Below are 57,671 nucleotides of genomic sequence, written 5' to 3'. Positions count from 1 at the left end.
GGCTGGTAGTAGTTGTAGCTGCGGCTGGTGGAACTCGGGAACGTGAGCGCACCGGCCTCGGAATCGGTGAATTCGATTCCCGGGAAACTGCGTGTTTTCGCTTCGGTCCTCGCCATGGGTTCGGCTCCTTCTACTGGTGTGCCGGGCTGGTGAACTTGTCGTAGAAGATCTGGTCCAGCGGCACCTGGTTGGCCTGCAGGAACGCCAGCGCCGCATCCACCATCGGCGGCGGGCCGCACAGGTAGGTCTCGCATTTGGCGATGCTGGGCTCGCGGCGCCCGACGACATCGGTGACGTTCCCCAGCTGGACTCCGGTCGTGGCGGAATCGACCGCTGACAGGCAGGCCACGAACTCGAAGTCGGGGAGCGTCGCACCGAGCGCCGCGATTTCGTCCAGGTAGAACAGGTCCTCTGCGGTGCGGGCGCCGTAGTAAAAGCGCACCGGCCGGCGGACGCCGGTTTCGCTCATGGAACGCAGCAACGACAGGATCGGGGCCATTCCGGCGCCGCCCCCGATGCAGACCACCGGCAGGACGTGGCCCTCCTTCAGCGTGAAGGAACCGTACGGGCCGGTCAGGTCGATCTCGTCGCCGACCGCCAGGCCCCCGTCCAGCAACCCGGAGAACTTCCCGCCCGGGTACTTCTTGATCAGGAACTCGAGCTCGCCGGGCGTCGACATGGTCGTGGCCATCGAGAACGAGCGGTGCTCGTCGGTGCCCGGGATCGTGAGGTCGGCGTACTGGCCCGGCTTGAACTCGTAGCCCGGGGCGGCGAGCCGGAGCGACACGATGTCGCGGGTCATCGGCTCGATCGCCGTGACCGTGGTCCGCACCTGCTGGATCGGAATCCCGTTGAGCAGCTCGCCCTCGTCGAAGTTGAGCAGCTCGATCTCGCAGTCGCTGTACGCGTGGGAGCGGCACAGCAGGACGTAACCGTCGGCGGCCTCGGCGTCGTTCAGCGCGAACGTCGAGTACCGGTCCATGTCGATCTCGCCGTCGAGCACGTAGGACTTGCAGGCCGAACACTGCCCTTCACGGCACCCGTGCATGAGGTGGACGCCTTGCCGGAAGGCCGCGTCGAGAATGGTTTCGTCCTCCTCGACGTCCATCTCGATGTCGACCGGTTCGAAGCGGATGCGGTGCTTGTCGGCCACGGGGGCTCCTTCTGGGCTCGGTGGCGCCGCGAGAGCGGCGCCACCGATGGGTCAGGACGCTGTGGTGCCGTTGGCCCGGTACGCCGCGACGTGCTCGTCGCGCTCGGCGTCGGACATCCGGTTGAGCAGCACGTTCGGGCTCAGGAAGCGGTTGCCGCGGACCGAGTCGAGCGTCCACAGCTTGGACGGGTCGTCCAGACGCAGGTGCGGTTGACCGATCAGGGTCTTGCCGTCGTCACGCACGTAGCCGAGGTCCTGCACGATGTCCGCGAGGTCCTTGTCGTGGTGCAGCGTCTCCCACTCCCGGAAACCGGTGAGCCGGCCCATGTTCGGGGTGCTGCGGCCCTCGTACTCGCCCCGGAAGGCCACCGCGTCGGTCCAGTGGCAGGTCTCCGAGCAGTACGTCCGCCACTGGTCGTCCACCTTGTCGACGACCATGTCCTCGCGGATCAGGCACGGCACCATGCACGTCCAGCACCGGTGCGGGTACTGGTAGCCGACCTCCTCGAACGCGATCGGCTTGTTGCGGCCGGGGTAGGCCAGGCGGTTGTAGTTCTCCCACCACTTGCCGTACTTCGAGTACCAACCCGGGTACTTCTCCTCGAACCAGGCGAAGTCCGTGTCGGTCATCGTGTCGATCCGCCAGTAGTTCACCGGCCAGCCGGTGGCGAAGAAGCGCGCGACCTCGTGCACGTACCCCTTGTTCACGATCCGGTTCCAGGCCTCTTCGACCAGGTCGTGGGGGATCGTCAGGCCGTACTTCTCCAGCGGGATCAGGTAGCTGCGGTAGTAGTCGTCGTAGATCCAGCGACGCCACATCTCCGCGTAGCTCTCGCGGTCGGTCCGGCGGTCCTTCGTGCCGTACTCGATGAACGTGCCGATCGCGGCGTCGACCACGCAGTGGTTGTTCCACCAGGCGTAGCGCATGTCGCGTTCGAGCAGCGGCCGGTTGCGCTCGTCGGCCAGCGCCATCAGCAGGATCGAGTACCCGTTGCTGATGTGCCGCGACTCGTCGGACTGCACCGAGTGGAACACCGTCGGCAGGAGGTAGTCGCCGTTGGCGGCGGCCTCGTCCGGCATCGCGACGAACAGCGTGTTCGTGAACGCGGTCTCGGCCACGACCGTGAGGTAGATGTTGGCGGCGGTGATCGCGTCACCGGTGATGAACCCTTCACCGAACTGCCGGCCGATGGTGCCCGCGTAGTTGTTCGCGAACGCCTTCTCGGTCATGTCGAACCCGGCCGGGTCGATGTAGTTGTTCATGTACAGCTTCTTGAGGTTCATCTGAATCGTCGAGTGACGAACCTCGTCGATCATCTGAACGGCCAGCCCGTTGTGGATCTCCGGGTTCGGCACGGCCTCGATGGCCATCGGCATCGCCCGGGCCGCGGAGATCTCCGGGAACGGGATGATCGACAGGAACAGCTTCTGCCACTCCATCCAGCGTTCCTGCACCTGCCGGAACATGTTTCCGCGGATCGCGCCGTCCATGGCGCCGAAGACGCGGTTGTCCTTCTCCTCCTCCATCGGGAAGTAGGACCGCATGATCTGCTTCAGCGGGTCCTTCTTCGGCGCGTGGTCGAACGTGTAGTCCGTGCCGAACCGAGTCGCCGGGGTGGCGAAGGTCGGCTCCCACGTCAACTCGCTGATCTTGGCGTGGGCCTTGCTGAGACTTTGCCTGCTCACGGACGCCTCCTGGGTCGTCAGTCGGCCGTTTGGCGACAGCCCCGATGCAACCCGGCGCCCGGCGGAGGTCCTGTCTCAATGTGAGACTTGGCTCACAGGGAGGGCACGTTAAGTTCAGGTACGCAGCGGGTTAAATCCGGAGCCCGAAGGGACGTGCCGCATGAGTTCAGACGCTTCCCGGCAAGATCGAGAACGCTTCCTGGCCGCGGCGCCCGGGGCCGCGCCCTCCGTGCGGAACGCGATCCGGGTGTCCTGGGAACGGTCCCGCGCGGCGTCGGTCGACCTGGACCGGCCCGCACCGGCGTTCTCACCGCTGGCCAACCGCCCGTCGCTGCTGACGCGGGCCGCGGCGCCGGTGCTCGACGCGCTCGCCGCCGAACTCGTCGACGAACCGGTGTGCCTCATCCTGACCGACGCGAAAGGTCTGGTGCTGTGGCGCAGCGAGGGCCAGACCGCGCTGCTGCGTGCCCTCGACGCGGTGAGCCTCGCGCCGGGCTTCACCTACTCCGAGGCCGAGGTGGGCACCAACGGCATCGGCACCGCCCTCGAAGTGGGCCAGGCGATCCTCGTCGACGGCGCCGAGCACTACACCGGTGACCTCACCCGTTTCTCCTGCGCCGGGGCCCTGATCACGCACCCGGTCACCGGGGGCCTGCTCGGCGTCGTCGACATCACCACGCAGTCCGAGCTGTCCAACCAGCTGCTGCTCTCGTTCGCCAAGCTGGCCGCCGCACGCATCCAGGAGCGCATCCTCGACGAGTCGAGCATGCTCGACCGGGCCTTACTCGGCGACTACCGGCTGGCCTGCCAGCACTCCGGCGGTGCCGTGATCGCGCTGGGCGAGAAGGTCTTCATGATGAACTCGGTGATGCAGCAGCATTTCGACGCCGGGGACCAGGCGGCGATCATCGACCAGTCCCGCGACGCCCGCGGCCGCCGCCGGCCCTACACCGCGCTGGCCGAACTCCCCAGCGGCCTGACCGCTCGGCTCTCCTACCAGCCGACGTTCGTCGACGAACTGCTCGCCGGCGGCATCGTGCAGATCAAGCCGCACCGGGCGCGGCCCTCCCACCGGCGGGCGATCGCGTTCCCCGGGCTCGCCGGCGACAACCCGGTGTGGCGCCGCACCGCCCACGAGGTGCTCGACGCGTGCGCCCGACGCGAGTGGGTGATCGTCGAGGGCGAAGCGGGCACCGGGAAACAGTCGATCGTCCGCGCCGCCCAGGCCGAGGGAGCCGTCGGCCGCCGGCTCGTGACGCTCTCCGCCGAGACCGACGTCGTCGACCGGGCCGCGGCCGCGCTGGACGCCGACGCCGACCTGCTGATCACGCACGCGCACCTGCTCTCCGCCGACTGCGTCGACGGGCTGGCCGCACTGTTCCAGTCCGTGCACGACGACCTGGATCCGCGCGGGCCCTGGATCGCGCTGACCACGCTCGACGGCGCGTCGACCGAGCACTGGGGCGTCCAGCTGCTGGGGTTCTTCCCCCGCACCGTGCGGGTGCCGCCGCTCAGACATCACCTCACCGACGTCCCGGCGCTGGTGCGGGTGCTGCTGGACCAGCTCGGCGCGTCCGAGCTGTCCCTGTCGCAGGCCGCGCTCAACCAGCTCATGCGCCTGCCCTGGGCGGGCAACATCACGCAGCTGCGTGCGGTGCTCGGCACCGTGAGCAGGCGCCGCCGCTCCGGCGAGGCCGGCCTCGAGGAGCTGCCGCCGGTGTGCCGCTCCACGGTGCGCCGCCAGCTGACCCCGATCGAGGCGATGGAACGCGACGCGATCGTCGACGCGCTGGCGCTGCACGACGGCGACAAGCTCGCCGCCGCGTCGGCGCTCGGCATGTCCCGCGCCACGATCTACCGCAAGATCCGGCAGTTCGAGCTGTCAGGCTGAGTCCGCTTCCGAAACACTCGAAAAATACGTCACACCTTCCCCTTCAGGCGCACATCCCGATCAGTGAATGCCTGTCGAACGGGGGTTGTCCTTTCCGGACGCGCGAGTCTAGGCTCGACTCGTCCGGCGGGTGGGAATGGGATTCCGGAGGCGCGGATAGAGGCTTTCCGTGATCCGCGGGACGGCCATCTTATTCATCGGCCGGGGGGCGAGATGAGTACTGATCCAACAGGGCCCGCGGCATTCGGTGATGCATTACGGCGCTTTCGGGAGAAGGCTGGATTCAGCCAGGCCGAACTGGCCAAACGCGCGAATTACAGCAAGAGCCACCTGAGTCGGATCGAGCACGGTCATAAACAGCCGAGCCTGGCCTTGGCCCGGGCGTGTGACCGAGAACTCGGCGCGCGGGGCGAACTCGTCAAACACGTCGCTCCGACGATCGTCGATGTTCCGGACGCGGCCGGGCCGCATGGCGACATCTGGACGCTCAGCATGACGAGCGACGGCCAGACCGAATTCTCGGCACTGGATCGCACTTCTTCGGTGGCGAACGGTACCCAACAATGGATGGGCTGGATCATCGGGCCGCCGTATGGATGGGCTGGTGCGGCCGAACACGTGGTTCCGGCTTTCCACGGGTGGTTCGTCGATCTGCGGAGGCTCGGGCAACGTGCTCCGTCCGGCCTCGTCAGCCAGATGCTGATTAGTGCGACGAATGTCGTGCGCGGAGTGGTGGCCACGACCGCCGCATCCGAGCGGGTGGCAATGCTCGAACTCGCCTCGCGATTCGCTGAGTACACCGGCTGGATGGCCCAGGAGAACGGGAGCGACGCGGCCGCTCTCTGGTGGACGGCGTACGCGGTCCGGCTGGCCGACGCGGCGGGCGATCGCGAGACCGCTACGTACGCTTTGGTGCGCCGGGCGGACATCGCGCTGTATCAGGGCGATTCGATGCGCACGATTGCGCTGAGCCGAGAGGCCCAGGCCAGCGATTGCCACGTCCGGATCCGGGGTCTGGCCGCGCAGCGTGAAGCGCAAGGGCACGCGTACGCCGGTGACGAGGAGGCGTGCCGCGCGGCTTTGGAGCGGGCCACGGCGTGGGCGGCGCAGACACGGGACACGGAGGCAGGCGCTCAGTTCGGAAGCTCGACGATGCCTGACTCGCTGGCCTTCGCGACCGCATGGTGCCTCAACGACCTCGGCTATCCCGCCGACGCCGCGTCCATGTTGGAGGATCAGATCCGATCGCTCGGGCCCCGAGCGCACCGCACCCGGGCGCGATTCGGTGCCCGGCTGGCCGTCTCGCTGGCCGAAGCCGGCGAGGTCGACCGTGCCTGCGACGCGGTGGCGCCCGTACTCGAACTGGCGCCGGTCATCGACTCCGCCACGGTTCGCCACGACCTGCGCAACTTCAGCCGGTCGGTCGGCCGCTGGCGCCGGCGACCGTTGGTGCGAGCCACGTTGACCGACCTCGCGTATGCGCTCCGCGTCCATTCGCTGGAGCCAATCCGCTACGCATAGTAGTCGACCGGATGATCGCGTCCTGGGTGGAAGCGTCGCCCGTTGCCCCGTGATTCAGGTCCGGGCAACGCGTTGTTAGGCCCTTGACCGGCTGACATTCTGATTCGGTCGCGCCTGGCCCCCGCGTGACGATCCACTTCTTGCGCTCGCCCGCACCGTTCGGGCCATCCTTTGCACCGTACGGAATGTAGTCGACGCCTGGCCGCGATCGGCGCGAGTGCCCTCTCTGATTGGACGCGATGACTGGGATCTTCATCAACTACCGCACCGACGACGACGGCTTCGCGGCTGCGCTCGTCGACAAGAGACTTTGCGACCTATACGGGCCGGATCAGGTCTTCCGGGACTGTCGTTCGCTGCGGGCCGGCGACGACTTCTCGCCGGAACTGTGGCACCGGCTCCTGACGAGCGACGTCGTTCTCGTATTGATCGGTCGGCAGTGGTTGACCTTGACCACCGACGCGGGGCAGCGACGCATCGACAATCCGGACGACTATGTGCGGCGCGAGATCGTCGAGGCGTTGGACCGGGGGAAGGCCGTCGTCCCCATCCTGCTCAACGACGCAGAACTCCCGCTGGCCGGGGAGATTCCGGTCGACGTGCGGCCACTGATCAGCCGGCAGTTCGTTCGCCTGCGGGTTCGCTACGCCGAGATGGACCTCGACCATCTTTTCGCGGAGCTTGAGGACCGGATCGGCCCTGGTGAGGCCGCCGTTCCCCAGCCGGGTGGCCCACCCGTTCATTTCGCGCAGGGTGGGACGTACATCGGCGGCTCCGCGACCGTCCACGGCGGTGTGGTCGGCCGGGACCGGATCGACGGCGATCCGCGTCGTTCTCGGAGTGGCTCATGAGCCCTGATCCCGTGGATGCACCTCGCCCGGACCCCACACCATCACCCGAGCCGGACCGCGGGGCCGGCGATCCGGCCGGGGTGCCGGCGTCCGAGGCCCCGCCGAAGAAGTCGAGCCAGGCCCGCGACGAGATCCGCAACAACGCTCAGAATCCACGCCAGGCCGCGGCGGCGAACCGCAATCTCCGTGATGCCCGCGCGGTGTTCGGCAGCGGCGGTACGCAGATCAGCGGCGATGCGTCCGTCGACGGCGATGTGATTAGCCGCGACAAGATCGTCTATCAGGTGTTCGGCACGAACCGGTCCGTCGCGACGTACATCATCGACACGGCGTCGACTGCGGCGTTCGCCGAGGGCCCCGGCTACCCCGAACTACAGACGCTCCTGGTCGACCGGCGCGTGATCCTGCTGCAAGCACCCCGGGGACACGGCAAGGCCGCCGCCGCGCTGTCCGCGCTCCTCGGCGCCGGGTATCCGGATCTACGGCGCTACGACCCGGACGTCACCACCGACGACGTCGTCAACTCGCTCCGGGAGAACACCGGCTACCTCATCGACGATCTGACCGAGGTCTCGGCCCGCCGTCTGACGGTCCGGGCACTGGAGGACCTGGAGACCAAGCTCGAGAGCTGTCGCGCACATCTGGTCGTCACGATCGGCGACGGAGTGACGTTCACCGACCCGGGGATCCACCGTTTCGTCCAGCAGTTGGGCGCGCCCGCGTCCGTCGATGCGGTGTACCACGCCCACCTGCGACACCATTTGGGTCCGGACCGTGCGGCGCCGGTCATCGCGCTCACCGAGATTAGTTCGCTCTTCGCCGCGGAGGTTCCGGCGAGCGCCGCGTTGTCACGCGCGGCCGAGTTCGCGCGGCACGTCGCCGAACTGGAGCGGCGGGGCAAGGTCGATCCGCACCTGCTGCGCACCCGCATGCGACGCGACGTCAGGCGCGAGGTGGAGAGCTGGTTCGTCGACCTTCCCGGCAGCCAGCTCCGGTGCCTGGCGGTCGCGCTGTCGCTGCTCGATGGGCTTCCCTACGAGACCGTGGTGGCGGCGGCCGATGAGCTCCGGCTCCGGCTGGAACCGCCGCTGCCTCCGGGGAGTCTCAACGCGCCGCCGCCCGCCGACCGCTTCGCCGACAGCAAGACCCAGCGGATGGGGCGGCTCCGGGCCGATCTGTTCGCCGAGGCCGCGAACAGCCCCTTCGGTGAGGTGCCCGCCCAGCTGATCCGCTATCGGGATCCGGCGTATCCCGGGGAGGTGCTCGGCCTGGTGTGGCGCGAGTACGACGACGCGCGCGACGATTTCCAACACTGGTTGCGTGCCATGGGGGACCACCCATCGGAGATCGTCCGGATCCGCGCCGCGACCGCCGTGGGACTGCTCTCACTCGAAGCCTTCGACCTGCTTCACCGCACAGTGCTGCAGCCGTGGGCCACCAGCGACAGCGTGAACCAGCGGGAAATGGCCGCCTACGCGCTGCAGCAGCCGGGTACCAGCGATTCCCTGCGCAAGCAGGTGATCGCGCTGGTCGACGACTGGACGTCGGACAGTTCGCCGGAGCTGCAGGAAGTGGTCGCCCGGGTCTACGGGGCCGCGCTAGGAACCGAGGCGCCGGAACACGCGCTGGAGCAACTGGGAGTTTTGGCCGACACCGAGCACTTCGAGGTCGCCTTCGCCATCGGTAAAAGTCTCGCGGAGATCGTCGAAGCCGACGACACCCGGACGACGTCTGTGCTCGAGAGCATCCTGAACTGGCTCTCCGACGACGAACTCACTCGCCGGCTCACCGGCCAGGTGGCGTTCCTGCGGCTCGCCGCCGATCTGCGGACCGCGGGCCCGGACGGCGACGAGGCCGAATGGCCACTTCTGCTCCGGCTCGCGGACGACGACGAACCGTTGCGACGGCAGCTGGCGCGCGCATGGCGCGAAACGCTGCTGGGCCGGCCACTCCACGAGGCCGCCGCGTCGATGATCGGAGTGTGGGCAGGCCTCGCGGAGCAGAGCGCTTCCGCCCGGGCAGCCCTCGCGACCCTGCTGGCGATGGTGGCCGACGGACAACGCCGGGCCACGCGCACCGTCGACTACTTGGCCCGCGGCTGGCGGACGCGGCATGACAACGACCCGGCGGAGCGGACCGCGGCGGCTGTCCTCGACGCCCTCACCTGAAGGAGAGCACCATGGCCACGAACGATCCGAAACCAGTGCGGGCGCGTCCGGCCGGCAAAGCCCACCCCGTGCACCGCCGAGGCCCCGGCGCGATCCCGTACCAGGAGCGGCCGTTGATCCTCGGCCGTTTCCCGCTGACGCGAGCGCAGTTCCTGCGTCCCCCGATGCTCCGGCCGGGAGTGACCGCGGTCTACGCCACTGCCGGCGGACGGACGGAACACCTCGATCGGATGCTGACGATGAACGAGGTGCTCTCCGGCCGCTACCGGGAGATGTTCCACGTCTCCATCGCCGCACGCACCTCGATCATCAAGACCGACGACGAACTCCGTACGAGGGACGACCGCTTCTGCTTCACCACGACGGCCAAGGTGGGTTGGCGTGTCACCGACCCGGCGACCGTCGTCCGGGAGCAGGTGCTCTACGCCGAACGGGCCGTGGCCGACTACGTTTTCGACCTGATGCGCCGCATCGGTCGGAAATACGAGATCCGCGACTGCGCGCTGGCGGAGGGCGAGATCAATCAGCTGTCCGCGCGGCCGATTCCGATGGCCGGTCTCGGTATCACGGTCTTCTCGGTGGCGGCGCGGCTGAGCCTGGACGACGCCACCCAGCGCTACCTTCGTCAGCAGGCCCAACTGGGTTACGACCACGATCTCCAGCAGCGTGCGCACGTCCTCGACGTCGACCAGCAACGCCACGAGAACCGGTTGGCCGCGGAGCGGCTGAAGGCCGTCGCCGCCGGGGTCCAGGGTGAGTTCGGACTGATCACCATGTATCTAACGCACCATCCCGGACAGTCCCTCACCGTCCTGAACATGCTTCACGAGCGTCAGCGGGAGCTGGAACAGCAGCAGCGGGCGAACTTCGCGGACTCCAAGCAGCTGTTCGAGAACATGCTCGAATCCGAACACTTCAACGGCGCGGATCTCGAGGAATTCCGGGAGATGCTGCTCCGTTCGATGATCGCCGGCGCGCCGACCGCAGTGTCCGGAGCACTGCCGCTCGCCTCGATCCCGGCTCCCCCGGCGCTGCACGCCTCACCCTCGGCCGCCGCCTCGAACCGGTCCGCTTCGCGGCCTTCCCCGGCGGATTCCGGCACCGAGCCGACTCCGGCGTCCGACCCGGTGGCGCCACCCGAGGCGGCCCTGCCACCCGAGGCGGCCCCGCCACCCGTCGCAGCGAACGGCGTCTCCGGCTGGCGCAATCGCAGGACCTCCGCGGGCGGGTCGTGAATCCGCTCCGCGCCTGGCCGCGGGGTGAGCCGCGCACCCCGTCGGCCGGCCCCATCGACGGTCTGAGCCTGCGAGTTCACAGCTGGTTCGGTGGATCGTGGAAGCGGGGCCGGCACCGCCGGGGGTGGCGGCGGCCACGCCGGCGAGCCGAGCAGGTGGACGGCTCAGCGCTCCGCTTGCTGTTGCCGCCCCCTGGTGTGTCCGGTCTGTCCACCACCCCGAGCAGAACGGAGAAACGGGTGCCATCGTCCGTGGGAAGCTCGTCCGTGCGAAGCCAGGACGCCGATCCGGCGGCCCTGGCTGCGAATGCGATCGGTGACGACCCGCCGCCTTCCGGCTTGAGGATCAGCGCACCCACCGCCTCCGGCGGCGCGATGCCGCCGTGCTTCTCGCCGTCCCGGGCCGCGCGGCGGCCGTGGCTGCTTCCGGCCGAACCGACCGCCGTCCCGGGTGTCGCCGCCGACCAGGCCCAGGTGGGAGACCTGATCCTCCGGGCGGCATCGGTGATCGGTGTCGGTCATCGGTGCGACCAGCCCGTGCGGGTGCGGCAAGACGCCTACCGCGTTGCCCAGGATCTCGGTGGTCGCCACCTGATCCTCGCGGTCGCCGATGGCATGTCGGACAGCGCCCGCGCCGAGTTGGGGGCCCAACTGGCAGTGGCCAGCGCCGTCGCGCTCGTGAGGCGAGAGCTGGACGCGGGCGCGGCGCCGGAGTCCCTGCTGGTCCAGCCGCTCCTCACGCGGGTCGCCGGCGCCATGCTGACCGAGGCACAGCGGCGCGGGATCCCCGCCGACGACGTGCGTACCACGTTGGCGGTCGCCGTGATCCCGACGACGGCTGACGCGGGCTCACCGCGCCGCGGATGGGCCGCCCACGTCGGTGACACCTCCGTCTGGTTGAGCACGGGTGGGGCCTGGAAGGCGTTGAGCATCAACGAGAAGGACGACTTCGACGGAAGCGCTCTTTCCTCGTATCTGCCGCACCGTCCGAGCACCGCGAAGGCGTTCGTGTTCGCGCTGCCGGAGCAATCGGTCCTGCTGCTGGCCACGGATGGGGTCGCCGACGCGTTCAGCGAGATCGAGGGAGCGAGTGCCTGGTTCGCCGCGCGCTGGAAAGAACCGCCTGCGCTGGCATCGTTTCTGCTCGACGTCGATTTCGAGGCGAAAGGGTGCCAGGACGACCGCACGGCAGTGGCGATCTGGTGCCGCTCGGCGAGTGGTGAGGGACGCCCCGCATGAGGGCGCCGTCCTACCCCCCGGTGATCGATCTCCACGAGCTCGGCGTCCTGCCGCCGGAAGCCGACTTCGACGGAGGAGGTCAGAGCCGAGGCATCTGGCGGCTGCCGGACGATCGGCAAACGCTGTTCAAACGCTACAACGCGCAGGGCCCGCAGAACGCGGACACCGGGCAGCTGGACCGGCTTATCGCCCAGCCCGGAGCGTTGCCGGAGACCGACCGCATCCTCGTCTCGGTGGCGACGGCCTGGCCGGTGAGTCGGGTCGTCGACGGGGCGCAGACCGTAGGTGTGCTGATTCCGGAGGCTCCGGACGACCTGAAAGTGGTGTGGTTCTCGCCGCAGGCGCGCAAGGAACCACAGCGGTACGACCGCCTGCCTATCGACTACCTGGCCAAGCCCGACACCTTCCTGTCCAAACGGTTGATCCGGTCGCAGTCGCCCGCGGACCGGCTTGACGTTTGCGGATGGATCGTGCAACTGGCAGCGCTGTTCGAACGGCTCGGGATCGTGTACGCCGACTGGTCCTACTCGAACGCGTTCTGGCACCCGATCTACCAGACGGTGTACTTGATCGACCTGGACGGTTGTTCCTACGGGCCGCGAAAGCACGTGGTCACGCCGGGCTTCGACGATCCGCACACTCCGACGTCCCGGCCAGTGGACACGTTCACGGATCGGTACCGGATGGCTCTCCTGGTCGCACGCTGTGTGACTGGCCTGCGGGAGGTTTCCGACGTCGTCGACGCGATGCGTCGTGTCCCGGACACGTGGGCGGTGACACTGCTGGGGATGCTGACGGCGCCGGATCGGCGAGCCCGGCCGTCAGCGGCGGATCTACTGGCGGCCCTGCGGCCGGAACCCGCCCCTTCCGGTTCGTCGGCGAACAGCGGGACCGCCACCTCGTCGGGGGCGGACCGCTCGGCGACCGGTGTCGTGTCGTGGAAGCCACGCCGACCGGCGACCTCCGTTCCGGTGTCTTCCGTTCCGGTGTCCTCGCCTCCGGAGGCGCCTCCTCCGTCCACTCCCGGGTCCCCGGCCGGTGCGTCGTGGCCCACACCGCCCTCATCCGCCCCGATGACGACGCCCGGTGCGGCGGCACCGAGGCCACCGAGCAAGTCGCAGCTGGTCGTCGGCTGCGGAGCGTTCCTCCTCGCCCTCGCGCTCCTGGTCTTCATCGGACTGTGCTCGGCAAAATCCCTCTTCTGACCTGGCCCGAAAGGTTTTTCCGTCATGACCGCTGTCAAAAGCAAATGCCTCCCGACGTATCTGGTCATCGACACGTCGCTCTCGATGGAGTCGCACCAGGACCTTCTCAACGACACGGTCGAGCACGTTTTCACGGTGATCGGCGACAATCCTCGGGTCTCCGAGTTCGCACATCTCTCGGTCGTGACGTTCAGCACGGCCCCGCACGTCGTTCTCGAGATGTCCGACATCGAGCACGTCACCGAGATCCCCGTCCTCGAGTGCTCCGGCTCGACGAACTACGGACCGTTGTTCAGCCTGCTCCGGCAGCGGATCGACCAGGACGTCGAGCAGCTCAACGCCGGGGGACGGCGCGCGGTGCTGCGCCCGGCGGTCTTCATCCTGACCGACGGGGAACCGATGGACCAGAACTGGACCGGTCCGTTGGCGGCCCTCGTCGATCGGGGCTGGCGGCGGTACCCGCACATCATTTCGTACGGATTCGGTGACGCGAACGAGGCGGTGCTGGGGCAGATTGCGACCAGAATGGCTTTTCTCGCCGTGAACGTGGAGAGAGAGAAGGAAGCCATCGTCTCGATGATGACGAGCCTGCTGAAAACGCTCGTCGAATCGGCCGGAGCGGACGAGTTCCGTATCCCGACTGAAGTTCCCGGCTATCGCACGGTGCCGGTAGAGATCATCGAATAGGCCCGCCTACTCGCCGCGACACGGCCCGTACTCCGGCAGCCGCGTCGTCCCCGGCGCGGGGAACCTCCCCGCGACGCGGCCCCGCGCCGACGGGGCCGCGTCGCACGAAGCTCCGCTCAGACCGGCAACAGGGCCGCTAGCGCGGCTGCAGACTCCGGATACCCGGCCAGTAACGCCGCTACCGCCGGGCTCGGCCCGCCCGCACTCGTGTGCGGTCGGGGCCAGCTCGGATCCAGGCCCAGCACGCCGACCAAGGCGTCGGTGCCGGCCGGGTGAGCCAGCAGCAGGTCGGTGACCGGGCCGTTCGCTACCGGCCGCGACGACGCCGCCGGCGGCGGAGCCTCCCAGGGCGGCACGAACGCGTCGAGCGCGGGGAGCGTGCCCGGGAACGTGCGCCCGGCTTCACGCACCAGCGCCGGAACCAGCTCGCCGGCCTGGTCGCGCAGGGTCGTGATCAGGGACGGCAACCACGGCAGCAGCACCGGGTCGGGCAACCGGCCGAACGCCTTCGAGAGCACCTCGACGACGAACGGCGCCAGGTTCGGCACCGGCTCCAGCGCCTGCACGAACCCGCTCAGGTACTGCGGGAACGCCGGCAGCACCAGCGGGTTGTCGAGCAGCTCGTCGCACCGCTCGCGCAGCTCGGCCCGGCTGAGCGTGCCGAGCTGGACGTTCGCCGCCCAGACCAGCGCGAGTTTCGCCGGGGTCTCCGGGTGCGACTGCGCCACGGCCAGCTCCAGCTGCGCCCGGTCGCAGCCGAGCGTCAACGCCAGGCTCTCCAGGCTGAACAGGAACCCGAGCATCGCCGCGACCTGACGCACGCCGGTCTGCTCGTCGACGAACGCGGTGGGCAGCAGCGTGCAGTAGTGCGCGTACCCGGCGACGACGAACTGCTCGCACCACTCGGGCAGCTCCGGCTCGGTGGCGCGGTAGTGCGCCAGCAGCCGCCGGATGCGACGCAGCACGGCCGGGGCGTCGTCGACCGTGCGCTCGGCGCCGAGCAGCTCGACCGCGCGGGCGCCCAGTTCGTTCACGAACGTCGGGCTGTCGAGGTAGAGGATCGCGTCCTCCACCGCCGCCAGCGCGGTGGCCGCGGTGGCCTCCGGAGCACGCACACCCTGACGCAGCCGCTGCTCGAGCACCTGCTCGACCGCAACTCCCTCGTACCCGAGCTCGATCAGCGACCGCTGGTACTTCCCGATCGCCAGATCCCAGCTCTCCTGGATGGACGCCTTCTCGCCCAGGCGCCGCTCACCCATGATCGGGCGGACCGCCTCCGACGGCAGCAGGTAACGCAGCCGCCACAGCAGCCGGGACGCCGGAACCAGGTCGGGCCGCCCGGCCAGGTCGAGCAGCGCACGCTGGACCGTGCGTGCCTCCAGGTTGAGCCCGAGCGGCTCCAACCGGTCGTAGACGTCCCGTGCGAGCGGCGGCAGCGAGTAGTACCCGACGCTGCCGATGCGGTCGCCGCCGAGCAGGATCTCGCAGAGGCGCCGGACGTCCCGGCGGCCCGGCACGCTGTCCTTCTCGATGCACGTGATCGCCGCGTCCTGGAAGTCGTACGGCGTCGGCCGGGCCCGCCCGCGCATGCCGGCGAGCAGGATCGACGTCTCGAAGATCGCGATCGCGTCGGCGGTGCTGGACAGGTAGCCGTTGCGCCGGGCCAGCCGCACGATGTCGACGCACCAGCCGAGCAGCTCGGCCTCGTCGCGGTCGTCGAGCCTCGGCGGCCGCGACAGGAAACCCGACAGCTTGTCGACCGGCTTCGGCAGCGCCGCCTTGCGCAGCGCGATCTCGGTCTGCGCCGGGGTGGGCGGAGACGCGGCGAGCTTCTTGTCGGCCAGCGCCCGTTCCGAGCGGGCGCCCTTGCCGCCGAGCGCGAACGGCTTCGCGCCGGTCTTCGAGACGGCCTTCTGCCAGGTGGCCGCCGCGATCGACACCGAGCCCGGCGTCAGGCCGAACTGCGCTTCGATCGCCGAGTGGCTCGACGGGATCATGCCGTAGAGCCACTTGGTTCCGGTGCGCTCGGAGATCGTGAAATCGGTGGGCGCGGCGTCGGCGCCGAACTCCGCGACGTGGCTCGCGGCGTGGAACGCCCCGCAGACGTACAGCGCCCGCGACCGGTCGGTGCCGGTGCGCGCCAGGTGCTCACGCATCCGCGTCCACATGTAGCGCTCGCGGTCCTCGTCGCGGTCGTGCTTCGCGGCGTCCGACGGGCGGAGCCGGCGGAAGAGGCTGCCGATGAGCACCATGACCTGGCGGTAGGTGTCGTAGTCGGCGCCGACCAGCGGTTGCTCCACGTACTGGTCCCACCACTCCGACCAGTGCCGGACCTTGCCGTGGTGGAGCAGGTGTTCCTCGAGCTCGGCGAAGCCCGGGCGGAGGTCGCCGATCTCCAGGCCGACCGCGTCGCCGTGGAGCTCGGCCTCCTCGTCGTTCTCCGGTTTCCCGGGTTTCTTGGGGAGCCACTGGAAGACGTGGTCGGTGGAGCGGTCGACGAGCACCAGCTCGACGCCCGGGGTCTCCAGCGCGTAGGCGATCGCCTGGTACTCGGCCGACGCGGCGGTGATCGGCGCGACCACCGAGAGCGGCGCCCAGCCCTCCGGGTGCCCGTCGAGCTCGGACGCGAAGGCCTGCAACGCGACCGGGAGCTTGCAGTTGCGCAGCTCGATGAGGAGCGGCTCGAGGTCCTCGCAGAGTTCCAGGTAGATCACCGAGGGCTGCTTCGCGCGCAGCCGCTGCACCATCGCCAGCGCGGACGCCGGCGAGTGGTGACACACCGGGAAGACCTCGAGCGGCTCACGCAACGCCCGATCGACGTCGTCCACGAGCCCGGTGAGGATGCCGTCGAGACCGCCCCGGCTGCCCGCGAAGGCCTCGGCGGCCCCGGTGAGCTGCTCCCGGAGCGAGGCGAACGCCCCACCGACGGCGCTGACTGCGCCGGTCGTGGCGGCGGGAGTGTCGGGGGAGGGCGTCACGAGAGGGTCGCGATCGCCTCGCGGCCGCCCTCGAGGAAGCCTTCCCACTCCCCGGCGTCCTGCTTGCTGCGCTTCTCCACCGTGCCGTGCCAGTACTTGTTGAGGATCGCGAGGTCCTCGGGGCTGCGCCGGGCCAGCGACCCCACCAGCGAGCGGGCCAGCGTCTGCGAGCGCAGCGCGCGGTCGCCGAAGAACTGGCTGTGCAGGATCGCGTCCTCCAGTACACCGATCTGCTCGGCGGTGGACAGCGACGACTCCAGCTTCTCGTCGTCGCTGGTGGCCGACGCGGCCGCGGCACGCAGATCGGCGAAGCTCTGCAGCAGGATGTCGAGCAGCGTCGGCGGGACGTCCAGCTCGATCTCGTGCCGGCGCAGCAGCTCGGTGGTGCGGAACCGCACGATCTCCGCCTCGCTCTTCTTGTTCGTCACCACCGGGATGCGCACGAAGTTGAAGCGCCGCTTGAGCGCCGACGACAGGTCGTTGACGCCCCGGTCGCGGCTGTTCGCGGTCGCGATGATCGAGAAGCCGGGCTGGGCGAACACCGTGTTGATCGAGTCGTCCTTCAACTCGGGAATCGACACGTACTTCTCCGACAGGATCGAGATCAGCGCGTCCTGCACGTCGGACGTCGTCCGGGTGAGTTCCTCGAACCGCCCGATCACCCCGCGCTGCATCGCGGTCATGATCGGCGACGGGATCATCGACTCGGGCGACTGGCCCTTCGCGATCACCTGCGACACGTTCCACGAATACTTGATGTGGTCCTCGGTGGTGCCCGCGGTTCCCTGGACGACGAGCGTCGAGTTCCGGGAGATGGCCGCGGCGAGCAGCTCGGCGAGCCAGCTCTTGCCGGTGCCCGGGTCGCCGATCAGCAGCAGGCCGCGGTCGGACGCCAGCGTGACGATGCTGCGCTCGACGAAGCTGCGGTCACCGAACCACTTCTGCGCGACCGGGCGGTCGAGCCCGTCGGCGCGCTCGGAACCGAGCACGAACAGCCGCACCATCTTCGGCGACAGGCGCCACGAGAACGGCTTCGGGTTGTCGTCGATCGATTCCAGCCAGTCGAGCTCGTCCGCGTACTTGACCTCGGCGGGGGCGCGGAGCATGTCGTTCATTTGCTGCCCTTCAGGTGAGGAAGTTCTTGAGCTCGAACACGAGCTTGTCGATCCGGCCCGACACGACCGGCGTGCCGAGGGTCTTGAAGCGGTCCTTGAACCAGGGGTTGACCTGCTGGCTGCCGGAACTGGTGACCGACCCGACCGGGATGAACTTCACCCCGGACCGGTGGACGGCCTGAATGCCCTCGAACAGCGGCTGCGACTGGCCGAACTCGTAGAAGTCGGAGATCCAGACCATCGCGGTGTTGGCCGGATCGACGATCTTCGGCCGGGCCATCGCCATCGCGACCGGCCCGTCGTTGCCGCCGCCGAGGTTCGTGCGCAGCAGCGTCTCGAACGGGTCGTGGATCCACGGCGTGAGGTCGAGCGCGCGGGTGTCGAACGCGATCAGGTGCACGTCGACGCGGGGGAGCCCGGCGAAGATCGACGCGAGGATCGTGCAGTTGACCATCGAATCGACCATCGACCCGGACTGGTCGACGACCACGATCAGCCGCGACGGCGTCGTCTTGCGTGCGGTCTGCCGGTAGTACAGCCGCTCGACGTAGAGCCGCTCGTCCTCGGGGTTCCAGTTGGTGAGGTTCTTCCAGATCGTGCGGTTGACGTCGAGGTTGCGGAAGACACGCTTCGGTGGCACCGACCGGTCGATCGCGCCGACCGTGGCTTTCTCCACCTGGGTGCGCAGCACCTCGGCGACCTGGTCGACGTAGCGGCGGATCAGCGCCTTGGCGTTGGCGAGCGCGACGCCCGACAGGTTCGACTTGTCGCGCAGCAACTGCTCGACCAGCGACATGCTCGGGGTCAGCTTCGCGGCCAGCGACGGGTCGGCGAGCACCTCGCGCAGCGCCATCCGCTTGATCAGGTCGCCCTCGAGTTCCGCGAGCGTCTCGCCGAGGCCGTTCTCGTCCGAGCGGCCGCGGAGCTCCCCGGGTTGGTGGCAGAGCGCCCGCTCCAGCCAGCCGGCGTCCTGCTGCCAGGCCGAGAGCTGACCCGCGGCGACGTTTCCGCTGCCGGTGGCGAACACGTTGAGCAGCAGCTTCGAGGCGATCGCGGCCCGGCGCACCTCGGCCGCGGTGTCGCGCGCCTCGTCCTCGGCCGGCTTCATCACCCCGTCGATCTCGGTGGCGAGCTCGGGGAAGCGCTGCAGCACGTTGTCGACCGAGATCCCCGGGTCGAGCAACTGCACCGGCAGGCCGATGTCGTCGACGACCGCGGCGCTCGCGGTCTCCAGCGTGGGCTGCTCGGACGGGTCGAACAGCTTCGCCAGCAGGCGCCAGTAGAGCACCTGACGGCGGTTCGCGTCCTCGTCGGCGGTGGTCATTTGCGCAGCAGCCGTCCCGCGCGCTCGCGGAGCACCGCGACCGTGTCACCGGCGGCCTTCACCGCCTTCGCCACCTTCGGGTCGGTGGGGCCGGACGCCCAGTCGCCGACGTGCATCGGCACCGGCTTGCGTTTCACCGTGGCGACGATCGCCAGCGGCTGCACCGACCACTGCCCGTCGTCCCAGCGGAGCAGGCCCAGGCACGCGGTGGAGCCGGTGACCAGCTCGGGGGTGAGCGGACCGAGCGCGGGCAGGCGATCGAGGGCCAGCGGGAGGCGGTGACCGTCGAGCACCAGGTCCTCGCCGTCGACCGCGTAGTTCTCCACCAGCACCGGCTCGCCGAGGCGCACCGGGTGCCGGTCGAGCGGCGGCACGGCCGGCGCGGTGGCCGCGGCCAGGTGGAGCCGCGCGGTGACGAACGGATCGGCTTCCTCGCCGGCGGCGGCGCGGTCGTCGGCCCAGAGCAGGTCGCCGCTCGCGAGCAGCGTCGCGTCGGTGAACTCGATCGAACGCCGCTCGGTGAGCGCGGCGATCAGCACCGGGTGCGCGTCGAACAGCGGCCAGATGGCCGGACCGACGATCGTGTCGACCTTCGCGGCCGCGACGCTGGTGCGCACCAGGCGCGGTGCGGTCTCGCCGCGGACCTCGAGCAGGCCGTGCACCTGGAGCTGGACCGCGGTGGCGTGCTCGGTGACGTCGACACCGAGCAGGAGGAACCGGCCGGAGACGGTCGTGGCCGCACCCGCGGGCCAGCCGCCGGCCTGGCAGAGCAGCATCGCGCGGGCCCAGAGATCGGCCCAGCGGCGCTCGGGCAGGGTGTCCATGGTGGCGATCGGCACCGACGCGCGCAGCTCCGCGGCGAGGCCGTCGATCAACACGGCCAGCCGGCGCAGCCGCGGGTCGGCGAGCATCGCTTCCAGGACCTGCGCGGACGACGAGACGAGGTCGTGGTCGACGCCGCGCCAGCCGGTGATCGCCAGCTCGCGCAACCAGGAGCGGCAGCCTTCCAGCAGGTTGCGCGGGACCTCGGGCGCGGTGCCGCCGTCGGCCCACTCGGCCCGCGCGCGGCCCAGCGCGGTGTCGGCCCGGTCGAGCAGGCCGTCGTGCACCGCGCCCAGCAGCGCGGAGCGGGCGGCCGCGAGGACCGTGAGCTGATCGTCGGAGACCGAGCCGGCGGCGAGTTTCGCGGCCGCCTCGGCGGCCCGGTCGCCCAGCGGGGTCACCGCGACACCGGCGGCCAGCGCGGCCAGCGCGGCGCCCCCGTCGTCGCCGAGGCGGCCGAGCCCCGAGACCAGGCAGGCGTCGAACCCGGCGACCAGGTCGAGCGACTCCGGGACACCGGCCGGAGCGCCGCCGACCAGTGTGGCGAGCTGCGTCGCGAGCATCAGCGCACCTCCCCGGCGGGGAACCACTGCAGCTCGGGAAGCGGCTCGGCCGACTCGGGGAGCTCGAGGTAGGCCAGGTGGCGCAGGAACCGGCTGAACACGGTGGCGGCCGCGGACACCTCGTGCCCGCCGAGGTGGTGCATCAGCACGCGCTGATCGGGCACCTCGACCAGGTCGACGCCGAGGTACCGGCCGACCCGCTCGTAGCCGTACTGGAGCACCGCCTCGTCGGCCAGCGACAGCAGGTGCTTGCACGGGTGGCCGCGCAGACCGCCGCAGGGCCGGTTGTTGTTGGTGCTGCAGTGATAGGTGAGCGTGCCGGCGACGATCGACGAGACGTAGACCCGCTCGATGTCGGAGCCGCTCGACACGACACCCTGCAAACGGCCGTCGGCCAGTTCGACGAACGGAACCTTGGCCAGTTTGCGCGGCCGTACCGGCGGCAGAACCCTGGCTGTACTTCGGGCAGGCACGAGTGAGGACCTCCGTGGCTCGGAGCGGGGGCACGCCGGGGGAAGCCCTCGACAGGGCTTCGGCCTCCCCGGACACCTCAGTTCCTATCGCACGCGTGCGACAGTTCCGCTCGGCCCACCCACGATCCGCGTCGCCGGCGCGGTGTCGCAGCCCGACGAGCGACCGCTGCCGATGGCGCCGGCACCGGCCCTGCTCCGGTTGGTGGGCCGGGCGCGTGTGCACGACGTCATGCGGACGTTCGGCGCGCGCTGAGCGTGCGGAGGCGCCGCTGCCAGAACGGCGCCTCGGGCCAGCGGGTTTCGGCCGCGTAGAAGGCCAGGCGGCGGTGCAGGTACGTGGTGCACTCCTGGTCGAGCGCGGTTTCGTAGGCGGCGAAGCGGTGCGGGTCGGTGCCGAGCAGGACGTCGGCGGCGGTCTTCGCCGAGCGGAGCGCCCGGACGACGCCGGTGCCGGTGATCGGGTCCTGCGCCAGCGCGGCGTCACCCACCGCGAGCCAGGTCGGGCCCGGCGCCGCGGTGCCGGTGGGGGGTGGGCGGTGGAGGCGTTGGCTGGCGGCGGAGATCGTGCGTAGTTCGGGGATCGGTACGTCGCCGAGGCGTGCGGTGGTGTGCGGGCCCAGCGCGGCGCGCCACTCTTCCGGCGCGGTGAGGGAGCCGGTGCGGCCCAGGTCGGCATCGGTCAGCAGCATGGCGACGAGGTGGCCGCCGCCGGCGGGGGCGGAGTAGCACCAGCCCGCGGGCACGGTCTCGACCAGGCCGAAGCCGCCCGGGTCGGTCGCGGGGACGAACGCGGTGACCGCGACCAGCCGGTCGAACGCGAGCCGGTCGGCGCCGAGGTGGCGGCCGAGGCGGGCGGCGCGGCCGGTCGCGTCGACGAGCGCCCGCGCCGTGGTGGTCGCACCTGCGCTCAGCGTGAGCGTCCAGCTCGTGGCCCCGGCGACGCCGCGACAGGCGGTGTCGAGGCGCAGCTCGGCACCGGCCGCGGCGGCGGATTCGGCCAGCCGTCGGTCGAACGCGGCCCGGTCGACGTACCAGCCGGTGCCGTGCGGGTTGGTGAGCGTCGAGCTCGACCCGGTACCGCCCCAGTGGCTCCGCACCCCGTAGGACGGCTGGGTGGCCGGCGGTTCGACCCCGAGTTCGCGGAGCAGGGGAGTGACCTCGGGGGCGAGAGACTCGCCCACCCGGGGGCGCTCGAAGTGCGAGCGCTCGAGCAGGAGCACCCGGGTGCCCGCGCGGGCCAGGCGGAGCGCGGTGGCCGCACCCGCCGGGCCGGCGCCGACGATCGCGACGTCGTAGTCAGGCACGGCGCCATTGTCCGCCGCCGGGCAAGGCGAGCGACGCCGACCGCGCGGACGCCCCGACGGACCAGGACCGCCGTCGATCCCGTGCCGCTGAGTGCGGTCGACCGGTGGCTGGACCGGTTCCGCGGGTCGTCGTCCGCGTCCGTGGTCGAGGCGGCCACCGCGTTCCACGTCCGCGGCGGCGCCGCCGGACGAGGTGTCTCAGACCGCGATCAGCGAGCGGCCGGCCAGGCCCAGGCCCACGACGAGGACGAGCGCGGCGGTGGCCAGCGGGGCGGCCGCGGACCAGCGGGCGGTGAGGCGGGGGAGGCGCTCCCAGCGGCGCCAGCGGGAGACCCGTTCCTGCAGGACGATCAGCGCCAGGCCGGCCGCGGTGAGGGCGCCGGCCATGCCGAGGCCGTAGCCGACGACCAGGAGCACACCGAACCAGGTCCGGCCGAGGCCGATCGCTCCCAGCAGGATGATCAGCGCCGACGGGCTCGGCACCAGGCCACCGGCGATCCCGATCCCGATCAGGCCCATCCGGCTCGGGCGCGCCGGCCCGTGCGAATGCGCGTGCCCCTCGCCGTGCGAGTGCGAATGCCCACCCCAGAACGAATGCGAATGCGCATGCCCGTCACCATGCGAATGCTCGCCGTGCGAACCCCCGCCGTGCGAATGCCCTTCGCCCTGCGAATGTTCGCCATGCGAACGCTCGCCATGCGAACGCCCGGGCTCGTGCGAATGCGAATGCGAATGCGAGTGCGAGTCCGACGGCGAAGACCCGTGCGGATCGTCGGAACCGCCCGCCCCCACCAACGCCGGCTCCCGCTCCGGCGCGACCTCGACCGCATCCGAATGCGCATGCGAATGCGCATGCCCGTGCGAATGCCCACGACGGCGGACTTCGCGGAGCATGCCCACCCCGACCGCCGCCACCAGCAACCCGCTCACCACCCCCAGATACCCGAGCACGGTCTCCCCGACCAACCCCGCCACCGTGGTGAGCACCAAACCCAGCACCAGCACACCCCCCGTATGCGTGGCCGTCACCGTCGCCCCCACCACCACCGCGTCCCGCCGCCGTCCCCGCCGTCCGGCCAGGTACGCGGCCATCACGGTCTTGCCGTGCCCGGGCAGCGCGGCGTGCCCGGCGCCCAGCGCCAGCGCCAGCAGCACCGCCAGCAGCCCCACCGTCGGCGTCAGCGACTCCCGCCCCACCAGCGACCGCAGCACCCCGTCGGCCGCCGCCGTCCACCGGGCGACGAACGACCCGTCGGTCACCGCGGGCACCTCCACCGACGCCCCGCTCGACGCGCCCGGCCGCACCGTGAACGACGCCGAACGCACGTCGGGCGGCGAGCTCAGCAGGTCCGCCGGGTACGCGCGCAGCCCGTCGCTGATGTCGGCGGTGGGCAGCGGTGAGTCCACCAGCCCGACGCCGTCCCCGACCGCGGTGATCTCGCGCCACCCGACGTGATCCACCCGGTAGCTGTTGCGCACGTCCACCGACGCCGCCGACCCCAGCGCGGCCGGGCCGCTGAACGCACAGGTCAACCGGCTGGTCGGCAACCCCGCCGAGCCGGGGGCGTAGGTGAACGCCGACGAGGACACCGTCCACGGCACCGCCGTGCCGTCCACCCGCACCGAGAACGCCCGGGACAGCGCCGCGCACGAGGACGCGGCGTACGCCGACGGCCCCGACCGCTCCACCGCCGACTTCTCCTGCAGCGTCGGCAACTCCGCGGTGTCCACTGTGGCCGCCACCGACACGCCGTCGGAACGGAACGTCAGCGCGTCGAGCTGGTTCACCGAGAAGTTGCCGAGCGGGTGGGCGTCCGCGGGGTCGGCCGACCAGACCAGCACCACCCCCAACGCCAGCGCCACGACGAGAACCCGGCTCAACGACGTCCGAATGAAGTTCATGACGGAAGCTCCGCGAGGGCGCGCCGGGCCGCCGGGGCCTCGACCGGTGAGAAGTGCGGGTTCAGCGCGAGCGCGCCCGAGAGGGCGCGTCGGGCCTCGGCGGACCGGCCGAGCGCGGCCAGGATGACCCCCTGGTGGTACTGGAAACGCGCGCTGCGGACGCCGAGCGCGGACGCCTTCTCGGCGTAGCGCAGTGCCTCGGCGTGCCGTCCGTTCGCGTGCAGGGCCTGGGCCATCGCGTCGGCGACGTCGGAGAACTGACGCCGCTTCCACTCGCGCTGGGCGGCGGCCAGCGCCTCGGCGGGCTTGCCGCGGGCGAGGGCGAGCGAGACGGTCGAGAGGTCGTCGGAGCCGCCGTTGGCCGCGAACAGCGCCCCGGCCGCCTCGGCCAGCGACAGTTGCTGGGAGGCCTCGTCCGCACGCCCGGCCGAGCGCAGCAGCTCCGCGTACTCCAGCAGGTAGCCGGGGGTGGGCGAGCGCTGGGTGAGCGTGCGGTAGGTGGCCAGGGCCGCGTCGAGGTCGCCGCGCGCGGCCGCGATCTTCGCGGTGCCCTGCAGCAGCGGCAGGTAGTCGGGGGAGGAGGCGAGCCCGGCCCGGTACTCCCGGTCGGCGCCGGCCAGGTCGCCGCTGTTCCAGGCGAGTTCACCCAGCTGGTAGTGGCAGAACGCGGCGTCGGCGGGGTCCACGGCGGACGTCAGCGCCCGGCGCATCAGCGCGGCGGCTTCTCCGTCCTTACCGTGTTGTTCGAGGTCGTAGGACGCGCGGGTGTAGGCGGCGAGCGCCGGGCGCAGGTCGAGCATGTGCTGCACGGCGTCGGTGGCGGCGTCGGCGTGACCGAGCTGGGTCTCGGCGTCGGCCAGCACGCCGTAGGCGTCGGCGCTGTAGGCGTTCTGAGCGAGGGCCTCGCGCGCGAAACGGCGTCCCTCGGCGAAGTCGTGGCGGGCGTTGGCGAGCGCGCCGAGGCCGAGGAGCGCGGCCGGGTTCGGGGCGGGGCGCTCCTCGAGCGAGCGGCGCAGCGCCCCCTCGGACTTCGCGTACCAGGTCGGGTCGGCGGTGATCCGGCTCTTCTCCAGGTAGGCGCCGCCGAGCGCGGCCCAGGTCGCGTAGTCGCGGGGCAGGCGGCGCAGCCGTTCCTGGGCGGACGCGATCGAGGCGTCGAGCGCGGCCGACGTGTCCCGCTTCGGGCCGGGCTGGACCTCGGGTGCCGACGGCTTCTCCCGGAGCCCGACGATCCCACCCGCGACGACCAGCACGGCCGCCAGCACGGCCACCACCACGACGGCCCGCACCGCGGTACGCCACCGCCGCGGCCCACCCGCATCGCCGTCCGCGGACGGCGTCGGGGTGTCCTCGGGAACGGTCGGGGCCTCGTCGGCGCCGGCGGCGGCCGTGCGGGTCATTCGGGTCTCCTCGCGACAGGTGCCGCCGCCCGCATGGAGCACGGGCGGCGGCACGCTACGGCCTGGGGATTTCGTCAGCGGCGGCGGCGGCCGGCGCGGGACGGGAGGGTGGCCGTGGTGGGACGGCGCCGGTACCAGGCGACGAACCCGGCGATCGCGCACAGGATCGCGGTGGTGCTGACGGCCGTGACCAGCGAGACGCCGGTCGGGCCGAGGCGGTCGGTCAACGCGACGTTCGAGGTGTTCGTGACCTCGTTCTGGGTGTTGACGCCCTCCTCGTTCGGCAGCGCGACGAACGGGAACTCGCGCTGGAAGCGCGCGTCGTTCGACTTGACCTTGTCGCCGTCCTTGAGCGCGTCGACGAGCTTGCCGTTCTGCGCGGCGCCCTCCATCACCTGGATGGCGATGTCGACGACGTCGTCACCGAGGCGGCGGCCGTTCGGGAAGCCCTGGGTGTCGCCACCGATCACGCCGAGCACGTTCGGCTTCGGGTTGTGCTTGGTGGTGAGGTTCAGCCGCAGCATCTCCGACGCCCGGAACCGCTTGGCGTTGACGTCCTTGTTGAGCAGCTGCGAGTTGAGGTCGACCTCGATCGGCCCGTCGAGCTTGGTGTTCAGACCGGTCAGGAAGATCTCGACCAGGTCGTCACGCGGGGCGTCCGGGGCCGGGATCTTGTAGATCGCCTCGATCAGCTTCGGCAGCTCGGGGTCGTTGACGCGGTCCACGACCTCCTCGATGTCGGCGTCCTTGTCCGGGGAGAGCGAGTTGAACGCGTCCTTCAGGCCGGCCGGCAGTACGACCTCGTTGACCAGCGGCTGGCCCAGCCGGGACACCTGCACGGTGTCGCGGTCGAGCCCGGCCTTCGAGTCGCCGGAGAGCCGGTACTTGCTGCGCTCGGTGGTCGACCACAGGCCGACGACCGGGTTGCGGTTCACCTTGTTCTTCAGCGCGATGGCCTCGTTGGGCACCTGGAGCGCGATCGTGTTGACGTTGTAGCCGGCCAGCGTGTCCTGGCCGGTCTCGCTCAGGTCACCGCCGTAGAGCAGGTCGAACACGCGCAGGTCGGCGAAGAACGGGTCGTCGGCCTGGCCGGCGAACGCCTTGACCTTGCCCTTCTTCTGGATCGCCTCCTTGCGGAGGTTCTTGTAGTCGGGCATCGACGCCTTGCCGGTGAACGACGGGGCGACCGGGGCGTTGCGCAGGATCGTCTGGCTGTAACGCCGGCCGCCGTCGTACGAGACGTCGAGCGTGTACGTCTGCTTGAAGAGCAGGTTCTCGTCGTTGAGCGAGGTGACTTCGCCGTTGTTGTAGAGAAACGTGTCGTTCCCGCGCTTGTCCTTGTTCTTGAACGTCCACCGGAAGACGACGTCCGGCTTCGCGTCCCCGTCGTTGTCGACGTTGATCTTGTACGCCGCGTCGGTCGCGAACGGGTAGAAGTTCGGGCCGCCGTTGGGCTCCTCGAACGGCTGGAAGTTCGCGATCAGCATCGTCGAGCCGGGCGTGTCCGGGCTCGCGAACGCGTAGAAGTCGGTGTTGTCGACCGCGGGGTCCGCGGCGATCAGCGGGGCCTCCCGGTGGCTCGAGCCCTGCGCGCTGCCCGGTCCGAGACCGATCATGGCGGAGGTGAGAGCGAGGCCGGCGGCGGCGAACACCGCGGCGGCCCGGCGCGGGTTGGCGGTGCGCCGCGCGGAAGGTGGCAGCCCCGTCTCGGGGGTGCTCGATGGTCGCTGCGGCGTGCTGGTCATCCGGGGTCCTCCACGATGGATCAACCGTGAACGTGGTCATCCCGGGGGACGGCTGAGAATCCTCACAGGCTCAGCTGTGTGACGTGGACCACAATCGCGCTGGGTGAGCAACCCGCGCGTTGTCGCTGCTCAGGGCAGTTCCGGCCCAAACCTGCGAGTTGCCGGACGCAACCGATACCGCGTCAGATGACCCCTCAACCGGGGTCAGCGGGTGGCGTACCCGGCCAGGTCCGCGACGACGGCGGCGGGTGGGGGCATCGCGGCGATCTGGGCGGCCAGCGTCCGGGCGGTGGCGCGGTGGACGGGTTCGCCGAGCAGGGTCCGGGCGCACTCGGCGATCACCTCCGGCGTCACCTCGTCGCCGGTGAGCTCGAGACCCGAACCCTGTGCGGCCAGTGCCGCGGCGTTGACGAACTGGTCGGCGCCCTGCGGCAGCACCAGCTGCGGCAGACCGTGCGCCGCCGCGCCGAGCGTCGTACCGCTGCCGCCGTGGTGGACGACGAGGTCGGCCTCGGCCAGCACGCGTCCCTGGGGGACGAATCGGAACACCTGGACGTTGGCCGGCACCGGCCCCAGCACGGCGGGGTCGCCCGGTCCGACGGCGACGACCACCCGCACCGGCAGCCGGGCCAGCCCGGACACCGCGGCACGCAACACGTCGGTGGCGGAGAACGACACGGTGCCGAGCGTGAGGTACACCAGGGGCCGGCCCGGTGAGGTCCACGGCGGCGCCGGGGCGCTCCACGGCACCGGGCGCAGCGGGAAGCGGGTGGGCACCGCGGCCGCGACCGGGTCGGCGAGCCCGGCCGGCCACAGGTCGAGGCACGCGTCGCCGAGCATCGGGTCGGCGGGCACGTCGCCGCCCCAGATCCAGTCGAACGACGGGGCGGCGAAGCCGCGGGCCTCGGCGGGCATCGAGCGGCCGATCGTCACCGACACGGCCGGGATGCCGGCACGCCGGGCGGCGCCGGCCGCACCGACGTCGCTCATCTCGTAGATCACCAGGTCGGGGCGGTCGACCTCGAGCATCGGCCCGAGGTCGGCGAGCGTGCGGCGGGCCAGGATGTCGGCGAACATCGTGGCCATCACCGCGACCACCGGCCCGTCGGGGTGGCGCTGCACGGCCTCGGCCTCGGCGACGCCGATCGACGTGCCGGCCTCACGGGCGTCGAAGCCGAACTCGGCCACCTGCGGCACGAACGTCGGCCCGGTCGCGATCGTCACGCGGTGCCCGGCGTCGCGGGCCGCGCGGGCGAGCGGCAGGAGCGGATAGAGGTGCCCGTAGGCGGGCCGGCCGGAGAAGAGAATCCGCATTGGACGACGGTAGCGCCGGTGGCCACCTCGTGCTAGGTTCTTCTCAGTTCGAGTAATACTCACCCTGAGAAGAACGGCGAGCGAATGGATGAGCGGACCTTCCTGGAGTCCTACGACCCGCGGAACTTCCCGGCGGTCGCGGTGACGGTCGACGTCGTCGCGCTGACGATCCGCGAGGGCTCGCTCCAGGTGCTGCTGGTCGAGCGCGGCGAGGCGCCGTTCGCCGGGCGGCTCGCGCTCCCGGGTGGCTTCGTGAAGTCCGAGACGCTCGACGACGCCGCGCTGCGCGAACTCGCCGAGGAGACCGGTCTCAACGCCGGCCACGGCGACCTGTCCCGCGTCCACCTGGAGCAGTTGAGGACCTACGGCGATCCGGGGCGCGATCCGCGGATGCGTGTCGTGTCGGTGGCCTACCTGGCGTTCGCGCCGAGCCTGCCCGACCCCCGGGCCGGTGGCGACGCGGCGGCGGCGGTCTGGAAGCCGGTGGAGGGCGCCGAGGACCTGGCGTTCGACCACGGCCGCATCCTGGCCGACGGGCTGGAGCGGGCCCGCGCCAAGCTCGAGTACTCGCCGCTGGCCACCGCGTTCGTCGGGCCCGAGTTCACGATCGCCGAGCTGCGCGCGGTGTACGCGGCGGTCTGGGGTGAGGACCTGCACGCGGGCAACTTCCACCGCAAGGTGCTGTCGGTGCCGGGGTTCGTGGAGGGCACCGGCACGACGACGGCACGCGGCGGCGAGCGCGGCGGGCCCCGGGCCAAGCTCTACCGGGCCGGTGACGCGCGCGTGCTGCACCCGCCGCTGCTGCGGCCCACCGCCGAGGAGGCGGTCCGATGAGCGCCTTCGAGGACGCGGTGTTCGCGATCTTCGCCGCCGAGTCGCCCGCCGATCTCTTCGACTCCGAGGACACGTTCCGCCGGCTGCGCCGGACCGTCCACCCCGACGTCGCGCCGCTGGGCAGCGAGGGCATCGCGACGTCGGCGTTCACGCGGCTCACCGAACTCTGGGAGGCGCGGGGGCCGACGATCGGGCGCTACCCGCTGGGAGAGAAGCCGATCGACGGTGACCTCGCCGACCTGTTCCGCAGCGGCACCGCCCTGCTGAAGATCGCCCGCGACCCGGCCGACAACGACCTGCTGGCCGCCGAGGCCGACGCGCTGCGTCGCCCCAAGGACCGGCGCTACCGGGCGTACTTCCCGTCGCTGCGCGAGACGCTGGTGGTCGAGGACGACGGCGACTACCGCGCGGTGAACGTCCTGGACCGCTGCGACGGGTTCGTCGACCTCGCCACGGTGGCGCGCGCCTACCCGGACGGTGTCGATCCGCGTGACGTCGCCTGGATGTGGCGCCGGCTGCTGGTGGCGCTCGGGGCGGCGCACCGCGCGGGGATCGTGCACGGGGCGGTGCTGCCCGAACACGTGCTGATCCACCCCGACGACCACGGGCTCGTGCTCGTCGACTGGTGCTACTCGGCGGTGCCGGGCGCCGCGGTGCCCGCGCTGGTGGAGCGGTACCGGGACGCCTACCCGCCCGAGGTGCTCGGAAAGCAGCCGGCCGTACCGGCCACCGACCTGTACCTGGCGTCCGGCCTGATGCTCCGGCTGATGGGCGGCCGGGCGCACGCCGAGCTCCGCCGGTTCGCGAACGGCTGCCGGCTGAAGGCGCCCCGCATGCGCCCCGACGACGCCTGGCACCTGCTGGGGGAGCTCGACGAACTTCTGCCGGCCCTTTACGGGCCGCGCAGGTTCCGCAAGTTCGCACTACCGGCCTGACGAGGAGGCACACATCATGGGAAGCGGACGCTGGTCCACTGACGTCTACTCCGCCGCCGCGGACTACCGCGCGGCCTCGGGAAAGAGCGCGTTCGCCTACAGCGACAGCGGCGCACGCACGGTGCACGCGAGCCTCGACCCGCAGGGGGTCGGGCAGCGCGAGAGCCGCGACAGCGACGAACACCCGCGCAGCACGCCGATCGCGGTGCTGTTCGACGTCACCGGGTCGATGGGCGGGGTGCCGCGGACGCTGCAGACCAAGCTGCCCCAGCTGCTCGGCCTGCTGCTGCGCAAGGGGTACGCGACCGATCCGCAGGTGCTGTTCGGCGCGGTCGGCGACGCCACCTGTGACCGGGCCCCGCTGCAGGTCGGGCAGTTCGAGTCCGACAACCGGATGGACGACGACCTGGCCAACATCGTGCTGGAGGGCGGTGGCGGCGGCCAGATGCAGGAGTCGTACGAGCTGGCGATGTACTTCCTGGCCCGGCACACCGACACCGACGCCGCCCGGCACGGCCGCCGCGGCTACGTGTTCCTGATCGGCGACGAGCTGCCGTACGAGTCGGTCAAGGCCGCCGAGGTGCGCCGGGTGATCGGCGACGACCTGCGCGAGAACATCGCCACCGAGGCGATCGTCGCCGAGCTGAGCCGCCGGTACCACGTGTACTACCTGCTGCCCAAGGGCACGGCCTACGCCGGCGACCGCACCGTGCTCCGCCGCTGGCGCGAGCTGCTGGGCGAGAACGTCATCGAGCTCGAGGACCTGAACGCGGTGTGCGAGACGATCGCGCTCACGATCGGCCTCAACGAGGACGCCGTCGACCTGCACGCCGGCCTGGCCGACCTGGCCGACCTGGGCTCGTCGGCGGGCGCGACCGTCGGCAAGGCCCTGATGCCGCTCAGCCGCGCGGTGAGCCGGCGGGGGCGCCCGGTGCGCGCGTCGCTGCCGGCGCCCCGCCGGTCGTCGGGAAACGTCCGGCTATGAGCCACACGATCGTCGTCGACCTCGGGTACGGGGACGCCGGCAAAGGGCGCGTGGTCGACCTGCTCTGCGCGGAACCGGGCGTCGAGGCCGTCGTCCGGTTCAACGGGGGCGCGCAGGCCGCCCACAACGTGGTGCTGCCGGACGGTCGGCACCACACGTTCGCCCAGTTCGGGGCGGGCACGTTCCGGGGCGTGCCCACCCACCTCTCCCGGTTCGTCGTCGTCGACCCGCTGGCGCTCGCCGCGGAGGCGGCCCACCTCGTCACGGTCGGCGTGCCCGACCCGTTCGCGCTGCTCACGGTCGACGAGGACGCCCTGCTCGCCACGCCGTGGCACGCGGCGGCGAACCGGGTCCGGGAGCGGCGGCGCGGTGCCGCCCGGCACGGCAGCTGCGGGCTCGGCGTGGGGGAGACCGTCGCCTACGCGCTGGCCCACCCCGGCGACGCGCCGCGCGTCGGCGACGTGTTCCATCCGGCGCGGCTCCGGCAGCGGCTGGCCGCGGTCCGCGACCGGCTGACCGCCGCGGTCGGTCCGCTTCCCGCGCCCGACGTCGACGCCGTGCTCGCGGTGTTCGCCGCGTTCCGGGACGCCGTCCGGATCGTGGGCCCCGGCTTCCTCGGAGACGCGCTGCGGAGGGGTCCGTGCGTCTTCGAGGGAGCCCAGGGGGTGCTGCTCGACGAGTGGTTCGGCTGGCACCCGCACACGACCTGGTCCACCACCACGTTCGCGAACGCGCTCGAGCTGCTGGCCGGCGCCCCGGCCCGGCGGCTCGGCGTCGTCCGGACCTACACCACCCGGCACGGCGCCGGGCCGCTCGTCACCGAGGACCCCTCGTTGCGGCTGCCCGAGCCGCACAACGGCACCGGCGAGTGGCAGGGCGCGTTCCGGCGCGGGCACTTCGACGCACCGGCCCACCGCTACGCCGTGGAGGTCTGCGGCGGGGTCGACGCGCTGGCGGTGACGCACCTGGACGTGCCGCCGGAGGTGGAGATCTGCACCTCCTACCGGGAGCTGGACCGGATCCCGGTCGGTCGCCGCGGCGATCTCGAGGCCCAGGAGCGCCTCACCGCCGCGCTGCTGCGCACCAGCGTCGGGGAGCGGTACCGCCCGGACGACTGGCCCGCCGCCGTCGAGTCCGAGCTCGGCGTCCCGGTGGTTCTCGGTACCGACTCCCCGCGCGGTGCGCCGGCCTTCAGCCGGGACACGATCACCGCCTGACGAGGACGAAGGTGTCCGCAGTGAAGAGCCGAACCGCATTGACCGATGTCCACCGGCTACGCGTCATCGTCGTCGAACCCACTCCGGCCGGGTCGGGCAAACGGGCCTCCCGGCACGGGGGTAGACATCGCATCGTGCGTTTTCCTCCTTTCCCGACGTTGTGGGCGGCGGTCGGCCTCTCCAACCTCGCGGACGGCATCAACGTGGCGGCGGCTCCGCTGCTGGCGGCCACGCTCACCACCGACCCGGCCGCGATCGCGGGGCTGCTGGTGGCCCAGCGGGCCCCGTGGCTGCTCTCGATGGTCTCCGGCGCGTTCGTCGACCGCCTCGACCGGCGGCGGATCCTCCAGGTCACCACCGGCGTGCGTGCGCTCGTGCTCGGTCTGCTCGCGCTGGTGATCGCGCTCGGCGCCGCGTCGATCCCGCTGCTCTACGTCGTCTTCGTCGTGCTCGGCCTGTGCGAGACGCTCGTCGACAACGCGTCCGCCGCGCTGGTCCCGACGCTGGTCCCGACGACCGGGCTGGAGAAGGCCAACGGCCGGATCCAGACGACGTTCGTGGTCGCGAACGAGTTCGCCGGGCCGCCGGTGGGCGGGTTCCTGCTCGCGATCGCGCTCGCGCTGCCGTTCGCGGCCGGGGCGCTGGGCCTGGTGGCCAGCATGGTCGTGCTGCTGTTCCTGCCCCGCGTGCCCCGGGAGGTGCCCGCGCACCGCACCTCGCTCTGGGCCGACATCCGCGACGGCGGCCGCTGGTACTGGCACAACCGGGTCGTGCGCGGCCTGTCGTTCCTCTCCGGGGTGGGCAACGCGATGACCGGTGCGAGCTACGGCCTGCTCGTCGTGGTCGCCGACCGGCACCTGCACCTGAGCCCGCGCGGGTACGGCGTCCTGCTCGCGGTGGGTGCGGTCGGGGCGGTCGTCGGCGGGCTGGTCGCCGACCGGGTGGCCCGGCTGGTGCCGCCCGGGGTGCTGATCGCCGGCACCTGTGTGATCTCCGCGGCCGCGGTGGCCGGGCTCGGTTTCGTGACGAACCCGGCCGCCGCGGCGGCGCTGCTCGCGCTCGACGGTTTCGTGGTGCTGATCCTCGGGGTCTCGATCGTGTCGACGCGTCAACGCGTGGTGCCGTCGGAGATGCTCGGGCGGGTCAACGCGGTGTACTTCACGGTCGCACTCGGCGGCCTGGCCGTGGGCGGGCTCGGCGGCGGGTTCCTCGCGCGCCTCTGGTTGCCGACGCCGTTCGTCGTCGGAGCGGTGGTCATGCTGCTCACGACGGTGGCTCTGCTCCCGACGATCGGTAAGCTCGCTCGCGTGATCGATAAAGGGGCCGTCGTTGAGTAACGCGCAGGTGCTGCCGGGACGTCCCGGTCCGGCACCGCGGATCGGATTGCCCTATTTGTCGCCCGGGGTGCGTGACTTCCTCTCCCGGGAGGCCGGCAGCGCCGCGGTTCTGCTGATCGCGACCGTCGCCGCGCTCGTCTGGGCGAACCTGCCCGGCGACACGTACGAGGAGTTCTGGCACGTCGAGGTCTCGGCCGCGGTCGGCACCTGGTCGCTGGACATGGACCTGCGTCACTTCGTCAACGACGCCGCGATGTCGATCTTCTTCCTCGTCGTCGGCATGGAGATCAGCCGCGAGGTCTCGGTCGGCGAATTACGGGACCGGCGCACGGTGATCGTCCCCGCGCTGGGCGCGATCGGCGGCCTCGCGCTGCCCGCCCTGATCTACCTGGCCTTCCAGCCCAGCGGCCCGGCCGCGGCCGGCTGGGGCATCCCGATCTCCACCGACACCGCGTTCCTGGTCGGTGTGCTCGCGCTGTTCGGGCCGCGCTGCCCGGACCAGCTGCGGCTGTTCCTGCTGACGCTGGCGATCGTCGACGACATCGGCGCGATCGGCGTGATGGCGATCTTCTACAGCGATCACGTGTCGCCGATGGCGCTCGTCGTCTCCGGTGTGCTGGTCGCGGTGCTGCTGGGCCTGCGGTTCGCCGGCGTCTGGCAGCTGGCGCCCTACCTGCTGATCGGCCTGGCCCTGTGGGTGGCGGTGTTCGAGTCCGGGGTGCACCCGACGCTCGCCGGTGCGCTGCTCGGCCTGATCGTCCCGGCCGCCGCGGTCGACCCGGTGCAGCGCCAGCGCCTGGCGTACTACGGCCGGGCCGTGCTGGAGGCCGCCACGCCCGCCCGGGTGCGGCTGGCGAACACGGCCGCGCGGGCCACGGTCTCGTCCAACGAACGGCTGCAGGACTCGCTGCACCCGGTCAGCGCGCTCGTCGTCCTGCCGCTGTTCGGGCTGGCCAACGCCGGTGTGCCGCTGAACTGGGAGACGCTGCGCGCGGCGTCGACGTCGGGGGTGACGATCGGCATCGCGGTGGCGCTCGTCGCCGGCAACGCGATCGGCGTCTCGCTGTTCGCCGGTATCGCGCTGCGCACCGGGCTCGGGGCGCTGCCGGGCCGCGTGCGCTACGGGCACCTGATCGGCGGCGCGATGCTCTGCGGCATCGGGTTCACGATCTCGCTGTTCATCACCGACCTCGCGTTCGACGACGAGCGCCTGCGCCAGGACGCGAAGATCGGGGTGCTCGCGGGCTCGCTGATCGCGGCCGTGCTCGGGTCGCTGCTGCTGCGTTACCTGGGGGAGCGGCTGCCGCTCTGCACGATCGACTCCGAGGACGGGCCGCCCGCGCTGCCCACCGGCGACTGGCTCGACCCGACGATCGCCCGGGTGGCCCAGGCCCGCGGCGTGACGCTCACCGACCCGGCAGCCGCACCGGTCTCACCGGCCCCGTCCGGACCGGCCCCGTCCGGACCGGCCCCGTCCGGACCGGCGTCCTCGGGTGGGTCGTTGCCGGCGGACGCGCTACCGGTTGAGCCCGAGCGCGGTGCGTAGTTCGCGCAGCTCCACCCGGCCGGCGTAGAGCCGGTCGTCGATGAACAGCGTCGGCGTGCCGCGGACCCCCGCGGCCACGCCGGCGGCGTAGTCGGCCTGGATCGCGGGTTGGAACGCCTGCGCGGCCGCACCGGTCACGCTCGCCGGGTCGGCCACGCCGACCTTCGCCGCCCAGACCTCCAGATCGGGGTCGGCGAGCTTGGACTGGTGCTTGAACAGCACCCAGGCCAGGTCCCAGAACTTGTCGCCGGCGGCCTCGGCGGCCAGCGCCGCGGTCAGCGCGAACGGGTGCACCTGGAAGAGCGGGAAGTGGCGGAACACCAGCCGCACCCGCCCGTCGGACGCGTCGATCAGCTCGTGCAGCACCGGCGCGGCCGCACCGCAGTACGGGCACTCCAGATCGCCGTACTCCACGACGGTGATCGGCGCTTCGGGATTGCCGTAGACGTGGCGGTTCAGGTCGATAGCCGGTGCCTCAGTCACCCCTCAACGGTAGCCTGCGCTCATGGAGGAGCTCTCGCTCGCCGACACCAACGGCATCCTCCGCCAGCCGTGGGTGCACCCGTTCCGCACCAGCGCCGGCCTCGGCTGGCCGGACCTCTACGTCTCGACGCAACACGAAGCGCCGTACGCGGCGTCGTTCGGCGGCGCCCGGAGCCACCTGGTGATCCTGCACCGGGACGGGCCGGTCACCGTGAGCCGCGGCGCGTTCGCCCGCACGGTGGCGCCCGGCGGGTTCTTCCTCCACCCGGCGGGCAAGGAGCTGGACGTCGAGCTCCGCGGCCCCCTGGACACCGTGCACGTCTACCTGAGCGACCGCGCGCTGCAGGGTGCCCACGACGGTCCGGCCGTCGACCTCGCCGAGGAACTCGGCACCGAGGACCCGCTGCTCGAACAGCTCGTGCTCGCGCTCGACGGCGTCCTCACCGCCTGGGAGCCCACCGCACGCACCTACGTCGACCAGCTCGGCAACCTGCTGGCGGCGCAGCTCGTGCGCCGGCACAGCAACCGGCCCCCGCCGTCGGTGCCGTCGGTCCGGCGCCGTCCCGGCCTCGACGACCGGCGGTTCGCCCAGGTGCGTGCGTTGCTCGACGCCCGGCTGGCCCAGCCGGTGCCGCTGAGCGAGATGGCGGCGGTGGCCGGGCTGAGCGTCAGCCAGTTCGCCCGGCAGTTCAAGGCACGCACCGGCCTGGCTCCCCACCAGTACCTGCTCCGGCTGCGTGTCGACGCCGCGGTGGCCCTGCTCGGCGACCCGGCGGTGCCGATCGCCGAGGTCGCCACCCGCTGCGGCTTCACCCACCAGGAACACCTCACCCGTGTCCTGCGTGCCCACCGCGGCACCACCCCGGCGGCGCTCCGCCGCGCCTAGCGGTTTTGTGCAGCGTGATCATGCAGGACCCGCGACCGGGGTGCCGTGATACTGGGCGGGTCAGCGACGACGAGGTCGGGAGGCACCGTGCGCAGCTTCGAACACACCGGGTCGCCGGTCCGGGTGGTGTTCGGTGCGGGCACGCTGGGCGCGCTGCGGTCCGAGGTCGAGCGGCTGGGCCGGCGCCGGGTGCTGCTGGTGAGCGGCTCGTCGCAGCCGGACGTCGTCGAGCGCGCCGCCGCCGGGCTCGGCGACCTGCTCGCCGGCCGGTTCTCCGGCGCCGCGATGCACACCCCGGTCGAGGTGACCGCACGGGCGCTGGAGTCCGCGTCCGACGCCGACGTCGTCGTCTCGATCGGGGGCGGCTCGGCGACCGGCCTGGGCAAGGCGCTCGCGGTGCGTCTCGGCGTCCCGCAGATCGCGGTCCCCACCACCTACGCCGGTTCCGAGGTCACGTCGACGCTCGGCGAGACCGCCGACGGGGTGAAGACCACCCGCAGCGCACCGGAGATCCTGCCCGCCACCGTGCTCTACGACGTGGACCTGACCGTCGACCTGCCGGTCGCGACGTCGGTGACCAGCGGCGTCAACGCGATGGCGCACGCGGTGGAGGCGCTGTACTCACCGGACGCCGACCCGGCCGTCGACGCGCTCGCCGAACAGTCGATCCGGTTGCTCGCCGCCGGGCTGCGTCGCATCGTCACCGATCCGGCCGACGTCGACGCCCGGGCCGACGCGCTCACCGGCGCGTGGCTCGCCGGCACCTGCCTCGGCGCGGTCGGCATGGGCCTGCACCACAAGCTCTGCCACACGCTCGGTGGCTCGTTCGGCCTTCCGCACGCCGGGACCCACACCGTCGTGCTCCCGCACGCCATCGCCTACAACGCGTCCGCCGCTCCGGACGCCGTGGCCCGGGTGGCCGCGGCGCTGGGCCGCGACCGGGACGCCGCGGCGGCGATGTACGACTTCGTCGTCGAGGTGGGTGGCCCCACCTCGCTCGCCGAGCTGGGGTTCCGGGCCGGTGACGTCGCCGAGGCGGCCCGGCTGGCCACCGCCCGGCCCTACCCGAACCCGCGGCCGGTCACCGAGGAGGGCGTCACCGAGCTGCTCACCGACGCGCTCGCCGGCGCCCGGCCGGCCGGCGCCCCGGACTTCTCCTGGCTCACCGACCAGGTCGTGGCGAGCTTCGCGAACGCACCGGACGCGCGCGTGCGTCAGCTGCTGAGCGACCTGGTCCGCCGCGCGCACGCGTTCGCGAACGACAACGACCTCACCCAGGACGAGTGGCAGTACGGGATCGACTTCCTCACCCGCACCGGCGCGATCACCAGCCCCACCCGGCAGGAGTTCATCCTGCTCTCCGACACGCTCGGTCTCTCCAGCATGGTCGACCTGCTGACGAACTCACGCACCACCGAGACCACCCCCTCGGCCGTCCTCGGCCCGTTCTACGTTCCCGGTCCGCCGGCCGTGGCCCCGGGCGCCGACATCTCCGGTGACCTGCCGGGCATCCCGCTCCGGGTCGACGTCCGGATCGAGGACACGACCGGCGCGCCGATCGGGGACGCCACCGTCGACGTCTGGCAGAGCAACGAGGACGGCTTCTACGACCTGCAGCTGCCCGACCTCGAAGGGCCGGTGCTACGTGGGCGCCTCACCAGCGACGCCGACGGGATGGTCCGGTTCTGGACGATCCTCCCGAGCGAGTACCCGGTGCCGGTCGACGGACCGGTCGGGCAGCTGCTCGAGAGCACCGGCCGCCACCCCTACCGGGCACCGCACCTGCACTTCCTCATCGACGCACCCGGCCACCGGCGGCTGATCACCCAGCTCTTCGTCGCCGGCGGCGCGTACCTCGACTCCGACACCGTGTTCGGCGTCAAGGACGACCTGATCGTCGACTTTGCACCCGGTGAGGGTTCGCCGCCGGACGGCCGCGCCGTCGAGGGCGAGTGGCGCGTGCTCACCTACGTGTTCCGGATGGGATGACATGTCTCTGGTCGAAACCGACGTCCTCGTGGTCGGCAGCGGCCCGGCCGGCGGTGCCGCCGCGCTGCTGCTGAGCACGTACGGCGTCCCCAACGTCGTCGTCACCAAGTACTCCGCGCTGGCCGACACCCCCCGGGCCCACATCACCAACCAGCGCACGATGGAGGTGCTGCGCGACGCCGGCCTCGAGGACGTCGTGACCGCGCAGGCCACCCCGCAGCACCTGATGGGCGACACGCCGTTCTGCACGTCGCTGGCCGGGGAGGAGCTCGGCCGGCTGCACACCTGGTACACGCACCCGGCGCGCAAGGCCGAGCACGACCTGGCGTCGCCGACGTCGATCTGCGACATGCCGCAGCACCTGATGGAACCGGTGCTGGTGAACGCGGCGATCGCGCGCGGCACCCGGTTCCGGTTCGACACCGAGTACGTGGGCCTGGTGCAGGACGACGACGGCGTGACCGCCACGGTGCGCGACCGGCTCCGCGGCGACGAGTACCGGATCCGGGCCAAGTACCTGATCGGCGCCGACGGCGGACGCAGCCAGGTCGCCGCGGACATCGGGCTGCCGACCGTCGGCCAGATGGGCGTGGCCGGCAGCATCAACATCGTCTTCGAGGCCGACCTCACGAAGTACGTGGCGCACCGCCCGAGCACGCTGTACTGGGTGCTGCAGACCGGCTCGGACGTCGGCGGCATCGGGATGGGGCTGGTGCGCTGCGTGCGGCCGTGGCACGAGTGGCTGATCGTGTGGGGCTATGACATCAACGGCGAGCCGCCGAACCTCACCGAGGACTACGCCCGGCAGGTCGCGCACATGCTGATCGGTGACGACACGGTGCCGGTGCGGATCACGTCCTCCTCGGCGTGGACGGTGAACCACCTCTACGCCGAGCGGTACTCCAGCGGCCGGGTCTTCTGCGCCGGCGACGCCGTGCACCGGCACCCGCCGTCGAACGGGCTCGGGTCGAACACGTCCATCCAGGACGCGTACAACCTGGCCTGGAAGCTGAAGCTGGTGCTGTCCGGGGCGGCCGGGCCGGAGCTGCTGGAGACCTACACCGCCGAGCGGGCGCCGATCGGGAAGCAGATCGTCGACCGGGCGAACCAGAGCATCGGCGACACCCGCCGGATCTTCGACGCGCTCGGGCTGCTCTCGACCTCCGACCCCGAGCAGATGCGGGCCAACATGGCCGCCCGCAAGGACCCGGGCGCCGAGGCGGAGAAGCAGCGGCAGGCGCTGCGCGAGGCGGTGGCGTTCAAGGACTACGAGTTCAACACGCACGGCGTCGAGCTGAATCAGCGGTACACCTCGTCCGCGGTGGTGCCGGACGGCGGTGCGGCGCAGAACCCGCGCGACGACGAGCTGTTCCACCACGCCACGACCACGCCCGGGGCCAAGGTGCCGCACGCGTGGGTGGGGCGCGGCGCGGCCCGGCTGTCCACGCTGGACCTCGGCGGTCAGGGCCGGTTCACGCTGCTCACCGGTATCGGCGGCGAGGCGTGGACGGCGGCGGCCGGCGCGGTGGGCGCGGCGCTCGGCGTCGAGATCGCGGTGGTGCGGATCGGGCCCGGCGCCGACTACGAGGACCTCTACGGCGACTGGGCCGCGGTGCGTGGGGTCGGCGACACCGGGGCGGTGCTGACCCGGCCCGACAACTACGTCGGCTACCGCGTGCCGTCGCTGCCCGAGGATCCGGGGAGCGCGCTGGAGGGTGCGCTCCGGCGCATCCTAGGGCGCGTCTGACTCCGGGCCCGGATCCTTCTCCGCCGGTGCGGGTTTCGGGGGAGTGGGGAAGAGACGGCCCAGGGCCGGGAAGGCCGGGGCCGGCCGGACCGGCGTGGCCGCGGCTTTCACGGCCTCGATCTGGCGACGCAGGTCGTCCTGGCTGATCGCGGTCGCGGGTGTGCCGGTGCGCGCCTCGCGCATCGCCTTGGCCAGCTGCGCCCGGCGCAACACCTCCTTGAGGTCCGCGCCGGTCAACCCCTGGCTGAGCGTCGCGCACGCGGCGATGTCGACGTCGTCGGCGAACATCCGGAACCCCGGAACCTCGTGTTCGACGATCTGCTGGCGGATCATCTTCGCGAGGATCTGCGCGCGACCGGTCGCGTCGGGGGCCGGCACCGCGAGCTTGATGTCGAAGCGCCCCGACCGCACGAGCGACGGGTCGATCCGCTCCGGGAAGTTCGTCGTCGCCACCACGAACACGTTCGGGTTGGCCTCGATCAACGTGTTCATCTCCTGCTTGAAGATGCCCGCGACCGAGTTGATGGCCTGGCTCGCGGCGTCGCCGCCCTCACTCGCGTACCCGATGATCGTGTCGAACTCGTCGAACAGCATCACGGTCGGCTCGGTGTAGCGCCGCGCGTCACGGAAGATCTGCTTGATGTTGCGCTCGGACGCGCCGAGCCACTTGTCGAGGATCTCGGTGGTGCGGATCTCGCGGAACCGCGCCCCGATCTCGTTGGCGAGCGCGCGGGCGAGCATCGTCTTGCCGGTGCCGGGCGGCCCGTAGAACAACGCACCCTGCGGACGCTTCGCGCCCCACCGCGCCAGCGCCTGCGGGTGCCGGAACGACGCCGCGATCTCACGCAGCTCCTGCACGATGTCGTCGAGGCCGCCGACCTGGTCGAGCGTCACCCGGTCCGGGCTGCCGGAGGTGGCGCTCACGGTGACCACCTGGCCGACCAGCGCCTCCGGCGAGGTGGCCTCGACGACCGCGTCCAGCACCAGGCGGCAGAAGCCCTCCAGGTGCTCGACGCTCAGCTCGCCCGCCGGCACCGACGAGCGCAGCGCGATCGTCCGCTCGGTGGTCTTCGCGGTGGCGACCAGGCCGCTCGAGGAGTCACGCACCTCGGCTTCGACGTCGATGACCGGGACGTCGGTGGGCTCGGGCTCGGGCGCGTGCGCCGGGCGGTCGGTCTCCAGGCGGCGGGACACGTTGGCCAGGAAACCGCCGACCCCGTCGACGATGCGGGTGGCCCAGGGGTCGCCGGACTCGACCCGCCGGGACAGGAACACGCCGATCGGGTCGTTGCCGAGCACGGTGAGCCCGGCCCGGTCGGACGGCTCGGTGCCGGTGCGGATGCTGGCGTCCAGGTACGCGTCGAGCTCGTCGCGCGTCACCGTGACCGACACCGCGCGGACCGGTGGCGGGAACGCGACCCCGCCGAGCAGCTCGACACGGTGGCCGTCGTCGAGAACCAGGATCCGTTCGGCGTCCACGAGCGTGACCGTGGCGCCGGCGTGAGTGAATGTCCGCAGGTCCGGACGCACCGGATAGCTGGCGTCGGTCTCCATGATTCGTTGCTACCCCACGGGGTCAACCTCAACCCGGCTTGTCATCCGTCGTTACTCTTCCGGAGCAGAGCGCTGGCGCACGGTAGGGGCGAAGAGTCATCAGTTCGAGTCGAGCCGAGGTACGCATGTTCGGCAGGCGGCGACGGGAGCGTCGACCGGCCGAACTGTCCCCTGACACCCTTTTGCGCGACCGGGTCATCGCCGGCCACACGCTGCTGGCCCAGGGCCGCACCGGCGAGGCCGAGCAGACGCTCATCGAGGCGTTGCCGCTGCTCAACGACATCGGTCCGCACACCAACGCGTTTCTGACGCTGCGCCTGCTCGGGCAGTGCGCGCGCACCACCGGCCGCCTGGACACCGCCCGCGCCTACTACAGCCGCGCGCTCGACGTCGCCGAGGCGCTCGGTGACCCCGACCTGGCCGGCGCGGCGGTCAGCGGCATGGCGTTCGTCGAGCTCGCTGCGGACGACCTGGGCCGCGCCGACGAGTACTTCCGGCAGGCGGTGCAGCTGGTCCGCACGCTGGCGCCGGGCCCGGGCCGGGTCGCGGTGCTGCGCAACTACGCCGACCTGCTCGTCCGGGTCGGCGACGCGCGTGCGGCCACGTTCTACCAGGAGGCGCTCGACCAGCCGGGCGTCGACGCGGCGAGCCGGGCCGCGATGCTCGTCGCGCTCGGCCGCGAGCTGCACCGGCGCGGGCGGGTCGCCGCCGGCACCGAACGGCTGCGTACCGGCGCCGCGCTGTTCGCCGAGGCCGGTGTGGACTCCGAGACCTACGCCGCGCTGGTGACGCTGGCCGGGCTGTCCCGGCGCACCGACCCGGCGGTCGCCGCCGACGCGTTCGCCCGTGCCCACGACCTGGCGTGCGCGACGCTGCCGCCGATCGACGTCCGGCACCACACCGAGGGGTTCGCCGCGCGGGTGCGTCAGGTCGAGGCCGAGACCGAACGGCGGGCCGCCACCGGTGAGCTGCCCGCCGTGGCGCCGCCCGCGGTGCTGGCCGCCTCCCGGATGCTCGGGCCCGACGTGGTGCGCTCGGTGACCATCGGTGCGCCCGCGATGATCGGGCAGCGCTCGCTCGACGAGGGTGTCGCGCTCACCGCCGCGGGCCGGTTCGACGACGCCGCCGCGAAACTGCGGATGGCCGAGGTGATGTGGTCGGCGCTGGGCGCCGCCCACGTGCTGCCCCGGGTGTGGGTGGCGCAGGCCCGGCTGGCCGCGCGCCGGGGGGAGCCCGAGGCGGGGCGACCCCTGCTCGAACAGGCCCGGGCCCGGGCCGCCGCGCTCGGGGACGCCCGCACCGAGCTCGCCGCGCTGACCGCGCACGCGGAGTCGGTGGTCGAGGCCGCCCAGGCGCGCCCGCTGGGTGGGGAACTCCCCGAGGACCTGCGCCTGCTCGACGTGGTGGCGCGCGCGTCCGCGCTGGCCGAGTTCCTGGCCGAGCGGGGTGAGACGCCCGAGACCGCGGACGCGCCCGCGGCCGCCCTGTGCGTGCGTTACAACGCGTTCGACCTGGCCGAGCACTACCTCCGCCGGGCGGCGCTCGCGGGCGGTGGGGAGGGTCAGCGGGCCAGCGCGCTGGCCGGCCTGGTGACGATACTGGCCCGCCGCGGGGTGGGCGGCGCCGACGAGATCGCCGCGCTGCGCGAACGGCTGGCCGCGATGGCCGACAGCACGCCGGACCCGCTGGTCCGGGCCGCGGCCGGCGGTGCGGTGGGCCGGATAGCGGTCGCCGCCGGCGAGTGGACCGAGGCGACGTGGGAGCGTCTGCGTGATGCCTGTGCGGCCTACGACGAGTTGCGTGCCCACCCGGTGGGGCCGGATCCGCACGTGGAGCCGCCGTATCTGACCGCGGCCGAGGTGGCGATCCGGTTGGGGCGGTTCGACGACGCGCTGGCCCTGTGCGAGTCCGCGCCCCCGTTCCCGGTGGCGTCCGCCGCGCCGGAGGCGGTCCGGGTGGTGTTCGTCCCCGGGGCCTGCGGGGTGTACGCGTTGACCGCCGTTCCCGGCGCGCGGGTGACCGGGGAGGTCGTGTCGTCCGCGCCCGGCGGCCCGTCCCCGGCCCGCTGCGCCGCCGTCGTCGACGCCGCGACCGCCCTGGCCGGGGCGGCGTCCGGGGCGGTGGTCGTCAGTGCGCTCGGTGCGCTCTACGGCACGGCCGTGCACCGCACCGCCGACGGCGCCACCCGCCCGGGGGTGTCGCTGCTGCCCACCGCGTCCCCGCTCCCGCCGCGCCCCCGAACCGAGGCGTCACGGCGGGGCGCGGTGCTGGTCGACCCCACCGGAGATCTCTCCTTCGCCGGCACCGCTGGTGCGCACGCCGCCGCCCGCTGGGGCACCGAGCCCCAGCCGATCACTCCCGAGCGACTCGACGCGGCCCTGAGCCCCGGCTCGGTCGTGCACCTGGCCGGCCGGATCGTGGCCGACGACCGCCGCCCCGAGCGCACCACGCTCCTCCTGCCCGCCCCCGACGGCGGCCCCGACGGTGCCACCGGACGGATCGACATCGCCGGCCTGGCCGCGTTGCCCTGGACCGGCACGGTCGTCGTCCTCGCCAACAGCGAAGGCGGGGTACCGGCCGTGCTGGTCCGCACGCTCCTGGCGGCCGGCGCCCGAGCCGTGGTCGCCAGCGCCACCCCGGTCGACGGTCTCACCACCGCTGTCCTCACGACCTGGCTGCACGACGCCCTGACCGCCGACGACGCCGACCTCACGGCCACGTCCGTCGACGAGGCCCTCGCCGCCGTCCAGCGCCGGCTCGCCGCCGCCACCGGCCACGAGCTGCTCACCTGGGCCGCCGACCAGCCCGGCCTCTGCGCCGAGCAACTCTCCCTGATCACCGATCGCGCCGAACTCAAGCGCCCCTTCGCCGCCGCCCCGTTCGTGACGTACGGCTGACCGGCGCGTCCGAGCGGGCCGCGGGCCGGCCGGACACGCCGGGTGGTCACGGCAACGCGGCCGGCACCACCCGCAGGAAGTCCAGCTTTCCCGCGTCCTCCGAGCCGGCCGGGGCGGTGTACGTCACGATCCGCAGGTCCGCGCACGGAACCGTCAGCACGTCGCAGTCGAGCGTGATCGGCCCCACCACCGGGTGTTCGATCCGCTTCCGGTCGGCGATGTGCACCCCCACCACCCCGGTCGCCCACAGCTCCGCGAACCGCGGGCTGCCGGCCCGCGCGTCGGCGATCAGGGCCGCCACCTCCGGGTCGTCGGGGTACGTCGCCGCGGCCGCACGCAGGTCCGACACCAGCGCCGCGTCCAGCACGTCCGGCCCGTACTCCGACACCACCGGCCACCGGGCCAGCTCGCGCGACAAGCCGAACCGTCCGCGGACCAGATTGTGGTCGTCGGGGAACTCGGCCGGGTCGCCGATCAGCGCCGCCCACAGCGGGCTCCAGCGGATCAGCGTCCAGTCCGCGCGGAACACGCCGAGCGGGATCTCGCCGAGCCGCGTCAGCAGCCGCTGCACGCCGGGGGAGACGTAGTCGGAGATCAGCCCCGGTGAGGGCGGCGCGAGCCCGGCCAACCGGTACAGATGGTCCCGCTCGCACGTCCCCAGCTGCAGTGCGCGCGCCAGCGCGGCCACGACCTGCGGTGACGGGGTCGTGGCCCGGCCCTGTTCGAGCCGCACGACGTAGTCGACCGACAGGCTGGCCAGGTACGCCAGCTCTTCCCGGCGCAGCCCGAGCGCCCGCCGCCCACCGGCCGCGGGGAGGCCGACGTCCACCGGCGACAGCCGGTCGCGCCAGATCCGGAGCGTCTCGCCGAGCGTCTGCATGCCTCGATTCTGCCCCGGCGATCCGGTGAACTGCCTGGTACTGCCAGTCCTACCGCCGCGAGAGGCACTGGTAGCCCGCCGCGGCCGGGCGGATCGTCGTCGCCATGACCACCACGTTCATCACCGGGGCCAACAAGAGCCTCGGGTTCGAGTCCGCCCGCCGCCTGATCGAGGCCGGCCACACCGTGATCGTCGGCGCCCGCGACCCGGAGCGCGGCCGGGCGGCCGCCGCGGAGCTCAACGCCCGTTTCGTCCGGATCGACGTCACCGACGACGCCTCGGTGGCCGCGGCGGCCGCTGACGTCGCCGCCCACGAGGGCCACGTCGACGTCCTGATCAACAACGCGGGTGTCCCCGGCGTCAACCCGCCGGCGGCCGAGATCACCGCCGACGACGCCCGCGCCGTGTTCGAGACCAACGTCATCGGCGTCGTGCGGGTCACCCACGCGTTCCTGCCGCTGCTGGCCGGGTCGGGTGCGCCGGTGATCGTCAACGTCGGCAGCGGCCTCGGGTCGTTCGGCGTCACCCACGACCCGGAGCGCTTCGAGTCGACGTTCGCGATGCCGCTCTACGACGCGTCCAAGGCCGCGCTGTCGATGCTGACCGCGCAGTACGCGAAGGCGCTCCCGCAGCTGCGGATCAACGTCGTCGACCCGGGTTACACCGCGACCGACTTCAACGGCCACAGCGGTCCGCAGACGATCACCGAGGGCACGGACGCGATCGTCGCACTGGCCTCGATCGGCCCCGACGGCCCCACCGGCACCTTCCAGGACCGCCACGGGGCAGTTCCGTGGTGAGCGGCGTAGGTTCGGATCATGACTCTCAACGCCGCAGAAGCCGGAACCATCGACGTGGGCGGCGACCTCACCGTCAACCGCCTGGGGTTCGGCGCGATGCGCATCACCGGGGCCGGCATCTGGGGTGACCCGCCGGACCGCGAGGTCGCGAAGTCGGTGCTGCGCCGGGCCGTCGAACTCGGCGTCAACTTCATCGACACCGCCGACTCGTACGGGCCGAACGTCAGCGAGGAGCTGATCGCCGAGGCGCTGTACCCCTACGCCGACGACCTGGTCATCGCCACCAAGGGCGGCCTGACCCGCACCGGGCCGGGGGTGTGGCCGTCCGACGGGACGCCGGAGCACCTGGTGAAGGCGCTCGACGGCAGCCTCAAGCGCCTCAAGCTGGAGCAGATCCCGCTGTACCAGTTCCACCGCCCCGACCCGAACGTGCCGATCGAGGAGTCCCTCGGCGTCCTGGTGGAGGCCAAGAACGCCGGCAAGATCCGCCACATCGGCGTCTCGAACTTCGACGAGACGCAGATCGCGATCGCGCAGGGCCTCACGCCGGTCGTCTCGGTGCAGAACCGGTACAACGTCGAGGACCGGTCGTCGGAGACCGTCGTCGACCTCGCCGAGCAGGAGCAGTTCGTGTTCCTGCCCTGGGCGCCGATCAGCGGTGACATCGCCGCGGTCAAGGACGCCGCGGTCAACCACGGTGTCTCGCCGCGGCAGGTCGTGCTGGCGTGGCTGCTGGCCCGCTCGCCGCAGATCCTGCCGATCCCCGGCACCGGCTCGATCGAGCACCTCGAGGAGAACATCGCGGCCGCGTCGCTGCGGTTGTCGCCGGCCGAGGTCGCGGCCATCACCGGGTGATCGAACGGTTCCCGTTCCCGTTCCGGGCCGACACGTTCCGCTACGGCACGAACGTGGAACGCGCCCGGACGCCGGTGCGCACGGAGGCGGGCTCGTGGGGCTCGGCGTTGATCGACGTCGACGCCGGGTACCGCACCGAGCTGGCCGAGCGGGCCCGGATCCTCGCCGCGGATCCGGGCCGGCTCACCGTCCGGCCGTCGGCCGGTCCGGCCTGCTGGGACGCGATGGTGACGGTCCTGCGCGAGCTGTCGGTCTCCCGGTCCGACGTCATGCGCCTGGACGTCGCGGGTGAGCGGTACCGGTGGCGCAACGACCTGCTGGGGGTCGACGTCTCCTTCCGCGAGGGCGACGCGCTGCCCGGCGGCCCGCTGGGTTTCCTGGGCAGCCAGATCCAGGACGACATCGTGCTGCTCGACCAGCGCGAAGGGGCGTTGTGGATGGAGGCCGGGCTGGTCACGTTCGCGGCCGGCTGGTCGGTGGCGTTCGACGTCGGGATGACGTTCACCGAGATCCACGGGCCGGTGCCGCGGGTGCACGAGGACGGGGTGGTGGCCAGGGCCGAGCGGTTCCTGATGCGCCTGCAACCGGGCGACGAGTACCGGCGCACGAACTGGTCGGTGACGCTCGACGGGTGGCTCGACCAGTCGACGGAGGCCTACCCCGCGTGGGGGCCGGTGCGGTCCGCGGCCGGGTCGCTGGCCGGCGACGAGCTGGCGCGACGGCTCTGCCTGCGGGTCGAGGTGCAGCACCTGATCCGGTTGGGGCACTCGGGCGCGATCCTGTTCCTGATCCGGACGTACCTGGCCTCGCTGGCGGAGATCGCGACAGTGCCCGCGTGGCGCCGGCGTTTCGGGCGCGTGCTCGCCGAACTTCCCGACGACATGGCGTCCTACAAGGGGCTGGCGCCGTTCAGGGACGCCGCGGTGCGGTGGCTGCTGCCGTCGTCCCCCGCGGCACGAGACGCGGGGGAGTGACCACCTCGCGCTGGAGCACCGGGGTGCCCTCGATGCGGGCGATCGCGCGTTCGACCGCGTGCGTGGTCATCGCGGTGGTGTCCTGCGCGATCGTGGTCAGGTCGAGGTAGGTGAGCCGGGCCAGGCGGCTGTCGTCGTAGCCCACGACGCTGACGTCGTCGGGCACGCGCAGGCCGGCGCGGCGGAGCGTGTCGAGCACACCGGTGGCCGCGAGGTCGTTGAACACCGTGATCGCGGTCGGGGGATCGTCGAGCAGCGGGGCCACCGCGGCGGCACCGTCCTCCCCGGTCGGCCCGCCGGGAAGGATCCGGATCTCGGCGTCCAGCCCGTGCCGTCGCATCTGGTCGCGGTAGCCGCGCCGCCGCTCGGCGGTGCCCGGCGTGCGCCCGCCGTCGAGGTGGACGATCCGCCGGTGGCCCAGCGCCACCAGGTGGTCCACGGCCTGGTGCAGGCCCTGGCAGTCGGCGTTGCGGACCACGTCGACGGCGTGGTGACGCACGTCGCGGCCGAGCGCCACGACCGGCAGCCGCGCCGCGATCCCGGCGAGCGCGGACGTCGGCGACGACGGTCCGATCACCAGCAGCGCCTCGCAGCGGTCCTGGAGCAGGCCGGCGATCGCGGTGCGCTCGTCGCGGTGCGGGGTCACCGCGCTGAGCGTCAGCTCGTAGTCCCGCCGTGCGGCCGCGTCGTAGAGGCCGGTGAGCAGATCGCCGTGGAACGTGTGCTGCACGGCGAAGACGACGCCGAGCAGCCGGCTGCGGCCACTGCGCAGTAACCGGGCGCGCCGGTCCGGGCGGTAACCGATCCGGTCGGCGACTTCCAGCACCCGCTGCCGGGTGGCCGCGCTCGCGCCGGGCGCGTCCCGCATGACGATCGACACCAGCGCGGTCGACACTCCGGCCTCGGCGGCGACGTCCGCCAAGGTGGGACGCCGCTCGGTCATCGCCGTAGCGTACTGAGCCACTCGGGGCCGCGGGAACGCACGGCACCGACGCCCGACCCGGCGGGGTGCGTGTCGGTGGTCCGCGCCGGGGTGCCGTCCGCGACGGGCGCGGCCCGGGGGCGGTCGAAGCGGAAGCTGAGCACCGCGATCACCACGCCGACGGCGGCGAGGCCGGCCCCCACCCAGGCCGGGGCGGTGTACCCGAGACCCCGGGCGATGACGAGGCCGCCGAGCGCGGCGCCGAGGCTGTTGCCGATGTTCGTCGCGGACTGGTTGATCGCCGCGCCCATCAGCTGGGCTCCCGGCGCCACCGCGATCAGCCGGGCCTGCAGCGCGGGCGCGGTCACCAGACACGCCGCCCCCACCAGGAACGCGGTGACGAACAGCCCGACCGGATGCCCGGCCGAGAGCGCGAACGCCGACGCGGCCAGCACCACCGCGCCGAGCCCCAGCACGATGCTGCGACGCACGTCGCGGTCCCCGACCACGCCACCGAGCAGGTTCCCGGCGGTCATGCCGAGCCCGATCGTCGCCAGCACCCACGGCACCGCGCCGGACGAGAGGCCGGCGGTATGCGTCGTCACCGGGGAGATGTAGCTGTACACGGCGAAGAACCCGGCGAAGCCGATCGCGCCGATCGCCGCGGCGAGCCACATCTGCGGCGCGCGGAACGCGCTGAGTTCGGCCCGCGGCGACCCGCCCGGTGCGGCCGCGATCGACGGCACCGTGGCCACCACGGCGAGCAGCGTCAGCACGAACATCCCGGCGATCGCCGCGTACGCGACGCGCCAGCTCGTCGCCTGCCCGAGGCCTGTGATCAGCGGCACGCCGAAGACGTTGGCCGCGGTCAGACCGGTCAGCACCGCGGCGAACCCCTTGGCCTGGCTGCCGGGGCCGATCAGCGCGGCCGCGACCATGCCGGCCGCGCCGAAGTACGCGCCGTGCGGCAGCGCCGCGACGAACCGCGCCAGCAGGACCAGTGGGAACGTCGGCGCGAGCGCGGAGGCGACGGTACCGGCCGCGAACAGCGCCAGCAGGCCGACGACGAGCTGCTTGCGCGGCACCCGGGCGGTCAGCGCGGCGATCGTGGGCGCACCGACGACGACGCCGAGCGCGTAGACCGTGATCGTCCACCCGGCCTCGGCCACGGCGTCCGACGTCGAGCGGGCGTACTCCGCGGGCAGCAACCCCCGCGCCATCTCGGGGAGCAGCCCCATCGCGACGAACTCGGTCAGTCCGACCGCGAACCCGCCCAGTGCGAGCGAGAGCAGCGCAGCGTGACGACGCGCGCGTGACAGGGTTTCCACCGACGCCTCCCCGGTGCGGTTCCGATGCGCACCGGTGCGCGGATCGCGGGACAACCGCTGGTAACGCTATACCTAGTTCTCTAGAACGTTCTAGAGAGGTCCGCGTCACAGCCATACTGGGTCCGTGCCGGTCCAACTCCACTCCGCGCTCGCCGAGCGGGCCGCCGGCCGCTGTTCCGGCGCGGTGGCGGCCGCCGCGCCGTGGCTGCGGCCCTACGTCGTGGGGTACGGCGGGTACCGGGTCCTCGGCGGCCCACCGGTCCGCCGCCGCCTCTTCCCGGTCACGCTCACGACGCTGCTCCTCGACGCCGACGAGGGCGCGCGGCTGGTCACCGGAGCCCGCCGCGACGGCGCGGTGCACGACGGTCGTCCCTGGCGGTCCGGCGTCTCGGTCGGCCTGACCCCGGCCGGTGTCCGCGCGCTGCTCGACGTCGAGGCCGCGGCGGTGGCGGGCGGCACGTTCGCGCTGGACGGGCGCCTGGGCCGCCTCTCCGACCGGCTGGCCGAACTGCCCGACTGGCCCGCGCGTGTCGCCGCGCTGGACGCGGTCCTCACCACCCGGCTGCGGGGCCGCACGGTGGAGCGCCTCGTCGACCGGGCCTGGTGGCGCCTGCAGGATCCGGCCGGGACGCCGGTGGGGTCGCTCGCCCCCGAGCTCGGGGTCAGCCGCCGCCACCTCGAGCTGGAGTTCCGGCGACGGATCGGGCTGACCCCGAAGACCGTCGCCAGGGTGGCACGCCTCCAGCGGGCCGTCGGGGTGCTGACCGCACCCACCGCCACGCTGGGCGACGCCGCCGCGGTCGGGTTCGCCGACCAGTCGCACCTGAGCCGGGAGACCCGGGCGCTGCTCGGCTCCACCCCGGGTGAGCTGTTCGCATTCGTCCAAGACGCCCTGCGGCCGGCTCACTAACGTCAGCCGCCATGGAGCTGACCGGGAAGGTCGCGGTGGTCACCGGAGGTTCGCGGGGCATCGGCCGGGCGATCGTGCACGAGCTGGCCCGGCGGGGCGCCCGGGTGGTGTTCAGCTACCGCGAGGCCCCCGGCGCGCCCGTCGACGGCACCACCGCGGTGCGCGCCGACCAGGCCGACCTCGCCGGCTTGGAGGCGCTGTTCGCGCCGGTCACCGACGGGTTCGACATCCTCGTCAACAACGCCGCGATCAATCCGGCGACGCCGATCGCCACGCTCACGCCGGCCGAGTTCGACCACGTGCTCACCGTCAACACGAAGTTCCCGCTGTTCGCGATGCAGCGCGCGGCGACGCTGCTGCGCGACCACGGCCGCATCGTCAACGTCTCGACGCTCAACACCGTCGTCCCCGCGCCCGGCCACGGCCTCTACTGCGCGAGCAAGGGGGCGCTGGAGCAGCTCACCGCGGTCGCGGCCCGCGAGTTCGGGCCGCGCGGTATCACCGTGAACACGGTCTCGCCCGGCTCCACCGAGACCGAGCTGTTCCGGGAGACCAACCCGCCCGAGGCGGTGGCGCAGGCGGTCGCGTTCACCGCGCTGGGCCGCCTCGGCCGCCCCGCCGACGTCGCGGCGGTCGTGGCCTTCCTGGCCGGCCCGGACTCGGGCTGGATCACCGGCCAGAACCTCCGCGCCACCGGCGGCTTCCTGGTCTGACTAGTTTCCGTTCAGGCCGGCGATCTTGCGGTGGTCCCAGGAGGCGACCTTGCTCGGCGTGAGACGCACCCAGCCGTGCCTGCCGTCGTGGTACATGTTCTGCTCGCCGCCGAAGTACTTCGCCGCGAACAGCCGCTCGGCGGCCTCCAGCTCTCCGATCGACTCGGCGCCGGTGCGCGGTGCCTCCCCGACCTGCTCCAGGGTTCCCCGCAGCTCGACGCCGTGCAGCTCGAAGAAGTCGTGCCCGGCGTCGACGACGACCGCCACCCGCGGGTCGCGCACGATGTCGGCCCAGCGCTGGCTCTTCACGATCGAGTAGAGCCAGAGCGACGTGCCGTCCCAGACGAACCAGAGCGGTGAGACGTGCGGCGCGCCCGACGAGGTGAGCGTCGCGACCCGGCAGGTGCGGCTCTCGGCGAGGAACGAGTCCAGTTCCTCTTTCGACAACGCGATCCGGCGTCCCCGCTTCTGGGTACTCAGCACGTCACTGTCGGCCACAGCGCCTCCTTCGGTCCCGGTCGCCCTCCGGTTTACCGGACGGTAAGGGTCCGTGTCTCGCGTACTCCGCGAAGCTCGGCGCGCGTGACCGGGCCCCGTGGTGGTCGCCGCAGGCGGGAGCGGGTTGGTACGACCTGACTACCGGAGCCGAAGTCGGGGTAAGCGCCAGTCGGCGGGCGCCGAGGTCCGCCGGGGAAACACCGGGAGCCCGTATGGATGTCACGAGCGTTCTCGCCGCCGACGCACCCGCGCCCGCGAGCTCCGATCCGCGGCTGATCGTCGCCGCGCTGATCGGTATCGCGGTCGTCGTCGTGCTGATCACCTGGGTGAAGATGCACCCGTTCATCGCGCTGACCGTGGGCGCGATCGGGCTGGGGCTGGGGGCCGGGCTGCCGGCCGGCGACGTCGCGGAGAGCTTCAGCGGCGGGTTCGGCGACACGATGGCGTCGGTCGGTCTGCTGATCGGCCTCGGCGCGATGTTCGGCAAGCTGCTCGCCGACTCCGGCGGCGCCGACCAGATCGTCGACACGATCGTCGGGCGGGCCCGGCCGGGCGCGCTGCCCTGGCTGATGGCGCTGGTCGGGGCCATCATCGGGTTGCCGATGTTCTTCGAGATCGGCGTCGTGCTGCTGATCCCGGTGATCATCCTGGTCGCGCGCCGGTCCGGGTTGCCGCTGTTCCGGATCGCGATCCCGACGCTCGCCGGCCTCTCGGTGATGCACGGGCTGGTGCCGCCGCACCCCGGGCCGCTGGTCGCGGTGAGCGCGCTCAACGCCAACCTCGGGCTGACGCTCGCGCTCGGCCTGCTGGTGGCGGTCCCGACCGTGCTGGTCGCCGGCCCGATCTTCAGCCGCTGGGCCGCCCGCTGGGTCGACGTGCCGGTGCCGGCGCTGTTCCAGACCGACCAGGACACGGCCGGCGGCACCCCGGCCGCCCGGTCCGAGTCCGGCGACGGCGCGGCCGAACCCGGCCGGCGGACGGCCGGAACCGCGGGTACCGACGTCGAGGACGCGGCGGACGCCTCCTCGGGCACCGACGACTACCGGGGCCGCGGAGACACCGGCTCGCTGGTCGCGTCACGCAAACGGCCGAGCTTCGGCACCACGCTCGCCTGCATCCTGCTGCCGGTCGTGCTCATGCTGGCCAAGGCCATCGCCGACGTCGTCGCGCCGGACAGCGAGAGCCCGGTGAAGGACGCGATCGACTTCGTCGGCACGCCGCTGATCGCGCTCACGATCGCGGTGCTCGTCGGCATCGTCGGGCTCGGTCTCGGCGCCGGCATGGACCGCGGCGCGATCGCCTCCACGCTCGGCGACTCGCTGCCGCCGATCGCCGGCATCCTGCTCATCGTCGGCGCCGGCGGTGGTCTGAAGCAGGTGCTCATCGACACCGGGCTCGCGCAGATCATCGCCGACGCGGTCGAGGGCAGCGCGCTCCCGGTGCTGCTGCTGGCCTGGATCGTCGCCGTGCTGATCCGCGTGGCCACCGGCTCGGCCACCGTCGCCACGGTCACCGCCTCCGGGATCCTGGCCCCGGTGGCCGCCGACCTGTCCAGCCCGGAGATCTCGCTGATGGTGCTGGCGATCGGCGCCGGCTCGCTGTTCCTGTCCCACGTCAACGACGCCGGGTTCTGGCTGATCAAGGAGTACCTCGGCACCACCGTCGGCCAGACGCTCAAGACCTGGACCGTGATGGAGTGCCTCATCTCGGTCTGCGGCCTGATCGGCGTCCTCCTCCTCGATCTGGTGATCTAGCTGCAAACCTTCCTGCCCGTCGCCGACTTCGACCGTTCCGCGGAGCTCCTCGACTCGCCCCGCCTCGGCAAACAGCGGGTCGAGACGCTCCAGGTGCTGCGCGCGCTCGAGCTGCCCGACTACGGCTGGGCGTCCCACCCGGTCACGGTCATGTGGCGGGGACGCACGGCCGGGCTCGTCGTCTACGGCCTCGCGATGGTGCGGGCCTGGCGGGCCCGGGGCTTCGCCGACACCACCGCGCCGCAGATGGCGGAGTTCGCCCCCGACGCCGCCGGCCTCACCCCGCGTGAGGCCGCGGCGGCCGGGCTGCTGCCGAGCTGGGTCGGCGACGAGGAGGTGCACCGCTCGCACCGGTCGAACCTGCGCGCCAAGGACCCGGCGTTCTACGGCCCGCTGTTCCCCGACACCCCCGACGACCTCCCGTACGTGTGGCCACCGGCCGACGACGTCCGACCGGCACCGGCGCCGTCCGGGGTGCCGGCCTGGATCGTGCGTCCCGCGGACCCGGCCGCGCTGGGCACGGCGCTGTCCCAGGGCGTCGTGGGGATCGGCACCGAATCCGGGGTCGACGTCGACGCGACCGGCCTGCAGCCGGCCGAGTTGCGGAGCCTGGCCCATGAACTGTCCGGCCGCCGCCCGGCCAAGGCGCTCCGCCAGCTGTCGTCGTTCCTCGACGACGTGCGGCCGGGCGATCCGGTCGGCGTGCCGGTCGAGCAGGGCGCGGCCCTGCTGCTGGGCGAGATCGTCGGCGACTACCTCTGGGCGCCCGGGCAGCCGCTGCCGCACCGCCGCCCGGCCCGGTTCACCCACGTGGTGGCCCGGTCGGCGGCGCGGCCTCCGGCGACCCTGCAGGATCCGCGCGGGCTGTTCCGGGTGATACTCGACCCCGCGGAGGTGACTGATGACCGACTTGGAGTTCGGGCTCGACACGTTCGGTGACCGGAGCACGGACCTGGACGGGAACCCGATCCCGTACGCGCAGGTGATCCGGAACGTCGTCGACGAGGGGGTGCTCGCCGAGCAGGTCGGGGTCGACAGCTTCGGGGTGGGGGAGCACCATCGCGACGACTTCGCGATCTCGGCGCCGGAGATCGTGCTCGCGGCGATCGCCGCCCGCACCGAACGGATCCGGCTGCGCACCGCGGTCACCGTGCTCAGCTCCGACGACCCGGTGCGGGTGTACGAGCGGTTCGCGACGCTCGACGCGATCGCGCGCGGCCGCGTCGAGATGACGCTGGGCCGCGGGTCGTTCACCGAGTCGTTCCCGCTGTTCGGGTACGACCTGAGCGACTACGAGACGCTGTTCAGCGAGAAGCTCGACCTGGTGGTCGCGCTGCTGGAGGGCGGGCCGGTGTCCTGGAGCGGCACCGTGCGCCCGCCGCTGGTCGACCAGGAGGTGTTCCCGAAGGTCGAGTCGGGGCGGCTGAGCGCGTCGATCGGCGTCGGCGGGAGCCCGGAGTCGGTGGTGCGCGCGGCCCGCTACGGCCTGCCGCTGGCGCTGGCGATCATCGGCGGCGACCCGGCCCGGTTCGCGCCGTTCGTCGAGCTCTACCACCGGGCGCTCGCGGAGTTCGGGCGCGACCCGCTGCCGGTCTCGGTGCACTCCCCGGGTTTCGTCGCGGCCACCGACGAGGAGGCCGCCGAGATCGTCTGGCCGCACGCGCGGACGATGCACAACCGCATCGGCGCCGAACGCGGCTGGCCGAAGTACACCCGCGGACGGTTCGAGTCCGACGTCAACCACGGGGCGCTGCACCTCGGCTCGCCGGAGACCGTCGCGCAGAAGATCGCCCGGACGGTGCGTGCGCTCGGCATCCAGCGGTTCGACCTGAAGTACACCAACGGGCCGATCCCGCACGAACACATGGCGACCGCGATCGAGCTCTACGGCACGAAGGTGATCCCCCGCGTACGCGAACTCCTCACCGACGACTGACCGGCGCGCTGCCGTCCGCCCCCGGGACGGGCGATCTACCGTGCGCGGATGGGGATTCAGGGCATCGCGGGTGTGCTCGGCGTTCTGCTCGGCGTGAGCGGGCCGCACCCGCCGGCCGGGCCGGTGGCGGCGGGTGCGCTGCCGGCCGCGCCGCTGCCGTACCTCGGTGGGCCGCGGGGCTGCGTGATCCCGGACCCGTCCGACACCGGCGGGTGCGTCACCGCGCCGATCGCGTGGCTGACCACACAGGTGCGCCACCGGTTCGGTGACCTGCCGGTCTCGTGCTGGGACGAGCACGCCTGGAACCCGCGCAGCGACCATCCGCGCGGCCGCGCCTGCGACTACACGATCGGGCGCATCGGGGCGTTCCCCGACCGCACCGACGTCCGGCGTGGCTGGGAACTCGCCCGGTGGCTGCGGGCCAACGCCCGCGCGCTCCGCGTCCACTACGTGATCTTCCAGGGCCGGATCTGGTCCTGGGAGCACAACCGGGCGGGCTGGCGCCGGTACCTCGGTGGGGGCGTGTACGACCCGGCCGACGTCACCGGCGGGCACTACGACCACGTGCACGTTTCGACTGTCGACAAGAGACCGGAGTGGCTGTTCGCGGCGGCCGCTGAACCGGACGGGTCGCGTCAAAAACCTTAAGAGATCCCATATTTCGAACCGACCCCACCGGGGCGTCCGTACCTCGGTATCGAAAGTGCAGGGGCCTGCACGGTGTCAATGGTGATCGGTCGAAGGGTGTGTCGTGGCGAATCGGAAGCTGGGATGGCGACGTAAGGCAGCGGTCGGGGTGGGCATGCTGGTGGTGTTCGGCGGCGCGACCGCCGTGGGCATCGGCGTGAGTTCGGCCGGCGAGAACGCCGCCGCGCCCCAGGCGCCGAAGGAGGACTGCGGCGGCCTCGACACCGCGCTGAAGAACAACCTGAACTTCATCGCCGGGCAGCGGGCCAACCCGGACGCGCTGTCCGACGCGCGGATCGCCAACCGGCAGGCCGTCGTCGACCTGATCCAGCAGCGGCGCGTGGTCGCGGGCTGCACCGCGAACGTCGTCGCCGACGGCGCCGCCGCCCAGCCGCCGGCCGCCCAGCCGCCCGCCGCTCAGCCGCCGGC

At 72.2% G+C, this 57,671-nt stretch carries 45 protein-coding genes and 2 pseudogenes (1 of these 47 only partly in view); 28 read left to right on the top strand and 19 right to left on the bottom strand.

Annotated elements, in window-relative coordinates:
• The 3 genes in view from ABD437_RS32440 to ABD437_RS32430 are tightly spaced (at most 51 nt apart) and all read right to left on the bottom strand, a layout consistent with a single transcriptional unit that may run on beyond the window.
• Nucleotides 1–116 carry the beginning of an aromatic/alkene monooxygenase hydroxylase subunit beta gene (locus tag ABD437_RS32440; protein WP_344652761.1) on the bottom strand. 988 nt of this gene lie to the left of the window's left edge, so the window shows 116 of its 1,104 coding nt (coding positions 1–116); its start codon is at nucleotides 114–116; the stop codon falls past the left edge of the window.
• A 14-nt stretch (nucleotides 117–130) separates the two neighbouring features.
• Entirely contained in the window at nucleotides 131–1,153 is a 1,023-nt protein-coding gene (locus tag ABD437_RS32435) for a 2Fe-2S iron-sulfur cluster-binding protein (protein WP_344652760.1), read from the bottom strand.
• A 51-nt stretch (nucleotides 1,154–1,204) separates the two neighbouring features.
• On the bottom strand, nucleotides 1,205–2,839 hold the full coding sequence (locus ABD437_RS32430; RefSeq protein WP_344652759.1) for a ferritin family protein: 1,635 nt from the start codon (nucleotides 2,837–2,839) through the stop codon (nucleotides 1,205–1,207).
• Between the two features lie 160 nt (nucleotides 2,840–2,999).
• Between ABD437_RS32430 and ABD437_RS32425 the strand changes: the two genes are divergently transcribed.
• The 8 genes from ABD437_RS32425 to ABD437_RS32390 all read left to right on the top strand — a co-directional run bounded on the left by ABD437_RS32425 (nucleotide 3,000) and on the right by ABD437_RS32390 (nucleotide 13,635).
• Complete coding sequence (locus ABD437_RS32425; RefSeq protein ID WP_344652758.1) at nucleotides 3,000–4,730, top strand: sigma-54-dependent Fis family transcriptional regulator; 1,731 nt, start codon at nucleotides 3,000–3,002, stop codon at nucleotides 4,728–4,730.
• Nucleotides 4,731–4,943: 213 nt separating this feature from the next.
• Nucleotides 4,944–6,251 (top strand): helix-turn-helix domain-containing protein, encoded by a 1,308-nt coding sequence (locus ABD437_RS32420; protein WP_344652757.1) that lies wholly within the window; start codon nucleotides 4,944–4,946, stop codon nucleotides 6,249–6,251.
• Nucleotides 6,252–6,490: 239 nt separating this feature from the next.
• Entirely contained in the window at nucleotides 6,491–7,102 is a 612-nt protein-coding gene (locus tag ABD437_RS32415; RefSeq protein ID WP_344652756.1) for a toll/interleukin-1 receptor domain-containing protein, read from the top strand.
• Nucleotides 7,099–9,270, top strand: a complete 2,172-nt coding sequence (locus ABD437_RS32410; RefSeq protein WP_344652755.1) for a hypothetical protein — start codon at nucleotides 7,099–7,101, stop codon at nucleotides 9,268–9,270. The genes ABD437_RS32415 and ABD437_RS32410 overlap by 4 nt, the downstream gene beginning before the upstream one ends.
• Before the next feature lie 11 nt (nucleotides 9,271–9,281).
• Nucleotides 9,282–10,505, top strand: a complete 1,224-nt coding sequence (locus ABD437_RS32405) for a hypothetical protein (protein ID WP_344652754.1) — start codon at nucleotides 9,282–9,284, stop codon at nucleotides 10,503–10,505.
• Between the two features lie 266 nt (nucleotides 10,506–10,771).
• Nucleotides 10,772–11,743: a protein phosphatase 2C domain-containing protein gene (locus ABD437_RS32400; RefSeq protein WP_344652753.1), complete on the top strand. Its 972-nt coding sequence runs from the start codon at nucleotides 10,772–10,774 to the stop codon at nucleotides 11,741–11,743.
• Nucleotides 11,740–12,948: a hypothetical protein gene (locus ABD437_RS32395; protein WP_344652752.1), complete on the top strand. Its 1,209-nt coding sequence runs from the start codon at nucleotides 11,740–11,742 to the stop codon at nucleotides 12,946–12,948. The genes ABD437_RS32400 and ABD437_RS32395 overlap by 4 nt, the downstream gene beginning before the upstream one ends.
• Before the next feature lie 24 nt (nucleotides 12,949–12,972).
• Nucleotides 12,973–13,635 carry a vWA domain-containing protein gene (locus ABD437_RS32390; RefSeq protein WP_344652751.1) on the top strand — a complete coding sequence of 221 codons (663 nt, stop codon included), beginning with the start codon at nucleotides 12,973–12,975 and terminating at the stop codon, nucleotides 13,633–13,635.
• Between the two features lie 116 nt (nucleotides 13,636–13,751).
• Here the strand turns inward: ABD437_RS32390 and ABD437_RS32385 are convergent, their stop codons facing one another.
• The 10 genes and pseudogenes from ABD437_RS32385 to ABD437_RS32340 form a co-directional block, all read right to left on the bottom strand.
• Nucleotides 13,752–16,613 carry a DUF5682 family protein gene (locus ABD437_RS32385; protein WP_344652750.1) on the bottom strand — a complete coding sequence of 954 codons (2,862 nt, stop codon included), beginning with the start codon at nucleotides 16,611–16,613 and terminating at the stop codon, nucleotides 13,752–13,754.
• Nucleotides 16,610–17,728, bottom strand: coding sequence for an ATP-binding protein (locus tag ABD437_RS32380; RefSeq protein ID WP_344652749.1), 1,119 nt, complete (start codon nucleotides 17,726–17,728; stop codon nucleotides 16,610–16,612). Before ABD437_RS32380 ends, ABD437_RS32385 begins: the two co-directional genes overlap by 4 nt.
• Nucleotides 17,729–17,738: 10 nt before the next feature.
• Nucleotides 17,739–19,052 (bottom strand): VWA domain-containing protein, encoded by a 1,314-nt coding sequence (locus ABD437_RS32375; RefSeq protein WP_344652748.1) that lies wholly within the window; start codon nucleotides 19,050–19,052, stop codon nucleotides 17,739–17,741.
• Nucleotides 19,049–20,437, bottom strand: a complete 1,389-nt coding sequence (locus ABD437_RS32370) for a hypothetical protein (protein ID WP_344652747.1) — start codon at nucleotides 20,435–20,437, stop codon at nucleotides 19,049–19,051. Before ABD437_RS32370 ends, ABD437_RS32375 begins: the two co-directional genes overlap by 4 nt.
• Nucleotides 20,437–20,910, bottom strand: coding sequence for a hypothetical protein (locus tag ABD437_RS32365; protein ID WP_344652746.1), 474 nt, complete (start codon nucleotides 20,908–20,910; stop codon nucleotides 20,437–20,439). Before ABD437_RS32365 ends, ABD437_RS32370 begins: the two co-directional genes overlap by 1 nt.
• 227 nt (nucleotides 20,911–21,137) lie before the next feature.
• The gene (locus ABD437_RS32360) at nucleotides 21,138–22,214 is read right to left on the bottom strand and encodes an FAD-dependent oxidoreductase (protein ID WP_344652745.1); all 1,077 of its coding nucleotides are present in this window, start codon (nucleotides 22,212–22,214) and stop codon (nucleotides 21,138–21,140) included.
• A 198-nt stretch (nucleotides 22,215–22,412) separates the two neighbouring features.
• Nucleotides 22,413–24,116: a High-affinity nickel-transporter gene (locus ABD437_RS32355; RefSeq protein ID WP_344652744.1), complete on the bottom strand. Its 1,704-nt coding sequence runs from the start codon at nucleotides 24,114–24,116 to the stop codon at nucleotides 22,413–22,415.
• A gap of 92 nt (nucleotides 24,117–24,208) precedes the next feature.
• Nucleotides 24,209–24,349, bottom strand: a pseudogene (locus tag ABD437_RS43140) (tetratricopeptide repeat protein); the annotation flags it as partial.
• Between the two features lie 1,241 nt (nucleotides 24,350–25,590).
• Nucleotides 25,591–27,261 carry a DUF4331 domain-containing protein gene (locus tag ABD437_RS32345; protein ID WP_344652742.1) on the bottom strand — a complete coding sequence of 557 codons (1,671 nt, stop codon included), beginning with the start codon at nucleotides 27,259–27,261 and terminating at the stop codon, nucleotides 25,591–25,593.
• 204 nt (nucleotides 27,262–27,465) lie between these two features.
• Nucleotides 27,466–28,575: a glycosyltransferase gene (locus tag ABD437_RS32340; RefSeq protein ID WP_344652741.1), complete on the bottom strand. Its 1,110-nt coding sequence runs from the start codon at nucleotides 28,573–28,575 to the stop codon at nucleotides 27,466–27,468.
• Nucleotides 28,576–28,659: 84 nt separating this feature from the next.
• On the opposite strand from ABD437_RS32340, the gene ABD437_RS32335 reads away from it, so the two are divergent.
• The 6 genes from ABD437_RS32335 to nhaA all read left to right on the top strand — a co-directional run bounded on the left by ABD437_RS32335 (nucleotide 28,660) and on the right by nhaA (nucleotide 35,429).
• Nucleotides 28,660–29,409 carry an NUDIX hydrolase gene (locus tag ABD437_RS32335; protein ID WP_344652740.1) on the top strand — a complete coding sequence of 250 codons (750 nt, stop codon included), beginning with the start codon at nucleotides 28,660–28,662 and terminating at the stop codon, nucleotides 29,407–29,409.
• On the top strand, nucleotides 29,406–30,344 hold the full coding sequence (locus ABD437_RS32330) for a lipopolysaccharide kinase InaA family protein (RefSeq protein ID WP_344652739.1): 939 nt from the start codon (nucleotides 29,406–29,408) through the stop codon (nucleotides 30,342–30,344). Before ABD437_RS32335 ends, ABD437_RS32330 begins: the two co-directional genes overlap by 4 nt.
• A 16-nt stretch (nucleotides 30,345–30,360) precedes the next feature.
• Nucleotides 30,361–31,329 carry a hypothetical protein gene (locus ABD437_RS32325; RefSeq protein WP_344652738.1) on the top strand — a complete coding sequence of 323 codons (969 nt, stop codon included), beginning with the start codon at nucleotides 30,361–30,363 and terminating at the stop codon, nucleotides 31,327–31,329.
• Nucleotides 31,326–32,546 carry an adenylosuccinate synthetase gene (locus ABD437_RS32320; RefSeq protein WP_344652737.1) on the top strand — a complete coding sequence of 407 codons (1,221 nt, stop codon included), beginning with the start codon at nucleotides 31,326–31,328 and terminating at the stop codon, nucleotides 32,544–32,546. The genes ABD437_RS32325 and ABD437_RS32320 overlap by 4 nt, the downstream gene beginning before the upstream one ends.
• Nucleotides 32,547–32,680: 134 nt before the next feature.
• The gene (locus ABD437_RS32315) at nucleotides 32,681–33,883 is read left to right on the top strand and encodes an MFS transporter (RefSeq protein WP_344652736.1); all 1,203 of its coding nucleotides are present in this window, start codon (nucleotides 32,681–32,683) and stop codon (nucleotides 33,881–33,883) included.
• A complete protein-coding gene (gene nhaA, locus ABD437_RS32310; protein WP_344652735.1) occupies nucleotides 33,876–35,429 on the top strand; it encodes a Na+/H+ antiporter NhaA in 1,554 nt (517 codons plus the stop codon). Before ABD437_RS32315 ends, nhaA begins: the two co-directional genes overlap by 8 nt.
• On the opposite strand, the gene ABD437_RS32305 is transcribed toward nhaA, so the two are convergent.
• Nucleotides 35,400–35,912 carry a DsbA family protein gene (locus ABD437_RS32305; RefSeq protein WP_344652734.1) on the bottom strand — a complete coding sequence of 171 codons (513 nt, stop codon included), beginning with the start codon at nucleotides 35,910–35,912 and terminating at the stop codon, nucleotides 35,400–35,402. The two genes, nhaA and ABD437_RS32305, sit on opposite strands and share 30 nt — an antisense overlap.
• A gap of 22 nt (nucleotides 35,913–35,934) precedes the next feature.
• On the opposite strand from ABD437_RS32305, the gene ABD437_RS32300 reads away from it, so the two are divergent.
• The 3 genes from ABD437_RS32300 to ABD437_RS32290 all read left to right on the top strand — a co-directional run bounded on the left by ABD437_RS32300 (nucleotide 35,935) and on the right by ABD437_RS32290 (nucleotide 40,534).
• Nucleotides 35,935–36,798, top strand: a complete 864-nt coding sequence (locus tag ABD437_RS32300; RefSeq protein WP_344652733.1) for a helix-turn-helix domain-containing protein — start codon at nucleotides 35,935–35,937, stop codon at nucleotides 36,796–36,798.
• 87 nt (nucleotides 36,799–36,885) lie between these two features.
• Nucleotides 36,886–38,787: a maleylacetate reductase and hydroxyquinol 1,2-dioxygenase domain-containing protein gene (locus ABD437_RS32295; protein ID WP_344652732.1), complete on the top strand. Its 1,902-nt coding sequence runs from the start codon at nucleotides 36,886–36,888 to the stop codon at nucleotides 38,785–38,787.
• Nucleotide 38,788: 1 nt separating this feature from the next.
• Nucleotides 38,789–40,534 carry an FAD-dependent oxidoreductase gene (locus ABD437_RS32290; protein ID WP_344652731.1) on the top strand — a complete coding sequence of 582 codons (1,746 nt, stop codon included), beginning with the start codon at nucleotides 38,789–38,791 and terminating at the stop codon, nucleotides 40,532–40,534.
• On the opposite strand, the gene ABD437_RS32285 is transcribed toward ABD437_RS32290, so the two are convergent.
• Nucleotides 40,520–42,088, bottom strand: coding sequence for an ATP-binding protein (locus ABD437_RS32285; RefSeq protein WP_344652730.1), 1,569 nt, complete (start codon nucleotides 42,086–42,088; stop codon nucleotides 40,520–40,522). The genes ABD437_RS32290 and ABD437_RS32285 overlap by 15 nt on opposite strands.
• A gap of 125 nt (nucleotides 42,089–42,213) precedes the next feature.
• Between ABD437_RS32285 and ABD437_RS32280 the strand changes: the two genes are divergently transcribed.
• Nucleotides 42,214–44,985, top strand: coding sequence for a tetratricopeptide repeat protein (locus ABD437_RS32280; protein WP_344652729.1), 2,772 nt, complete (start codon nucleotides 42,214–42,216; stop codon nucleotides 44,983–44,985).
• Between the two features lie 46 nt (nucleotides 44,986–45,031).
• Here ABD437_RS32280 and ABD437_RS32275 read toward each other — a convergent pair whose 3' ends face one another.
• On the bottom strand, nucleotides 45,032–45,865 hold the full coding sequence (locus ABD437_RS32275; protein WP_344652728.1) for a helix-turn-helix transcriptional regulator: 834 nt from the start codon (nucleotides 45,863–45,865) through the stop codon (nucleotides 45,032–45,034).
• Nucleotides 45,866–45,969: 104 nt separating this feature from the next.
• On the opposite strand from ABD437_RS32275, the gene ABD437_RS32270 reads away from it, so the two are divergent.
• The 3 genes from ABD437_RS32270 to ABD437_RS32260 are packed head-to-tail and all read left to right on the top strand — an operon-like array spanning nucleotide 45,970 to nucleotide 48,494.
• Nucleotides 45,970–46,665 carry an SDR family NAD(P)-dependent oxidoreductase gene (locus ABD437_RS32270; protein ID WP_344652727.1) on the top strand — a complete coding sequence of 232 codons (696 nt, stop codon included), beginning with the start codon at nucleotides 45,970–45,972 and terminating at the stop codon, nucleotides 46,663–46,665.
• 18 nt (nucleotides 46,666–46,683) lie between these two features.
• Nucleotides 46,684–47,520, top strand: a complete 837-nt coding sequence (locus ABD437_RS32265; RefSeq protein ID WP_344652726.1) for an aldo/keto reductase — start codon at nucleotides 46,684–46,686, stop codon at nucleotides 47,518–47,520.
• Nucleotides 47,517–48,494, top strand: coding sequence for a heme-dependent oxidative N-demethylase family protein (locus tag ABD437_RS32260; protein WP_344652725.1), 978 nt, complete (start codon nucleotides 47,517–47,519; stop codon nucleotides 48,492–48,494). The genes ABD437_RS32265 and ABD437_RS32260 overlap by 4 nt, the downstream gene beginning before the upstream one ends.
• Here ABD437_RS32260 and ABD437_RS32255 read toward each other — a convergent pair.
• Entirely contained in the window at nucleotides 48,430–49,437 is a 1,008-nt protein-coding gene (locus tag ABD437_RS32255) for a LacI family DNA-binding transcriptional regulator (RefSeq protein WP_344652724.1), read from the bottom strand. The two genes, ABD437_RS32260 and ABD437_RS32255, sit on opposite strands and share 65 nt — an antisense overlap.
• On the bottom strand, nucleotides 49,434–50,744 hold the full coding sequence (locus ABD437_RS32250) for an MFS transporter (protein ID WP_344652723.1): 1,311 nt from the start codon (nucleotides 50,742–50,744) through the stop codon (nucleotides 49,434–49,436). Before ABD437_RS32250 ends, ABD437_RS32255 begins: the two co-directional genes overlap by 4 nt.
• 124 nt (nucleotides 50,745–50,868) lie before the next feature.
• On the opposite strand from ABD437_RS32250, the gene ABD437_RS32245 reads away from it, so the two are divergent.
• Both ABD437_RS32245 and ABD437_RS32240 read left to right on the top strand, forming a co-directional pair.
• Nucleotides 50,869–51,654 carry a helix-turn-helix domain-containing protein gene (locus tag ABD437_RS32245; protein ID WP_344652722.1) on the top strand — a complete coding sequence of 262 codons (786 nt, stop codon included), beginning with the start codon at nucleotides 50,869–50,871 and terminating at the stop codon, nucleotides 51,652–51,654.
• 11 nt (nucleotides 51,655–51,665) lie between these two features.
• On the top strand, nucleotides 51,666–52,367 hold the full coding sequence (locus ABD437_RS32240; RefSeq protein ID WP_344652721.1) for an SDR family oxidoreductase: 702 nt from the start codon (nucleotides 51,666–51,668) through the stop codon (nucleotides 52,365–52,367).
• Here the strand turns inward: ABD437_RS32240 and ABD437_RS32235 are convergent, their stop codons facing one another.
• Nucleotides 52,368–52,847, bottom strand: coding sequence for a pyridoxamine 5'-phosphate oxidase family protein (locus ABD437_RS32235; protein WP_425558297.1), 480 nt, complete (start codon nucleotides 52,845–52,847; stop codon nucleotides 52,368–52,370).
• A gap of 230 nt (nucleotides 52,848–53,077) precedes the next feature.
• Between ABD437_RS32235 and ABD437_RS32230 the strand changes: the two genes are divergently transcribed.
• The 5 genes and pseudogenes from ABD437_RS32230 to ABD437_RS32210 all read left to right on the top strand — a co-directional run.
• Complete coding sequence (locus ABD437_RS32230; protein WP_344652720.1) at nucleotides 53,078–54,619, top strand: GntP family permease; 1,542 nt, start codon at nucleotides 53,078–53,080, stop codon at nucleotides 54,617–54,619.
• Entirely contained in the window at nucleotides 54,620–55,558 is a 939-nt protein-coding gene (locus tag ABD437_RS32225) for an MSMEG_6728 family protein (protein ID WP_344652919.1), read from the top strand.
• Entirely contained in the window at nucleotides 55,521–56,555 is a 1,035-nt protein-coding gene (locus ABD437_RS32220) for an LLM class flavin-dependent oxidoreductase (RefSeq protein WP_344652719.1), read from the top strand. Before ABD437_RS32225 ends, ABD437_RS32220 begins: the two co-directional genes overlap by 38 nt.
• Before the next feature lie 48 nt (nucleotides 56,556–56,603).
• The gene (locus ABD437_RS32215) at nucleotides 56,604–57,203 is read left to right on the top strand and encodes a VldE C-terminal domain-containing protein (RefSeq protein ID WP_344652718.1); all 600 of its coding nucleotides are present in this window, start codon (nucleotides 56,604–56,606) and stop codon (nucleotides 57,201–57,203) included.
• 103 nt (nucleotides 57,204–57,306) lie between these two features.
• A pseudogene (locus tag ABD437_RS32210) lies at nucleotides 57,307–57,671 on the top strand (hypothetical protein); the annotation flags it as partial.

The sequence above is a fragment of the Cryptosporangium japonicum genome, assembly GCF_039524755.1.
In the GTDB taxonomy this organism is placed as follows: Bacteria; Actinomycetota; Actinomycetes; order Mycobacteriales; family Cryptosporangiaceae; genus Cryptosporangium; species Cryptosporangium japonicum.
Note: the sequence above shows the minus strand (reverse complement) of the source record. Positions and strands in the feature narration are given on the sequence as shown.

Coding starts and splice junctions, on each gene's coding strand:
- ABD437_RS32425 (WP_344652758.1), top strand. CDS start 3,000: ATGAGTTCAGACGCTTCCCGGCAAGATCGAGAACGCTTCCTGGCCGCG.
- ABD437_RS32420 (WP_344652757.1), top strand. CDS start 4,944: ATGAGTACTGATCCAACAGGGCCCGCGGCATTCGGTGATGCATTACGG.
- ABD437_RS32415 (WP_344652756.1), top strand. CDS start 6,491: ATGACTGGGATCTTCATCAACTACCGCACCGACGACGACGGCTTCGCG.
- ABD437_RS32410 (WP_344652755.1), top strand. CDS start 7,099: ATGAGCCCTGATCCCGTGGATGCACCTCGCCCGGACCCCACACCATCA.
- ABD437_RS32405 (WP_344652754.1), top strand. CDS start 9,282: ATGGCCACGAACGATCCGAAACCAGTGCGGGCGCGTCCGGCCGGCAAA.
- ABD437_RS32395 (WP_344652752.1), top strand. CDS start 11,740: ATGAGGGCGCCGTCCTACCCCCCGGTGATCGATCTCCACGAGCTCGGC.
- ABD437_RS32390 (WP_344652751.1), top strand. CDS start 12,973: ATGACCGCTGTCAAAAGCAAATGCCTCCCGACGTATCTGGTCATCGAC.
- ABD437_RS32380 (WP_344652749.1), bottom strand. CDS start 17,728: ATGAACGACATGCTCCGCGCCCCCGCCGAGGTCAAGTACGCGGACGAG.
- ABD437_RS32375 (WP_344652748.1), bottom strand. CDS start 19,052: ATGACCACCGCCGACGAGGACGCGAACCGCCGTCAGGTGCTCTACTGG.
- ABD437_RS32370 (WP_344652747.1), bottom strand. CDS start 20,437: ATGCTCGCGACGCAGCTCGCCACACTGGTCGGCGGCGCTCCGGCCGGT.
- ABD437_RS32355 (WP_344652744.1), bottom strand. CDS start 24,116: ATGAACTTCATTCGGACGTCGTTGAGCCGGGTTCTCGTCGTGGCGCTG.
- ABD437_RS32345 (WP_344652742.1), bottom strand. CDS start 27,261: ATGACCAGCACGCCGCAGCGACCATCGAGCACCCCCGAGACGGGGCTG.
- ABD437_RS32340 (WP_344652741.1), bottom strand. CDS start 28,575: ATGCGGATTCTCTTCTCCGGCCGGCCCGCCTACGGGCACCTCTATCCG.
- ABD437_RS32335 (WP_344652740.1), top strand. CDS start 28,660: ATGGATGAGCGGACCTTCCTGGAGTCCTACGACCCGCGGAACTTCCCG.
- ABD437_RS32330 (WP_344652739.1), top strand. CDS start 29,406: ATGAGCGCCTTCGAGGACGCGGTGTTCGCGATCTTCGCCGCCGAGTCG.
- ABD437_RS32325 (WP_344652738.1), top strand. CDS start 30,361: ATGGGAAGCGGACGCTGGTCCACTGACGTCTACTCCGCCGCCGCGGAC.
- ABD437_RS32320 (WP_344652737.1), top strand. CDS start 31,326: ATGAGCCACACGATCGTCGTCGACCTCGGGTACGGGGACGCCGGCAAA.
- ABD437_RS32300 (WP_344652733.1), top strand. CDS start 35,935: ATGGAGGAGCTCTCGCTCGCCGACACCAACGGCATCCTCCGCCAGCCG.
- ABD437_RS32290 (WP_344652731.1), top strand. CDS start 38,789: ATGTCTCTGGTCGAAACCGACGTCCTCGTGGTCGGCAGCGGCCCGGCC.
- ABD437_RS32285 (WP_344652730.1), bottom strand. CDS start 42,088: ATGGAGACCGACGCCAGCTATCCGGTGCGTCCGGACCTGCGGACATTC.
- ABD437_RS32280 (WP_344652729.1), top strand. CDS start 42,214: ATGTTCGGCAGGCGGCGACGGGAGCGTCGACCGGCCGAACTGTCCCCT.
- ABD437_RS32275 (WP_344652728.1), bottom strand. CDS start 45,865: ATGCAGACGCTCGGCGAGACGCTCCGGATCTGGCGCGACCGGCTGTCG.
- ABD437_RS32270 (WP_344652727.1), top strand. CDS start 45,970: ATGACCACCACGTTCATCACCGGGGCCAACAAGAGCCTCGGGTTCGAG.
- ABD437_RS32265 (WP_344652726.1), top strand. CDS start 46,684: ATGACTCTCAACGCCGCAGAAGCCGGAACCATCGACGTGGGCGGCGAC.
- ABD437_RS32255 (WP_344652724.1), bottom strand. CDS start 49,437: ATGACCGAGCGGCGTCCCACCTTGGCGGACGTCGCCGCCGAGGCCGGA.
- ABD437_RS32240 (WP_344652721.1), top strand. CDS start 51,666: ATGGAGCTGACCGGGAAGGTCGCGGTGGTCACCGGAGGTTCGCGGGGC.
- ABD437_RS32230 (WP_344652720.1), top strand. CDS start 53,078: ATGGATGTCACGAGCGTTCTCGCCGCCGACGCACCCGCGCCCGCGAGC.
- ABD437_RS32220 (WP_344652719.1), top strand. CDS start 55,521: ATGACCGACTTGGAGTTCGGGCTCGACACGTTCGGTGACCGGAGCACG.
- ABD437_RS32215 (WP_344652718.1), top strand. CDS start 56,604: ATGGGGATTCAGGGCATCGCGGGTGTGCTCGGCGTTCTGCTCGGCGTG.